Annotated in this window: 39 protein-coding genes; 10 read left to right on the top strand and 29 right to left on the bottom strand. The window is 60.1% G+C overall.

Going from position 1 to position 51,052, the window contains the following annotated elements:
• Positions 1 to 133: 133 nt before the first annotated feature.
• The 3 genes from I2H19_RS07375 to I2H19_RS07365 all read right to left on the bottom strand — a co-directional run bounded on the left by I2H19_RS07375 (position 134) and on the right by I2H19_RS07365 (position 3,450).
• The gene (locus tag I2H19_RS07375) at positions 134 to 670 is read right to left on the bottom strand and encodes a PTS sugar transporter subunit IIA (protein WP_055310775.1); all 537 of its coding nucleotides are present in this window, start codon (positions 668 to 670) and stop codon (positions 134 to 136) included.
• 151 nt (positions 671 to 821) lie between these two features.
• Complete coding sequence (locus I2H19_RS07370) at positions 822 to 2,270, bottom strand: glycoside hydrolase family 1 protein (protein WP_195622221.1); 1,449 nt, start codon at positions 2,268 to 2,270, stop codon at positions 822 to 824.
• Between the two features lie 172 nt (positions 2,271 to 2,442).
• On the bottom strand, positions 2,443 to 3,450 hold the full coding sequence (locus I2H19_RS07365; RefSeq protein ID WP_195622220.1) for a helix-turn-helix domain-containing protein: 1,008 nt from the start codon (positions 3,448 to 3,450) through the stop codon (positions 2,443 to 2,445).
• A gap of 116 nt (positions 3,451 to 3,566) precedes the next feature.
• Between I2H19_RS07365 and I2H19_RS07360 the strand changes: the two genes are divergently transcribed.
• Positions 3,567 to 6,167 (top strand): glycosyl hydrolase, encoded by a 2,601-nt coding sequence (locus I2H19_RS07360; RefSeq protein WP_195622219.1) that lies wholly within the window; start codon positions 3,567 to 3,569, stop codon positions 6,165 to 6,167.
• Positions 6,168 to 6,209: 42 nt separating this feature from the next.
• Entirely contained in the window at positions 6,210 to 7,064 is an 855-nt protein-coding gene (locus I2H19_RS07355; RefSeq protein WP_195622218.1) for a MurR/RpiR family transcriptional regulator, read from the top strand.
• Between the two features lie 349 nt (positions 7,065 to 7,413).
• Here the strand turns inward: I2H19_RS07355 and pyrE are convergent, their stop codons facing one another.
• Positions 7,414 to 8,097 (bottom strand): orotate phosphoribosyltransferase, encoded by a 684-nt coding sequence (pyrE, locus tag I2H19_RS07350; RefSeq protein WP_195363268.1) that lies wholly within the window; start codon positions 8,095 to 8,097, stop codon positions 7,414 to 7,416.
• A gap of 438 nt (positions 8,098 to 8,535) precedes the next feature.
• Between pyrE and mgtA the strand changes: the two genes are divergently transcribed.
• The gene (gene mgtA / locus I2H19_RS07345) at positions 8,536 to 11,304 is read left to right on the top strand and encodes a magnesium-translocating P-type ATPase (protein ID WP_195622217.1); all 2,769 of its coding nucleotides are present in this window, start codon (positions 8,536 to 8,538) and stop codon (positions 11,302 to 11,304) included.
• Between the two features lie 63 nt (positions 11,305 to 11,367).
• Here the strand turns inward: mgtA and I2H19_RS07340 are convergent, their stop codons facing one another.
• The 8 genes from I2H19_RS07340 to I2H19_RS07305 all read right to left on the bottom strand — a co-directional run bounded on the left by I2H19_RS07340 (position 11,368) and on the right by I2H19_RS07305 (position 19,937).
• Positions 11,368 to 12,045 (bottom strand): hypothetical protein, encoded by a 678-nt coding sequence (locus I2H19_RS07340; protein WP_195622216.1) that lies wholly within the window; start codon positions 12,043 to 12,045, stop codon positions 11,368 to 11,370.
• Positions 12,046 to 12,080: 35 nt separating this feature from the next.
• The gene (locus tag I2H19_RS07335) at positions 12,081 to 12,836 is read right to left on the bottom strand and encodes a hypothetical protein (RefSeq protein WP_195622215.1); all 756 of its coding nucleotides are present in this window, start codon (positions 12,834 to 12,836) and stop codon (positions 12,081 to 12,083) included.
• 74 nt (positions 12,837 to 12,910) lie between these two features.
• The gene (locus tag I2H19_RS07330; RefSeq protein ID WP_195622214.1) at positions 12,911 to 14,473 is read right to left on the bottom strand and encodes a hypothetical protein; all 1,563 of its coding nucleotides are present in this window, start codon (positions 14,471 to 14,473) and stop codon (positions 12,911 to 12,913) included.
• Between the two features lie 17 nt (positions 14,474 to 14,490).
• Positions 14,491 to 14,943 (bottom strand): hypothetical protein, encoded by a 453-nt coding sequence (locus tag I2H19_RS07325; protein ID WP_195622213.1) that lies wholly within the window; start codon positions 14,941 to 14,943, stop codon positions 14,491 to 14,493.
• A 145-nt stretch (positions 14,944 to 15,088) separates the two neighbouring features.
• Positions 15,089 to 15,583 carry a helix-turn-helix transcriptional regulator gene (locus tag I2H19_RS07320; RefSeq protein WP_195622212.1) on the bottom strand — a complete coding sequence of 165 codons (495 nt, stop codon included), beginning with the start codon at positions 15,581 to 15,583 and terminating at the stop codon, positions 15,089 to 15,091.
• Positions 15,584 to 15,589: 6 nt separating this feature from the next.
• Positions 15,590 to 16,633: a hypothetical protein gene (locus I2H19_RS07315; RefSeq protein ID WP_195622211.1), complete on the bottom strand. Its 1,044-nt coding sequence runs from the start codon at positions 16,631 to 16,633 to the stop codon at positions 15,590 to 15,592.
• Between the two features lie 352 nt (positions 16,634 to 16,985).
• A complete protein-coding gene (locus I2H19_RS07310; RefSeq protein ID WP_195622210.1) occupies positions 16,986 to 18,299 on the bottom strand; it encodes an apiosidase-like domain-containing protein in 1,314 nt (437 codons plus the stop codon).
• Positions 18,300 to 18,509: 210 nt separating this feature from the next.
• The gene (locus I2H19_RS07305; protein ID WP_195622209.1) at positions 18,510 to 19,937 is read right to left on the bottom strand and encodes a PTS transporter subunit EIIC; all 1,428 of its coding nucleotides are present in this window, start codon (positions 19,935 to 19,937) and stop codon (positions 18,510 to 18,512) included.
• 490 nt (positions 19,938 to 20,427) lie between these two features.
• Here I2H19_RS07305 and I2H19_RS07300 point away from each other — a divergent pair, with 490 nt between their 5' ends.
• The 6 genes from I2H19_RS07300 (at position 20,428) to I2H19_RS07275 (ending at position 28,113) form a co-directional block, all read left to right on the top strand.
• On the top strand, positions 20,428 to 21,765 hold the full coding sequence (locus tag I2H19_RS07300; protein ID WP_195622208.1) for a prolyl oligopeptidase family serine peptidase: 1,338 nt from the start codon (positions 20,428 to 20,430) through the stop codon (positions 21,763 to 21,765).
• Positions 21,766 to 22,029: 264 nt separating this feature from the next.
• Positions 22,030 to 23,541: a nucleoside hydrolase-like domain-containing protein gene (locus I2H19_RS07295; RefSeq protein ID WP_267489806.1), complete on the top strand. Its 1,512-nt coding sequence runs from the start codon at positions 22,030 to 22,032 to the stop codon at positions 23,539 to 23,541.
• 274 nt (positions 23,542 to 23,815) lie between these two features.
• On the top strand, positions 23,816 to 24,553 hold the full coding sequence (locus tag I2H19_RS07290) for a DUF4428 domain-containing protein (RefSeq protein ID WP_117746877.1): 738 nt from the start codon (positions 23,816 to 23,818) through the stop codon (positions 24,551 to 24,553).
• Between the two features lie 24 nt (positions 24,554 to 24,577).
• Positions 24,578 to 25,900 carry a hypothetical protein gene (locus tag I2H19_RS07285; protein ID WP_195622206.1) on the top strand — a complete coding sequence of 441 codons (1,323 nt, stop codon included), beginning with the start codon at positions 24,578 to 24,580 and terminating at the stop codon, positions 25,898 to 25,900.
• Positions 25,901 to 25,948: 48 nt separating this feature from the next.
• Complete coding sequence (locus tag I2H19_RS07280) at positions 25,949 to 27,190, top strand: SPFH domain-containing protein (protein WP_195622205.1); 1,242 nt, start codon at positions 25,949 to 25,951, stop codon at positions 27,188 to 27,190.
• 80 nt (positions 27,191 to 27,270) lie between these two features.
• Positions 27,271 to 28,113 carry a hypothetical protein gene (locus I2H19_RS07275; protein WP_195622204.1) on the top strand — a complete coding sequence of 281 codons (843 nt, stop codon included), beginning with the start codon at positions 27,271 to 27,273 and terminating at the stop codon, positions 28,111 to 28,113.
• A gap of 110 nt (positions 28,114 to 28,223) precedes the next feature.
• Here I2H19_RS07275 and I2H19_RS07270 read toward each other — a convergent pair whose 3' ends face one another.
• The 4 genes from I2H19_RS07270 to I2H19_RS07255 all read right to left on the bottom strand — a co-directional run bounded on the left by I2H19_RS07270 (position 28,224) and on the right by I2H19_RS07255 (position 33,914).
• The gene (locus tag I2H19_RS07270) at positions 28,224 to 28,844 is read right to left on the bottom strand and encodes a response regulator transcription factor (protein ID WP_195622203.1); all 621 of its coding nucleotides are present in this window, start codon (positions 28,842 to 28,844) and stop codon (positions 28,224 to 28,226) included.
• Complete coding sequence (locus tag I2H19_RS07265) at positions 28,841 to 30,334, bottom strand: sensor histidine kinase (RefSeq protein WP_229089838.1); 1,494 nt, start codon at positions 30,332 to 30,334, stop codon at positions 28,841 to 28,843. Before I2H19_RS07265 ends, I2H19_RS07270 begins: the two co-directional genes overlap by 4 nt.
• Positions 30,335 to 30,336: 2 nt before the next feature.
• Positions 30,337 to 32,136: a histidine kinase N-terminal 7TM domain-containing protein gene (locus I2H19_RS07260; protein WP_195622201.1), complete on the bottom strand. Its 1,800-nt coding sequence runs from the start codon at positions 32,134 to 32,136 to the stop codon at positions 30,337 to 30,339.
• 347 nt (positions 32,137 to 32,483) lie between these two features.
• Complete coding sequence (locus tag I2H19_RS07255; protein ID WP_195232940.1) at positions 32,484 to 33,914, bottom strand: 6-phospho-beta-glucosidase; 1,431 nt, start codon at positions 33,912 to 33,914, stop codon at positions 32,484 to 32,486.
• Positions 33,915 to 34,394: 480 nt separating this feature from the next.
• Between I2H19_RS07255 and I2H19_RS07250 the strand changes: the two genes are divergently transcribed.
• A complete protein-coding gene (locus tag I2H19_RS07250; protein WP_195622200.1) occupies positions 34,395 to 35,501 on the top strand; it encodes an ATP-binding protein in 1,107 nt (368 codons plus the stop codon).
• Between the two features lie 195 nt (positions 35,502 to 35,696).
• Here I2H19_RS07250 and I2H19_RS07245 read toward each other — a convergent pair whose 3' ends face one another.
• The 13 genes from I2H19_RS07245 to I2H19_RS07185 all read right to left on the bottom strand — a co-directional run bounded on the left by I2H19_RS07245 (position 35,697) and on the right by I2H19_RS07185 (position 50,765).
• Positions 35,697 to 36,341: a DUF4867 family protein gene (locus I2H19_RS07245; protein ID WP_195622199.1), complete on the bottom strand. Its 645-nt coding sequence runs from the start codon at positions 36,339 to 36,341 to the stop codon at positions 35,697 to 35,699.
• Between the two features lie 125 nt (positions 36,342 to 36,466).
• Complete coding sequence (locus I2H19_RS07240; RefSeq protein ID WP_195232948.1) at positions 36,467 to 37,447, bottom strand: alpha/beta hydrolase; 981 nt, start codon at positions 37,445 to 37,447, stop codon at positions 36,467 to 36,469.
• Positions 37,448 to 37,551: 104 nt separating this feature from the next.
• Complete coding sequence (locus I2H19_RS07235; protein ID WP_158554644.1) at positions 37,552 to 38,922, bottom strand: PTS transporter subunit EIIC; 1,371 nt, start codon at positions 38,920 to 38,922, stop codon at positions 37,552 to 37,554.
• A 68-nt stretch (positions 38,923 to 38,990) separates the two neighbouring features.
• Entirely contained in the window at positions 38,991 to 39,830 is an 840-nt protein-coding gene (locus I2H19_RS07230; RefSeq protein WP_195622198.1) for a PRD domain-containing protein, read from the bottom strand.
• Between the two features lie 200 nt (positions 39,831 to 40,030).
• Positions 40,031 to 40,519, bottom strand: a complete 489-nt coding sequence (locus I2H19_RS07225; protein ID WP_117798872.1) for an S-ribosylhomocysteine lyase — start codon at positions 40,517 to 40,519, stop codon at positions 40,031 to 40,033.
• A gap of 151 nt (positions 40,520 to 40,670) precedes the next feature.
• Positions 40,671 to 42,161: an FGGY family carbohydrate kinase gene (locus I2H19_RS07220; protein WP_195622197.1), complete on the bottom strand. Its 1,491-nt coding sequence runs from the start codon at positions 42,159 to 42,161 to the stop codon at positions 40,671 to 40,673.
• Between the two features lie 56 nt (positions 42,162 to 42,217).
• Positions 42,218 to 43,159: a transketolase family protein gene (locus I2H19_RS07215; protein ID WP_195622196.1), complete on the bottom strand. Its 942-nt coding sequence runs from the start codon at positions 43,157 to 43,159 to the stop codon at positions 42,218 to 42,220.
• Entirely contained in the window at positions 43,152 to 43,988 is an 837-nt protein-coding gene (locus I2H19_RS07210) for a transketolase (RefSeq protein ID WP_199408789.1), read from the bottom strand. Before I2H19_RS07210 ends, I2H19_RS07215 begins: the two co-directional genes overlap by 8 nt.
• A 2-nt stretch (positions 43,989 to 43,990) precedes the next feature.
• The gene (locus I2H19_RS07205; protein ID WP_117793903.1) at positions 43,991 to 45,391 is read right to left on the bottom strand and encodes an L-fucose/L-arabinose isomerase family protein; all 1,401 of its coding nucleotides are present in this window, start codon (positions 45,389 to 45,391) and stop codon (positions 43,991 to 43,993) included.
• A gap of 257 nt (positions 45,392 to 45,648) precedes the next feature.
• Positions 45,649 to 46,659 carry a LacI family DNA-binding transcriptional regulator gene (locus I2H19_RS07200; protein WP_192923971.1) on the bottom strand — a complete coding sequence of 337 codons (1,011 nt, stop codon included), beginning with the start codon at positions 46,657 to 46,659 and terminating at the stop codon, positions 45,649 to 45,651.
• 182 nt (positions 46,660 to 46,841) lie between these two features.
• Complete coding sequence (locus tag I2H19_RS07195; RefSeq protein WP_195622195.1) at positions 46,842 to 48,260, bottom strand: 6-phospho-beta-glucosidase; 1,419 nt, start codon at positions 48,258 to 48,260, stop codon at positions 46,842 to 46,844.
• A 146-nt stretch (positions 48,261 to 48,406) separates the two neighbouring features.
• Positions 48,407 to 49,855: a PTS transporter subunit EIIC gene (locus I2H19_RS07190; protein ID WP_229089837.1), complete on the bottom strand. Its 1,449-nt coding sequence runs from the start codon at positions 49,853 to 49,855 to the stop codon at positions 48,407 to 48,409.
• Positions 49,856 to 49,925: 70 nt separating this feature from the next.
• Positions 49,926 to 50,765, bottom strand: coding sequence for a PRD domain-containing protein (locus I2H19_RS07185; protein ID WP_229089836.1), 840 nt, complete (start codon positions 50,763 to 50,765; stop codon positions 49,926 to 49,928).
• Positions 50,766 to 51,052 lie beyond the last annotated feature (287 nt).

Here is a 51,052-nt window from a genome sequence, read left to right as displayed (position 1 = left end):
GCCGTTTGGCCCCACCCGCATAGCGGGTGGTTTCTGATGCGGCGCGCTGCGCGCCCCGCACAGGCTAAAGCCCGTAATCAAAAAGGGTGGCCGGATAATCCGACCACCCTTAGACATTATGCGATGCCGCGATTTACTTGCGGACAACCTTGACGATGGCGTCGCCGGCGGCGACAGCGGAATCAGCCTCGACGGCGAGCTCAACATCGGCAAACTCGGCGGTGTTGGACACGGCCACGACGACGCAGTCCTTGTAACCGGCAGCGGCGATCTTGGCGCGGTCGATCTTGAGCATGGGCTGGCCGGCCTTCACGACATCGTCAGCCTTGACGAAGCCCTCGAAGCCGTCGCCGTTCATGTTGACGGTATCGACGCCAACGTGCACCAGAACCTCGATGCCGCTATCGGACTGCAGGCCCACAGCGTGACCCATGGTGACGGTCACCTTGCCGTCGCAGGGGGCATAGACCAAATCGTCCTCGGGCCACACGGCGCAGCCCTTGCCCAGAACCTCGCCACCAAAGACGGGATCGGGCACGTCGGCCATCTTGATGACCTTGCCCTTGACGGGCGAGCACAGCACGTCGGCGCCGGCAGAAGCAGAGATGGAGGCCGGAGCAGCGGCAGCCGCGGGCTCAGCCTTCTTCTTGAACATGTCAAACAGACCCATACGTTTTCTCCTCTTGATTAAGCGCAACGTTATGCGCATGCCTATGGTGATTATAGTGCCAAATGGCCAAATTGCTAAGGTAAGAGCTCGAGTCGAGAGCCCTTCCAGGCCCTTCCCAAAACCTTTTCCCCAGTGGCACTCATATTGTCGATTAATCCAAGCCCTCGGTACCGTTGGACTTGATGATCTTCTGGTAGGCGTAGAAGCTGTCCTTGCGGCGGCGCTCGTAGGTGCCGGTGCCGTCGTCGTACTTATCGACGTGGATGAAGCCGTAGCGCTTGCGCATCTCGCCGGTGCCGGCGGACACCAGGTCGATGGGGCCCCACCAGGTGTAGGCGATCAGGTCAACACCATCGGCGACGGCCTCGCCCATGGCCTTGATGTGGCTCTGCAGATAGGCGATGCGGTACGGATCGTGAATGGAGCCGTCCTCCTCGACCTCGTCGTAAGCGCCCATGCCGTTCTCGACCACCATCAGCGGAATCTCGTAGCGGGCGTAGATCTCGTTGAGGGCGATACGCAGGCCCAGCGGGTCGATCTGCCAACCCCAGTCGGTGGACTCCAGGTAGGGGTTCTTGCCGCCAAAGGTCATGTTGCCCTCGGTCATCTCGTGGTCCTTGTGGGTGCCCACGGTACCGGACATGTAGTAGCTAAAGGTGTAGAAGTCGACCTTGCCGTCGGCGATATCCTGCAGGTCGCCGTCCTCCATCGCGAGCTCGACGTCGTTCCCGGCCCAGAAGCGCTTGGCGTAGAACGGGTACTTGCCGCGCACCTGCACGTCGGAACAGTACCAGTTCATGGAGTTCATCTGCTGCTGGGTGGCGAACACATCGACCGGATCGCACGTGGCGGCGTAGGAGAGGATGAAGCAATCCATGTTGCCCATCTTGAACTGCGGATAGTGCTCGTGGGCGTAGCGCACGACGCGGCCGCTGGCCACGAACTGGTGATGCAGGGCCTGGAAGCGCTGCTGGGCGGTGGTCTTGATGGCGCTCGCCGGGCCCTCGAATCCCTGGATCAGGCCGGTCTCCATCATGGCGCCCATGTCCATGGTGCCGCAGTTGATCTCGTTGAAGGTCAGCCAGAACTTCACCTTGTCCTGATAGCGGTCAAAGACGGTCTGGCAATACTTCTCAAAGAAGCCGATGAGCTCGCGGCTTGCCCAGCCGTTGTACTTCTCGACCAGGTGATAGGGCATCTCGTAGTGCGAGAGGGTCACGAGCGGCTCGATGTTGTGAGCGCGCAGGCAGTCGAAAACGCGGTCGTAGAAGGCGAGGCCGGCCTCGTTGGGCTCGGCATCGTCGCCGTTGGGGAAGATTCGGCTCCAAGAGATGGACATGCGGAACATGTTGAAGCCCATCTCGGCGAACAGCGCGATATCCTCCTCGTAGTGATGGTAGAAGTCGATGCCGTCATGGTTGGGGTAGAAGCGGTTGGGGTCGATGTCGATCGTGATCTGACGCGGCTCCTTATAGCTGCCGCCCAGGAAGTGGTCGTCGACGGAAGCGCCGCGGCCGTCCACGTTCCAAGCGCCCTCAAACTGGTTGGCGGCAGTGGCGCCGCCCCAATAGAAACCCTCGGGGAACTTGATGTTTGCCATGAGCATCTCCTTTGCATCGTGGGTCGATAAGCCGAGTATCGCCCACGCGGGAGACATGCGGAGGCGGGGGCGCCAAACCCGATACTTCTTTTCGCAGCGGCACCCCGCCGCCTGCCCGCCCCTGACACTTCCTGACACCTGCCAAAAAGGGACAGGTTTATTTTGGTCGGTTTTATCTGGGAAAACGCTGACGATAGGCAGCCGGCGTGCAGCTATAGCGCTCGGCAAACTTTTTGTAGAAGAAGCTCATGTTGGCATAGCCCGCCTCGCGCGCAGCCGCCTCTGCCGTGGCACCGGCGTCGAGCAGTGCCGCTGCGCGCGCCAGGCGGCCCTCCTGCACGAGCTGCATGAATGTGCGGCCTGTCTGACGCTTGAGTAGGTCGCTTGCGTAGTTGGGGCTCAGGTGCAGATGGCGGGCGAGGTCGTCGAGCGCGCAATCGCAGGCGTGACGCTCGATATAGCCCATAGCAGCCGCGACCTGCGCCGATGGCAGCGCGGGCGCGTCCGACCGCAGAAGACCGGCCTCGTAGCTTTGCATGAGCTCGACCAACAGCAGCTCAAACAGCCTCGAGACAATCTGGGGGCTCGCCGGCGTGGGGTCCAGACGCTCGCACAGCATCTCCTGCATGTAGCGGCGCACGCGACGGCTGCCGCCCGTATGGAAATGCACGTGTCCGCGGTGGTCGGTTTCGTCCGTGAGGGCGTTGAGCAGGAACCGCGAGACCGCGCTTGTGGGCGAAAGGCTTTGCTCCAGGCTACGGCGCAGCATTGGCCGCGAGATGATGACGCTCAGCATTATGTCGTGCTCACCGAGCTCGCCAACAGCATGTGGGCAGGCGGCATCGAGCAGGAGGACTTCGTTTTGAGCGAGCATGAGCGGCGCGCCGTTGACGATCTGCGGCGCTCGTCCTCGATAGACATAGCTGATTTCGACATAATCGTGCACGTGTTCCGGCACAGGATTGAAGCGCGAGTTGCGAACAATCGATAGCCCCTCGGGCATGCCTTCTTGGTGCAGAGCGAGCGTTGGGTTGCCAATTTTACGAATGAATCGGCCATCAATATCTGCCTGATTACCTTGACCGAGTGCATCGCTCCAGTCGTAATGGGCGCCCGCGCGATAGGCGCGTTCACTGTCGGTCAGCTCGAGTAGCAGGTTATCCAAGCGCGCGAGCTCCATAGTGCTCCCATCGTTGATTCGGTCATATTCTGCCGTGGTTTTGATATTAGCAGGGCGGCGCGCTCGGCGTACTCTGACTTCAATGGATTTGAAAGGCCGGTTTTGGAGGAGCGTATATGGCGGCGTATTTTGAGCAGGTGCTTGGCGGCACCTACGACAACCACGTGCTTCCGTTCTTGTGGCTCAAGGGCGAGGCGCGCGAGACGATTACCGAGTATCTGGAGCAGATCGCCGGGGCGGACATCCACGAGGTTTGCCTGGAATCGCGCACGCATCCCGATTTCTGTCGCGACGGCTGGTGGTCTGACCTGCGCTTTATCATCGGCGAGTGCAAGCGCCTGGGGTTAAAGATCTGGCTGCTCGACGACGCCCACTTCCCCACAGGCTATGCCAACGGCGCGCTTGCGGGCGATGGCGTCGACCCCGCGCTCAAGAAAACCGTGCTCAAGCATCGCACGATTACGGTTGTTGGTCCCCAACCGTCCACGACTATCAAGCTCGGTAATCTCATGGACCCCACCGAGCGCTTTGTGGGCGTGGCAGCTTTTGATGCCGCTGGTGCGCCGCTCGACCTTGCGCTCGCTGTTGAGCAAGGAGACGATGGAACGCCCGCCCGCTTGCGTTTTGACGCCCCCACCGGCGTCACTACGATCGTGCTGTACGCCACCAGCCAAAAGACCGGCTTTCGCGATGAGTACATCAACATGGTCGACGCCGCCTCGTGCCACGCGCTCATCGACGCCGTCTACGAGCCCACGTTTGAGCATCTGAGCGACGAGTTTGGCAAAACGATCTTGGGCTTTTTCACCGATGAGCCCGGCTTTATGAACGAGAAGGGCACCACGCTCGACGATGCTTCTACCAGCAGTTTTATCGGGCGAGGCGACCTAGCGCTGCCGTGGTCGAACGAGCTTGCCCACCGCCTGCGCGATGCGCTTGGCGAGAATTGGCTTGCTAAGTTGCACGGCCTTTGGACGCGCGAGGCAAACGGCGCCCAGGTTCGCCACGCCTATATGGACCTTGCTACGCAGCTCTACCGCAGCTGCTTTGACGAGCAGATTGGCGGTTGGTGCCGCGCGCACGGCGTCATGCACATTGGCCACGTGATCGAGGACAAGAGTTGTCACACGCGCCTGGGTCAGGGCGCTGGGCACTACTTCCGCGCGGTCGCAGGACAGGACATGGCCGGTGTCGACGTGGTCATCAACCAGCTTGCCCCCGGAATTGACCGCGGGCGCTACAGCTACTTCCACGGCGCATGGAACATGGAGTTCTTTACGTACGCGCTTGCCAAGCTGGGCTCTTCGGCCGCGCGCCTCGACCCCAAAAAGCAGGGGCGCTGCATGGCCGAGGTCTTTGGCGCCTTTGGCTGGCACGAGGGCCTGAGCGAGATGAAATGGATTGCCGACCATATGCTCGTCCGCGGTATTAACTGGTTTACGCCGCACGCGTTTAGCATGGCGCCCTTCCCCGATTGGGACTGCCCGCCGCACTTTTACGCGCACGGCAACAACCCGCAATGGCCGCACTTTGGCCAGCTCATGCGCTATATGAATCGCACGGCGACGCTCCTTTCGGAAGGCGCTGCCGCTCGCCCCGTCGCCATTCTGTACCATGCCGACGCCGAATGGGCCGGCAACGCCATGCCCGTCGAGCGCGTGGCGGCCGAGCTCACGCGCGCGCAGATCGATTTTGACTTTGTGCCTGCCGAGGCTTTTGAGGATGAGGGGCGTTACGAGGTTTCGATTGCCGATGGAATGCTGGCTGTTAACGGCTGTCGCTACCAGGCGTTTGTCATGCCGGGCGCCTCGTTTATTGGCGCGGCTACAGCGGAAGAGGTGAGGCGCATGATGGCCGCGGGTGTCACGGTGCTCGCTGCTGACGAAGTGCCCGGCGCTCTTTATGACGCGGATGGCGCAGCCGATCTGGACGGGCTTACGGCAACGCCACTTGCCGATGTGGCGGACGCGCTGGCAGACGCGGGGCTGCAGACCGTTGTGACCGATAGGCCACAGCCCTGGCTGCGCGCACTTCGCTACGAGCGTGCCGGCGAGACCTACGTCATGTTGGTCAACGAGCACCCACGTGAAAGCATTTGCTGCACGGTTTCGCTTCCGCAAGACAAGTGTCTTTGCGGAACGCGCCTCGACCTGCTGAACAGCACCAAGCCCGTTGCGTTTGACGGCGTGCTGGAGCTGGCGCCTTACGAGAGCTGCGTTGTTGTTCTGGAGGCAAGCGGCGCAATCGAGCCCGCGGACTGCACCGACACGAGCACACGTGCAACGCTCGCCCTCGACATCAGCCACCCCTGGACCGTCGCCCTCTCCCCTGCCGGCAGCGATGGAACCTTTGGCGAGCCGCAAAAGCTCGAGCGCCTGTGCGACCTCACGGCCGAGCAGTTCCCCGGCGTATGTGGTACGTTCCGCTATCGCACGTCGTTCGAGCTGGCCGACGACCTCGCCCACACCGTCATTGACCTAGGGGATGTCTACGAAGTCGCAACGCTCACACTCGACGGACAAACGCTCGGCACGCGCATCTGCCCGCCCTACCGCTTTGCGACAGGCGCGCTTACCGCCGGCGCACACGAGCTCGCCATCGATGTCATCAACACGCTCGACCATGCGACCTCCGACATCTTCGCCCTCACCGAGCCCGTCGCGCCCAGCGGTGTCCTCGGCCCCGTTACCCTTCTCGGGCAAAACCTGCCAAAATAAACCCGTCTCTTTTTGGCAGGTTTGGCGAGTGCGGGAGTTCGAATGGATATCAAACGCAAGATTACCGAGGCGCAGGGCCTAACCCCTACCGAGCAGCAGCTCGGCATCTCGGCCCTTGCCATGGGCGAGGACATCCGCGGACTCTCCATTAAGGAGTTTGCCGCCCGCGCCAATGTTTCGGTCGCAAGCGTGCACCGTTTTTGCAAAAAGCTCGGCCTCGAGGGCTTTAAGGACCTCAAGGTCGAGCTTATCCGCCTGGCGACCGAAGCAGGCAACCGCCGCGACGTGGACATCAACTTTCCCTTCGATGCCACGTCCACGCCCGCGCAGGTTATGGAGCGCATGGAAGGGCTCTACCAGACCACGCTGGCCGAGACGCAGGAGCTGCTCGACCCCGCGCAGCTCGACCACGCCGCCAAACTGATCGCGAAGGCACGGCAGGTCGATATCTACACCGGCTCGCACAACCTCTATCCAGCGGGGATGTTCCGCGACCGCCTACTTTCGTCCGGCAAGAGCGCCACATGCTACAGCAGCACCGAGGCCCAGGTGCGCACGGCGCTCGCCTCGGATTCCGGCAATGTGGCGATCGTCATCTCCTACAGCGGCCTTGCACCCAACCTCAAGGAAATCTTGCCGATCCTCAGCAGCCGACATGTTCCCGTCATTGTCATCGGCACACCTTATTGTGCGCGCCTGCACCCCGGCTTTGCCGCCTACCTCACGGTGAGCGACCACGAGAGCATGACGCACCGCATCACGCAGTTCGCCAGCCACATCGCCGTGCAATACGTGCTCGATTCGCTCTACAGCAGCTACTTCGCCAAAGACTACGCCCGCCGCGCCGAGTTCCTAGAGCGCTCATTCCCCTACACCCGCCTCCCCGGCCTCAAGTAAACGAGCGTGGATTTTCGGACAGTTATCAAATGAGCGTGGATAATCTCCCACTTTGAGCCCCCACACAGGCCAAAAACGGGAGATTATCCACGCTCATCTCTGACTAGTCATTGGGGACGTTCTTAAACGACTAGTCAAACAAGAACGTCCCCAATGACTACTGCCGCATCCGGGGCAAGACAACGCCGCAGGTAGAGGACGGACAGCGAGCGACGTCCAGAGCGAACAAGTTGGCATGAAAAAGGCAAGGCATAGACCTTCTGGTCATGCCTTGCCTTTTTGAATGACAAATTGTCGCTCTGGGCGGCGCGCAGCGTCGAGCCGTTACGCGGTTTGGAAAACCGCGTAACTACTCCCGGACTCCGTACTGCTCGTAGTAGGCATCGATGGCGGTCTTGAGCTCGTCATCGATGACGACCTTGCCGTCAATCTCGTGGTTGTAGAGGGTCTCGACGACCTCGGCCATGGAGACGATGCTCGCGACGGGGAAGCCGTACTTGGCCTCGATCTCCTTCTGCGCGGTGGTCACGCCGCCCTTGCCGACCTCCATGCGGTTGAGGGACACGATGAGGCCCTTGATCTCGACATCGGCAGCAGCCTTGACCTTGGGATAGGTCTCGTCGATGGACTTACCGCTGGTGGTGACGTCCTCGACCATGATCACGCGGTCGCCGTCCTGGGGCTCGTAGCCCAGCAGGTTACCCTTGTCGGCACCGTGGTCCTTGGCCTCCTTGCGGTCGCAGCAGTACTTGACCTCCTTGCCGTACAGCTCGTGGTAGGCAATCGCGGTCACGACGGCCAGGGGAATACCCTTATAGGCCGGCCCGAACAGCACGTCAAAGTCATCGCCAAAGTTATCGTGGATGGCCTGGGCGTAGTACTCGCCCAGCTTCTTGAGCTGATAGCCCGTCACGTAGGCGCCGGCGTTCATAAAGAACGGGGACTGACGGCCGCTCTTAAGCGTAAAACTGCCGAACTTAAGAACGTCGGACTCGACCATAAACTTGATGAACTCTTGCTTGTAAGCCTCCATGCGGGCTCCTCTCGTAATCGCGTACGTGCCCTCCAGTTTAGCGCAGGCAGGGCGTCGATGCGGGCGCGCTTTGGAGCCGCGACACTCTGTAAGGGCTTTGTCAGTGACGATGATTTTCCGAACAAGGGGGTTGACACGGCAAACCCCCTCGTCAAGAATACGGGCGGATTGAAACGGGTACGAGATACCCAAAGCGCGCTGCGCCCGGCCTTAAGGAGGTGTGCCATGGAAGGCAGCCATAGTCGAAAAACCTGCATGTCGCCCTCGGCACGCCGCGAGGATTCCGCGCACGCATAAGCGCCAACAGCCGATCACCAAAATCACCACAAAGGTGCCTGCCCCCCTTGTGGTGATTCGCGAGCATGACGTGAGCGACATCTAGGTTTTTTGCAATTCAATACGACACGTACGCTAACTCCCTTTAACAAGGAGGACCCTATGCTGATGCTCAAAACCGCCACGGTACTCGAAGTCATCTCCAAGCGCCGCCGCACGGCGCGCCCTGCCGCTCACGCCGGCCTTGCCAAGAACACCATCTTTGCCGCAACCCATAGCGCCGAGGACTCCCTCGTGCTGCTCGACGCCACGGCTGACGGCCTCACCGCCGGGCAGGCCGCCGAGCGCCTGGACGGCGCCGGTCCCAACACCATCGAGGCGCCGACCAAGACACTTGCCCGCCGCATCGCCGACGCCTTCATCGACCCCTTCGCCGGCATCCTCGCCGCGCTCGCGCTGGTCTCGCTCTACATCGACGTGCTCGCCGTGCCCGAGCCGCAGCGCGACCCCTCCACGGTCATCGTCATCGGCATCATGCTGCTGGTATCGGGCGGCATGAAGTTTATCCAGGAAGCACGCAGCGGCAATGCGGCAGAGGCCCTCAAGGACCTGGTCTCCAACACCTGCACCGCCCTGCGCGACGGCGAGCGCATCGAGATACCCTTCGATGAGCTCGTCCCCGGCGACGTGATCCGCCTCTCCGCCGGCGACATGGTGCCGGCCGATGCCCGCATCATCACCGCACGCGACCTGTTTGTGATCGAGTCCGCCCTCACCGGCGAAAGCGAGGCCGTCGAGAAGACCGCCGTCGCCACCGTCGTCGAAGGCGCCGACAGCTCCACGCTGCCGCTCTCCGCCTGCAAGAACATCGTCTTTACCGGCACCTCCGTGCAAAACGGCACCGCCATGGCGCTTGTCGTGGCCACCGGTTCGGACACCTACCTGGGCGGCATCGCCAAGATGCTCAACGGGCGCGGCGAGAAGAGCGCGTTCGACCGCGGCGTCTCGAGCGTCTCGATGCTGCTGGTGCGCCTGATGCTCGTCATGGCGCCGGCAGTCTTTGCCATCAACGCCGCCACCAAGGGCAACGTCATCGATGCGCTGCTGTTCGCCACGAGCGTGGCCGTGGGCATCACGCCGCAAATGCTTCCCGTCATCGTGACCACGAGCCTGTCGCAGGGCGCCAAGGACCTCGCCCGCCGTCAGGTCATCGTCAAGGAGCTGCCTGCGATCCAAAACCTCGGCGCCATGGACGTGCTGTGCTGCGACAAGACCGGCACCCTCACCGAGGACCGCATCGTGCTCGAGCGCTACCTCAACACCGACGGCAACGAGGACGCGCGTGTGCTGCGCCATGCGTTTTTGAACAGCTTCTTCCAGACGGGCCTCAAGAACCTCATCGACCTGGCCGTGATCGACCGCGCCGACATGACCCCTTCGGCCGTCGCGCCCGATTCCATGCTGGGCCAGAGCCTGCGCGACCGCTACACCAAGGTCGACGAGGTGCCCTTCGATTTCTCGCGCCGTCGCCTGAGCGTGGTCGTCGCCGACGCCCAAGGAAAGACCCAGATGGTCACCAAGGGCGCTGCCGAGGAAATGCTCGAGATTTGCTCCTACGTCGAGGTGGACGGCACCGCTCAGCCGCTTACCGACGAGAAGCTTGCCCAGATTCGCAAGCAGGTGGCAGGACTCAATGCCGAAGGCCTGCGCGTGATCGCCGTGGCGCAGAAGACCAACCCGCGCACCGTGGGCGAGTTTGGCATCGCCGACGAGTGCGACATGGTGCTGATGGGCTTTTTGGCCTTCCTCGATCCGCCCAAAGCGAGCGCCGCGGGCGCCGTCGCCACCCTCGAGGCCAAGGGCGTGGCGGTGAAGGTCCTGACCGGCGACAACGACCGCGTCGCCGCCACCGTCTGCGAGCAGATCGGTATCGATGCGAGCAACGTTTTGCTGGGCTCCGAGATCGACGCGCTCGACGACGCCGAGCTGGCGGAGCGCGCCGAGCAGACGCATCTCTTCGCCAAGCTCTCGCCGCTGCAGAAGGCACGCCTGGTGCGCGTCATGCGCGAGGTGCTCGGCCATACCGTGGTCTTTATGGGCGACGGCATCAACGACGCCGCCGCCATGCGTGCGAGCGACTGCGGCATCTCGGTCGACTCCGCCGTCGATATCGCCAAGGAATCCGCCGACATTATCTTGCTCCAGAAGGACCTGGGCGTGCTCGAGCGCGGCATCATCGAAGGCCGTCGCACCTACGGCAACCTGCTCAAGTACCTCAAGACCACGGTGAGCTCCAACTTTGGCAACGTGCTGTCCGTGACCGTCGCGAGCCTGTTCCTGCCGTTTTTGCCCATGAGCGCCCTGCAGCTAGTGCTGCTGTCGCTGGTCTACGAGATCGTGTGCATCGCGCTGCCGTGGGACACCGTCGACGACGCCTGGACTGCCCGCCCGCGCGCCTGGGACGCCGCGTCCATCAAGGGTTTTATGCTCGAACTGGGCCCTGTGAGCTCGCTGTTTGACATCGTGACCTTCGCCGCGCTCTTCTTTGCGGTGTGCCCCGCCGCCGTGGGCGCGAGCTGGTCCGAGCTTGCCGCCGCGGGCAATGTTGCCGGCATGGCGACCTTTGCGGCGATTTTCCAGAGTGGCTGGTTCGTCGAGTCCATGTGGTCGCAGACGCTCGTGATCCACATGCTGCGCTCCCCGCGCCTGCCAAGCCCGCGCGACCACGCCGCACCTGCGCTGTGCGTGCTCACCGTGCTGGGCCTGGCACTTGTCACCTGGCTGCCGGCAAGCCCCATCGCCGACGCACTGGGCCTCATGCCGCTGCCGCCGAGCTTCTTTGCGCTGCTCATCGGCATCGTCGCCGCCTATATTGCGCTGACCCAGCTGACAAAGCGCCGCTTCATAGCCCGCCACGCCGAACTGCTGTAACAGACAGCCCTAAGGCAAAACCACCACAAAGGTGCCTGTCCCCTTTGTGGTGGTTTTGGAGCGTTACGAGGCGTTGGTCAGGCGGCTCCAGAGCTCATCGATATCGATCTGGTCGCCGCCGCTCAAGTAGCCGGTTCGAATAAAAGCCTCATTGTAGATATAGATGTCATGAGCGCTATCGCCATCGTCTTCGGTGTCGTCGGCCATAATCACGTAGCGGTGGCCGTCAAGCGCCTTGACCAGCCAATACTGGGTATCATCGATCGTGCATTTCTCCTGCACCATCGCCGCATCGCCAATCGCGCCGATGAGCGCCCGCTCGCCCTTCGTATAGCCGCCCACCGAGAGTAGAATCGCGACGTTTTCGTCTCCGCCGCCCGGTTCAAGCTCCTCGTACTCGGACTCCGAAAGCGGTATCGCGCTGTTCGCAAGTTCGTCCACATCGTCCGAAACCTTGGAAAAGGTAAAAGCGAAAAATCCCGCGTCATCGACGGCGCCGTAGCCCACGTTCTCGCCTTGCCACTCATAATTTTGATGTTTGAGCAGGCGCACCATATCGGCACCAGCCAAGTTGATCGCGGCATAGACCGTCACGTTAGCATTGTCGTCCACGCAGGCGGCGTCCGCCGTGCTCGCTGCTTTGGCGCCGCCCGTTGTGCCCGAGCAGCCAGCCAGCGCGCAAGCCGCCGCGCCCGCGCCCGCCACAAAGACCGCACGGCTCATCGTCATCTCGTTCATCATGTTCGTCCCTCGCTATGCTATTGGCCGCATCGCACTTAGCCGAGCGCGCGCCCGGTCTTCTCCTGCCAAAATTCGTTAATCGTGGGGGCACCGCCGCCTTGGGTAAACGTACCGGTTTTGATGGCCTCCTCGGTAATGAGGTCCAGGCGGTAGTCGCCGTTTTCCATTTGGCTCACCATGGCAACGTGACGCGCCATGTTGGAACCGTAGACGCACGCAATCCACGAGCCCGAGGTAATCTGCGCGCGGTCCTCAACCGGAACGGAAAAGCCCGCGATAACATCCTCGCAGCTCGAATAGCCCGCAAGCTGCAGCGTAAACATCACGGTACTCCCGGTGCCGCCCTTGTCGAGCTTTCCGATTTCATCCTCGCCGAGCCATTCGGTTGCGCCATCCTTGCTGATATTGCAGACGCTGAGCACGCGGCCTGCCTCGTTCTCGTACATCTCGAGCGAATCTTGCCAGGTATAGCCCTGTTGCGACGCAAATTCCTGCAACTGCCAGCCCTTAAGCTCGAGCAATGCCGCGATGCTGATGTTGCGGTGTGCATCCCAGCAGTCGTCCGACCACGTATCAAACGCATCCGTCGAGCCGCCGTCCGCATCCGAGCTGCCGCCCACATCGCCGGAATCGCCCGATGACGAGCCCGCGTCCATCTTGCCCTTCACCGGACGATCGTCGTTAAAACCCGTCGTGTCCTGCGCCTGCTGTCCACCGCACCCCGCAAGTGTCAGCAACGCCGTTCCCGCCGCCGCGACAAACGCCGTGCGCGAAATAACCGTCTCCCTCATCGTTGTTCCTTTCCCGTTTCTTATCACAGTGCCGAGCAACGCCTCGACACCGATCCACCCATAGCCCACTCACGCTATTGACGAGGCAGCTCCGTCCAGCCAAAACCGGGCTCAAAGCCATCGCGCGTGCCGATCACGTCGCCCGAGCCGTTCACCCAAGCTTGGTCCGCCATCACCGAAACCTCGACATCGGTACCGTCGGGCCTGGTGTAATGGTTGACCCCGCGAATAGCATCGGAATACGAGGCCGCGCCCGTTCCCACACCTGCGCTGGAGAAATTGGCCGCGCTGGCGGCCATATTCGCGGCGTGTTGACGATCGCTGCGCTCAAACCAAGCCTGCTGGTAGCTGTCGAACGCCGCCTGCTGCGAGGCATGCATCTGCTGCCAGGCCGCGAACTGCTGTTGCTGCTGGGCGATGTTCATCTGCGTGCGCTGACGCTGCTCGAGCACCATCTGCTGCTTTTGAGCGCACGCTTCGCGCGCAATCGACGGGTTGAGCCGCAGGGTCGATGCCATTGAGGCAAGCGCCGTGGAGGCCGCCTCGTCCAGACGGCCTTCTGGCGCAACCAGGCAGAAGCTGTCCCTGATACGCCACTGCAACAGGTCGGCCGCGCCCAGCTTAAACGGCGCCCCGTCTGGGCAATCGCTCTGATCCGTGGCCTGATCTTTCGCGGCGCGCTGACCCGCCGCCGCAGCCGTCTGGCGCTCGCGCAGGCGCTTGCCCAGAACGCCGCCGATCAGCCCGCTCGAAAGGCCCACGCCCAGCAGCGCCTCGGCCCCGGCGGCAACGCCTTTACCCACGGAGCCCGCGACTCCGCCGATCGAGGCCACATAGCCCTCGACCTTTGCCGCCACCGCAAGCTCGGTAGGCGCCGGGGCGCCCGCGAGCCGATATCGGCGCATACGGCACTCATAGACCACATCGCTCGGTTCCATCGAAAAGCCCTGAATCGCAAAGTCGTTTGCAGCCTCGCGCTTTACGCGAGCACGCTCATGTTCAATATCGCCTGCCGCGCTCGACGGATAGGGTTGCTCGGCCACAACCTCCGCCCGTGCGCCCAATTGCGCCGCGCAGGCTTGAGCCAACTCGTCGCACGCCGCCTCCACGTGCACAAACGCCTTGCGCTCGGTTTGCGTGGGGATACGCTTGGCAACGGCGCCCGCGTCCACGTAGCAGAGCTCGGAGCGATACATGATGCGTTCGCCCGCCGGGCCTGCCGCCGTCACGCCAACTGAAATCGGGCAGTCGAAACTACTGCTGCGCTCAAGATGCGCCTCTTCGATACGCCAACCCCGCGGCAGCGCCACTTGCGCGAGCGCTTGGCCGCCAGAGGCATCGCATGCGGTGTGGAGCTCAAGGTCGCCGACGCGGGGAGCATCCGCTGCGGCCACGTCGCGGACCGGCGACGCGGCGTCGGCATCCTGCATCGGCACATCGACCGGCGCGTTCGCGCTCGGCTCACAACCTTCGCCCGCGCCATCATCGGCAGCCGCCCCATTTGCGTGTTCCGCGACACCCGGGTCATCCTCAACGCTTTCAAGCCGAACACCGCAGCCCGGGCAAAATCGCACCGGCACGCCGGCGACCCGCGGCAGTTGCACCCCGCACGCCGGGCAGAATCTCAAATCACTCATCCCGTACACCCCTCATTTCATTGGCTGTTCTTGATGGCGGCAAGCTGTCGCCACAGTTCATCGGCACCGTCAAGGCGATATGCCGTCTTGTCGAGCACGATATTCCCGCCCTCGAACTCCACCGATTGCTCCGAGCCGTCTGCATAGACAAAGACGAGCGTGTGACCGGCGTCGCTCATCCGCTCACCCACCGCACCTCCCACGGTGCAATCGTCGAGCGCGGTAAAAGTCGATGCGACCAGCTCGGCATCGTCGGTCTCATAGACCGTCCGCGCCTCGCCGTTCTCGATAAGCTTGACTGCCACCGGATCGGCAGCACAATCGTTCAGCAACGCTTGCGCGGCGTTCTTTCCCTGGTCGGCACGGGCACCAAAGCCGTATGCCCGCACAAGCGTCACCGCCGCAGCAAGGACCACCACGGCGATAAGCGCGCCCGCAATTTTATTAGACGAGCAACCACGAGACGCCATAGGCCCACCCCTTCCGTTCTGCTCCGCTCAACATCACATTCATATGCCTTTGAGCGCCAAAACGGCAGGTGACAAATGTCTCATATTCATATTTTTGCAGGTAAAAAACCACCACAAAGGTGCCTGTCCCCTTTGTGGTGGTTGGCTAGTCTTGGGGTGTCCAGGACCAGAAGAAGTTGATGAGGGCCACGCGCGAGGCGACACCGGTCTTTTTGTTGATCGAGGCGATATGGCGATAGAGCGTGGAGCGCGAAAGGAAAAGCGCCGCCGCCACGTCCTGCACGCTGTCGTCCGAAACGACCAGGGCCTCCAGAACATCGCGCTCGCGTTTGGTAAGCCCAAAGGCGGCAACGAAGCCGTCGAGTCGATCGTCAAACGAAAGCTCCGGCGCCTCCAGGGGCACCGTGTCGGCCTGATCGGGCGCACGGCTCACGCCAAGATCGTCGGTGGCAAACGCCAGCCCGCCGTGCGTCGCCTCGTGTTCGTCGTCTTGCCCAAACTGCCCCAACAGCGAAATCGCGATGCCGACAAACAGCACGAGCACGACGGCCACCGCCATCAGCACGTTTTGGCTCGAGATAATCGCCACCGCCGGAGCCGTCACGAGCATTGAGCAAACGTTGTTGATGACGCGGCCCATGCACGGTCACAGATACGCCCAGCGGGCATACATCGAAATCGCGGCGAACTTCGCGGTGAAGAACACCACGAAAAAGCCCGTGCCCAGGTAAAAGATAATCGTGGCGGCAAGCGTGTTGCCGCCGTTACCATCGGTGATAAGTACAAAGAACGAGAGCGTGGACAGCATGGCGGCACACGTCATGATGATATTCATATACGAACGTCCGCGCAGGTCATACAGGGCGCCGGCGGCAAGGGCGCTCACAACTAGCAGCAAGCGCGGCCAGTCGCCCAGGTCGATAGCACCGGCGGCATGCGAAGTCGTAAGGCCGGCATTGAGGGCTGCGAACACGCCGGTGAGACAGGCGGTCGCCACCGTCAGGCGCACCACGGCACCCTGGAAGGCCGCCTTTGCCTCGGGGTCATCGCGCCACTTGGCGCCATGCTCCAGCGCATCGACCGACAGCTCGGCCATCTCGACCTCGAACTCGGGCGCAGACTCATCGCGCAATTTAGCTCGACGGATACCGTGAAGCAGCCCAACCAGCGCAATCGCACAGGCGATGAGAACAAACTGCTGGGGAATACCTGCAGGCATCACCATATGGTTGAGCACCTGCACCAAAATGCCCGCAGCATAAGAAACCGCCACGGCGCGTGCCAAGCAAGGCGTCTGCGCAAAACGCCGCGCCAGATTGGCATGGGCGGTCGATCCACAGTAGCCCAAGGCGCAGCACGCCACCAAACCGCCGGCAATCACGACCTGAAACTGCGCCGCCATGATCAGCAACAGCAATGCCGACACCAGCAGCACGCCCGTCATATCGCTCGTTGCATCGATTGTCTGGGGACGGCGATAGTACAGGAGAGGACGCACAAAATAGCCGATCACGCTCGCGCCGACGACGATGCTCTCGTAGATAACGACCTCGTTCGCCGGCACAAACTCGGCCACGCGCACGTCAAAGAGGTACTCGTCGGCCAAAAACGTGAAAAAGAAAAGCGCCAGGCACAGAATCTCCCGTATGCCCCGGCGCAAATATACGGTTGTGTCTCCCAGGTCCCTCATGGTAACCCCCACCCGCTTAGATGTCCGGAAAATCATTTTAATAGAGAACGGGTCTTAGTACGCGCGCGATGTCGGAAGTGTTACGCATTTGCCCTCATCCGCCCTCAACACAAATTGCGGTGGAATACGGACTGTTTACAGCCAAAAGGCTGGATTTAGACCGTATTTCACCGCAACCAAAGGAGCCCTTCTCCGATCGCGCGCTCAGTTGCGGTGGAATAGTTCCTGTTTGGCCGGCTTGGGGCACTTTTTAGGAACTATTCCACTGCAACTTATTGAGGGACTGGGTCGCATGCGATGGAGGAGGTGGAGAGATCGGAGGTGTTGGAGCTCGGGCGTTGGAGCGTAAGCGTTAGTGCTCGGGAGTCAGGACCACCAGGGCGTCGTGCTCAAAGGGATGCTGAGCTACGCGCACGGTACCGTCGCCGTTATCGCGAACGGGCAGCTTGGCGATACGCTTGGCCTCCATGTCGAGGGCCGTCGCCGACCAGCCGCGCGCAGCGTCGAGCTTAAATGTAAGCGCCGTGGTACGCGGCAGATAGGTAACGACACGCTCGCCAATACGCGCCACGCGGATGGCCTCGCGCACGTCGTCGAGCAGCTCCTGTGCGGGGACCACGGCAAGGGCGTCATCGCACGCCGTGGCACCCAGGCCGGCAAGCACGTGCTCGATGGCGGCAAAGTCCCACACGCCCGCAAACTGCAGGCACTCCTGCCAGCGGAACGGCATATCAAAGCCCTCGCCCAGCACCGAGCCCTGGCTCTTGCTGGTCTGCCAGTTCCACACGCCGTGCGCGCCGTAGGTCACGCCGGCGCTGGCGCCGGCAAGGATCGACGACCACACGCTCGCGCGGCAATCCTGCGCGGTAAAACGCCAGTACACATTGCGCGAAGCACCCATCTGCTCGTAGCAGGGCTCGGAGTTGACCATCGGCTTTTTGGGGTAGTTGGTGATAAAGTCCTGCGGCAGGCGCCAGGCCTCGGGTTGGCCCTCGTAATTGTGGCCGGGCTGGAACATGTAGAAGTCAAGGCGGTCCAGATACTGCGCGGGAATCGTGCGGTTGCCGCGGTTGATGTGCATGGTGCGCAGAGCCTCGGGCGCGCGCTTTGCAACCTCGTCGAGCGCATCCTCGTAATAAGCAATCGCCTCGGCGCCGGCAAAGTCGGTGTCGCCCGTCACCACATAGACGGGATCGAACTCGCCCAGGTTCTCGACGACACGGGTAACATGGGCACAGACCTCCTCGCGAGGCATAACCTCGGCACCGCAACGCTCGGCAATCTTGGCACCCCAGGTACCGGGCACGTAGTTGCACCACATGAGCACGAGCGCCGGGCGAATGCCGTGCTCGACGGCAGCGCGGCACATGGCAGCGGCGCGGTCCCAGTATGCCTGGTTGGGACGGGACCAATCAAAGTGCACGCCATCCTCGCTGGCGTAGGGCCAAATACCCAGATCGGGGCAGCAGCGATCCCACTGCGGCAGCGTGTTGATCTGCAACACGTTCATGCCCTGCTCGGCACGGCGGATCAGATAGTAGTCCCAATCGGCCTCGGCAATGCTGGTAAATGCACTCCAGCACGTGTCGGCAAACCAAAAGAACGGCTTGCCCTCGCACAAAAAGCCATCCCTACGACCGTTAACGGTCAGCTTTCCCAAACTCATCTGCATGCCCTTTCGTTTGATAAAGGAATTGCGAACCGGCAGATTCTTTCGCGCCCACACTTGGCGCAAAACCCCCGTCGCTTAGCAAGCCCCGGCAGGCGGGCACCACTCGCCCACTCCAGTCTACCTTGCAAGAAGGGCCCCGCCGGGCTTGCGCCTGACGGGGCCCTGTCGTGTAGGTAAGGTCGTGTGCGACCGAATGGCTTGGCCTTAGGCCTCCATCTCGGCGAGCTCCTCCTTGGAGAAGCCGGCGACGAAGACGACGGCAGCGGCGATGACAAAGGAGATTGCCATACCGACGATAGCCCAGACGGTGTTCATCTGGCCACCCTGCAGGTAGTTGGTGAAGACCAGGAAGTTGGAGGCACCACCGGCGAGGTAGTAGGTAACACCCATGAGGCCGGAGAACACGGCGCCGATGGCACCGCCGATGAACATACCGAACATGGTGCGACGGAAGCGCATGAGGATACCGAAGAGCGCGGGCTCGGTGACGCCGCCGGCGATGGCGGAGATGACGTAGCCCAGGGCGAGACCCTTCTCGTCGGGGTTCTTCATCTTGAGGAAGGCACCGAAGGCGCAGCCCCAGACAGCGGCCATAGCGCAGTTGGTGGAAACGAAGACGAAGGGATCGTAGCCGGCAGCGATGATCTGAACCTGAGCGAGCAGGATGACGGGCATGTGCATGCCGCAGACCACGAAGAGCTGCCAGAAGGCGCCGAGGACGGCCATGACGATCAGGATACCGACGCCACCCATGTCAGCGAGACCGAAGAGGGCGTTAGCGATGAGGCTACCGATCTCGTTGCCGAGCGGGGCGAGGACGATGAAGGCGATGGGGATGGTAACGATCATGGTGCAGAACGGCGTGAAGACCGTGGAGAGCACGTCGGGCATGACCTTCTTAAAGAACTTCTCGACGAAGTAGAGGACAGGCACCGAAAGGATAATCGGCAGGACGGACTGCTGATAGTTGGCAGCGGCGATCTGAATGCCGTAGACGGAGATGATTCCGCCGCCATCCTGGGTCGCGACACTCACGACGGACGGGGCCATGAGGGCGCCGCCGAGGAGCATGCCCAGAACCGGGGAGGTGCCGAGCTTCTTAGCGGCGGCATAGCCCAGGTAGATGGGGATAAAGGTGAACGTGGCCTCGTACAGGGTGGTGTAGAGGAACGTGTAGGTCGGATCGGTGTCAGAGAGAACGCCGAGCATGGTGGGACCGAGGACCGCAGCGATGGTGCGGAACAGACCGCCGGCCATAAGCAGCGGGATCAGCTGGGTCATGGAGCCCGACAGATAGTCGAGGATGATGTTCGGCAGGTTCTTGAGCTCGAACTTCTCCTTGGGAGCATCGAGGTTCTCGTCGACCGCGGCACCCTGCTTGACGCCGGACATGGCGACGAACTCGGCGAGCACCTTGGGCACGTTCTGGCCGATGATGACCTGGAGCTGGCTGCCGGCGAACTGGCAACCCAGAACACCCTTGACCTTCTTGATCTTCTCCACGTCGGCCTTGTTGTTGTCCTTGAGCGTCAGACGCAGACGCGTCATGCAGTTGGTGGCGACGGAAACATTCTCCGCACCGCCCACGAGCTCGAGGACATCGGTGGCAATCTGCTTGTTATCTACTGCCATGGGACCCCTCCCCATATCATCGTGTGCCTACTCGTTTGGGCGTAGGCACGCCTTTGGCTCGGCGACTATAACCCCTTACGGTCACCGAACCCTTGGATACGCTGTCGTAAACAATGTGTTTACTGAACGTTTACGGGCTTTAGTTTACACGGAACGTCTAATTTGTGACAATTTTGCCGTCTGTAGTCCGGTGAACGGTAGGAAATCGGGGGTGAACGTACTTGAACGGTAAGGGATTGTCTATTTGACGCTCTGCTGCTAAATGCCTATTTACGTGGTCTTTTAATTTGGTAAACACCTCTATTCTTTGTTGACCCATCAACAAAAGCCCTGCTAAATGGTGATAAACGAATGTTTAGTAATTTGTTGAGTGTTCATTTTGACCGTTTACCGAGTTCATCTGCCTGTTCTGTAGCTCTGCATTAAACTAAACATGTTTAAGTTGTATTGCCGCTGATGTTTACCACTCGCGGCGCAGAGGAGGCAGCTCATGGAACTCAAATCGTGCACCTACGCAACCGTCACCACGCTGGGAGACTTTGGCCCCTGGATCAGCAAGGTCGTACTCGACCTGCCCCGCACCGTGCGCGCCAACGACATCGACGCGAACACCTTCCATATATATGTAGAGCGTCACGAGCGCTCGGGCGAGGTTCTGATGCGCAAGGAGCGCGGCGCCGACCATGCCGCGCCCTCCGTGGGTTACATCGACATTCTCGCCGCATATCCGTGCGACGAGAACGGACGTAAGCTCGCCGTGGGCACCCATGTGGCGCTCGAGGTCGCCGAGCAGCGCCTGACCAAGACCATCGAAGGCGGCGTCATGGGCTCGCGCATGCTCGATGACCAGCTGCGCATCACGCAGCTCACAGCTCTTCCCGGCAACGACGGCGACGATCCCACCTGCGGCCTGGTCTTCGACACCTGCCGTGGCGATATCTGCCCCGCGCTCAAAGGCTGGAGCAACGCCACGCAAAAGACCGCCGTCGACGGCATCGCGCTCGAATACGGCTTCTTTGAGCCCAGCTTTAAGGCCGAAGACTCGGCATGCTTCAACCCCTTTGCGCCCGAGGCGACGGTCGTGCCCCAAAAGGCACCGCTCGTGGTGTATCTGCACGGCGCCGGCGAGGGAAAGGGCACCACGCGGGGCGAAGGCGCCACGCGTGCCTATATCGGCAACCGCGTGACGGCCATTAGCCAGGCGCAGATCCAGCGCTACTTTGGCGGCTTTGCCTGGGTGCTCGTGCCGCAGTCGCCCACGTTTTGGATGGACAACGGCGTCGAGCAACTCGGTCGCTCCAACCAGAGCATCTACTCCTCCGTGCTCAAGGCGCTTATCGACGAGTTTGTCGCCGAGCATGCCGACCGCATCGACACCGACCGCATCGTGGTCGCCGGTCTTTCCAACGGCGGCTTTATGACCCTGCGCCTGTGCGCCGACTACCCCGATTTCTTCGCCGCGGGCCTTCCCTGCTGCGCCCCGTGGTACAACGCCACGGACGAGGACGTGGCCGCGCTCGCCAAGACGCCGCTGTGGTTTACGCATTCCAAGGGCGACGAGCTTGTGTCACCGCAACAGACCGTGCTGCCGCTCACGGCGCGCCTGCGCGATGCCGGCGCCAACGTGCACCTTACGTACTTTAGCCATGTCGAGGACCTGACCGGCGTGTATCGCGAGGCCGACGGCTCGGCCAAAAAGACGTTCAACCACGGCGTGTGGATCCACCAATTCAACGACCTGTGTTATCAAGACTTCGACGGGGGCAACGTACTCATCGACGGCGAGCCGGTGGGCTGCTGGGAGTGGTCGGCCAGGGTCGACAGGTAATCTATCCCATCACGGGGCCGAGGGCTTACCTCTGAAAATGTCCTCGGGCATGCGGCCCGGTTGCACCACGCGCTTCGCGCTGTGCAACCGGGCCGCCCCCTGCGGAATATTTTCAGAGGTAAGCCCTCGGCCCCGCTGCGTTTCCGTTGCTGTTGACCCTGGGTGAGCGCTTCCGGCGGGCCGCCGGGTTGACGGCGATGGGGACGTGGGTCCCGTCTTGCCTTGCGCGTAACTGGCTGAAATGATTTTGGTTGGAGCTTTCTTATGACTCGCGATTTAACTCGGGTGATTGTTACTACTGATATGGAAGTCGATGATATGAACTCTCTGGTTCATTTGGCTCTGTATCTTAATGTGCTTGATGTGCAGGCTGTGGTGTACACGGCTTCGCAGTATCACTTTCTTGGGGATGGCGTCCATACGCTCGGTGAGGTGAATCCGCATTGGCGGACTAAGGGGCGGCGCTCCTATGAATGGGATGTTGTGCCTCATGAGCCTGATCCCACGGCTGGGGAGCTTCGTGAGTATCGTCCGTTTCCTGAGCATTGGATTGAAAGTCTCTGGAGTAATGAATATGCCCAGGCTTGGCCGCAGTTGCAGGCTAATGCGGCTGCCGCCGGCGAGCCGCCGTTTCCCTCGCCTGCTCAGATGATTGAGCGTACGTTTGTGGGCAATGTTGCTTTTGAGGGCGATGTGCGCGAGGAGACTGAGGGTTCGCGCGTGATTGCTCAGGCAATCTTGGATGATGACCCGCGTACGCTTTGGCTGCTCAGCTGGGGCGGCATGAATACCATTGTTCGTGCGCTCATGAGCATTGCTGAGCGCTATCGTGATACGCCCGAATGGCCTTCTGTGCAGCAGCGTGTCTATCAGAAGGTGCGCGTGATGGGCGTTGCCGATGGCGTGGGGCAGGACAATTCTTGGCTCGACCATGGGCATGAGCTCTTCCCCGATCTCATCTTTTGGTGTGTGCCCTATATGTATGGCGGCTATGTCGATGCCAAGATGGCTCAGCCCGATACACTGCCGCTGTTCCAGGCTCCCTGGCCCGAACAGAATCTCACGCAGGGCAACGGTCCCCTTATGGCGCGCTATATGCTCTATGGCGATGGCAAGGTGTACGAAAACGAGCCCGAGCGCTTTCAGTTTGGCAAGCATGCGCGCTTGGACTGGGGCCTGGAGGGCATGCCTGCGATGCAGTTTGAGCGCGGCGACTTTATGGCCGAAGGCGACTCAATGACCTATATCCCGCTGCTGCCGTTTGGCCTGCGCGGCATCGATAACCGCGACTTTGACACGTTGCTCGGCCGCATGTTCCTCGACGGGCATCCCGACTCAGATGCGCCTGCCGGCTTTGCAGCCATAGGCACGCCCGTCGATGGCAATCCTAATCCCCATCTGCGCGCCTATCAGGAAGACTTCGCCGCTCGTGCGCAGTGGTGCGCCCATGGGCCCGCGGACTGCTCGCATCCGGCGTATGTTGCCGAGGTCACGGGCGACATGAGCGCCGCGGCCGGCGAGCGCGTTGCTCTTGCAGCGACCATCGTCGACCCCGATGGTAGGGGCTTCGACGCGCACTGGGATGTCGCCGTGGAGCCGTCGCGCTATGCAGGCGCTCAAGATCTGTCGCTGTGGCAGGAATGCGCGACGAACGCCACGTTCACCGTACCCACCGATGCACAACCCGGTGACCGCATCGTGCTCACCCTCGGCGTGCAGACGCGCGCCGAGCGTCCCTGCACCCGCTACGCCCAGGTCGCCGTGACCGTGGCATAACAAGGACGGCGCCCACATTCGGCATGGAGTGTCCCCAACTGCTACTCATTTAAGTACGTCCCCAATGACTACCCAGAAGTTGCGGTGGAATAGTTCCTGTTTGGCCTTCTAAGGCCGCCATTTAGGAACTATTTCACCGCAAGTTATTTGGGGATGAAAAATGGGCCATGTGTCCCAGTTGTGGAGACCTCTTGAGCCGTCTGGGTATCGTGAAAGATCGCACACTCCCCCATCATCAAAAGTGACACACGCTACCTGTTGATGGGAGGCAATCATGGGCTTCTTTGACAAGATGTTCGAGAAGAAAGAGTGCGCGATTTGCGGTACCGAGCTGGGACTTCTAGGTAAGACCAAGATCAACGAAGGCTACCTGTGCAAAGAATGCGTCGGCAAGCTCTCTCCCTTCTTTGGAGGCTATCGCTCTAGCACCGCGGACGACATTCGCGAGCAGCTCGCCTATCGCGAGGCCAATGCCGAGCGCCTGGCATCGTTCAATCCCACGCGCACGCTCTCGGCCGGGCGCACCAATATCATGCTCGACGAGGACGCGGGCCTGCTGATCATTACCTCGCAGACGCGCTGGCGCGACGCCAATCCCGACATCATCGAGTTTTCGCAGGTGCTCGGTTGCGATATGGATATCGACGAGCACCGCACCGAGATCTATCGCGAGACCAAGGACGGCGAGCGTGAGAGTTATGACCCGCCGCGCTACGACCTGGATTACGACTTCAATCTGACCATCCACGTCAACACGCCGTACTTTACCGAGATCGACCTGCGCGTGAACGACTCCACCATCGAGCAGCGCGGATCCATCGAGTACCGCGAGGCCAAGCGTCAGGCAACCGAAGTCCGCGACGCGCTGGTGCAGCTGCGTCAGGAGACGCGCGATAGCGTCGTTGCCGCCAAGGCCCCCAAGACCGCGGTGACCTGCCCCTTCTGCGGCGCCACCACCATTCCCGATGCCAGTGGGCGCTGCGAATACTGCGGCGGCGCCATCGGCGCATAGCCCTCGGCACGGAAAGGACCGATCATGGCCTTCGAAAGCGTTAACTATCAGTGCCCCGCGTGTGGCGGCCCGCTGCATTTTGCCAGCGCCGAGCAAAAGCTCGTCTGTGACTACTGCGACTCGCGCTTTGAAGTCGAAGAGGTCGAGGCTCTCTATCGCGAGCGCCAGGACAAGGCAGATGCCAAAGCCGATGCGGCGGCCGCAACATCCAAGCCCGCATCCGACGATGCGGTGCAGGAACTGGCCCAAAACGCCGGCTATATCTGCTCGTCGTGTGGCGCCGAGTTGATCTCGGACGGCACCGTCGCCGTCTCCACCTGCCCATACTGCGGCAATCCCGCCGTGGCGCCCGGCCAGCTCTCGGGCGACTTCTCCCCCGACCTGGTGATTCCGTTTAAGCTCGGGCGCGACGATGTCTTGGCCGCGCTCAAGGAGCACTACAAGGGCAAGATCCTGCTGCCCAAGAGCTTTGTCACCGGCAACCACATCGACGAAGTCCAAGGCGTCTACGTGCCGTTTTGGCTCTACGGCGCCCGCGTGGACGGCGAAGTGCACTTTGACGCAACCAACGAGACCGTGACCGAGGAATCCGACCGCACCGTCACGACCACCGACCACTACGATGCCTACCGTAAGGGCAATATCTCGTTTGAGCGCGTGCCCGTCGACGGATCGTCCAAGATGCCCGACGGCCACATGGACGCCATCGAACCGTTTGACTACGACGCGCTGCGCCCGTTCTCGGTCGCCTACATGCCCGGCTACATCGCCAACCGTTACGATGAGGACTGCGAGACTTGCAAGGCCCGTGCCGAGCGCCGTATGGAAGAAAGCACGATCTCGGCCCTGCGCGAGACCGTTATCGATGAGTACGACGATGCCTCGGTCGAGAGCAAGCAGCTCGACTACACCTGGGAAGACAGCGACTACGCCTTGTTCCCCGTCTGGATGCTCTCGACCTCGTGGAACGGCAAGAGCTACCTGTTTGCCATGAACGGCCAAACCGGCCGTATGGTCGGCGAGCTCCCCTGCTCCAAGCCCAAGCTCATTATCGCCTCGCTGCTGTTCTTTGTGATCGGATTTGTCCTCTCCCAGATTCTCTTTATGGGCGAATACGCCTTCGATCCGGATTACCTCACCTTTGATATCGAGGGCATCCTCATCAACATCGTCGCGCCGCTGATCATCGTGATTATCGGAGACGTGCTGCTGGTAGGCCAGCTCAAGACGGCCAACGAGGCGACCCACGCCGACGAGTACTGCGGCGAGCTCGACCTGGTCGAGAAGCACGACACCTTCAGCCACACCGAGACCACCGTTGTCATGAAGGACGACAAGGACGACTAAGCAATCCGACCAATACCACCCGGACTTTGACGAGAAAGGAAGATCACCATGGGACTCTTGAAAGCTGGATTGGGAGCTGCCGGCGGCGTCATGGCCGACCAGTGGAAGGAATTTATCTACTGCGAATCGATGCCCGCTGACGTCTTGGCCTGCAAGGGCGTCAAACGAACCGGCGGCCGCAGCTCCAACACACACGGCGAGGACAACGTCATCTCCAACGGCTCCGTCATCGCCGTCAACGACGGCCAGGGCATGCTCGTGGTGCAAAACGGCAAGATCATCGAAGTCGCACTGGAGCCCGGCGAGTTCGTCTTCGATACCGGCAGCGAGCCGAGCGTCTTTAGCGGCAACCTGGGCGACTCCATCAAGGAGACCTTCGCCAATATCGGCAGCCGCTTTACCTTCGGCGGCGACGCGGGCAAGGACCAGCGCGTCTACTTCATTAACACCAAGGAGATTATCGGCAATAAGTACGGCACCGCCTCGCCCGTGCCCTTCCGCGTGGTCGACAACAACATTGGCCTGGACGTCGACATCTCCGTGCGCTGCAACGGCGAGTATTCGTACCGCATCACCAACCCGCTGCTGTTCTACACCAATGTATGCGGCAACGTGACCGATAGCTACACGCGCGACAAGATCGACAGCCAGCTTAAGTCCGAGCTGCTCACCGCCCTGCAGCCCGCCTTTGCCAAGATCTCGGAGATGGGCATCCGCTACAGCGCCATCCCCGGCCACACCACCGAGCTCGCCCGCGCGCTCAACGAGGTCCTCTCCGCCGACTGGCGCGACCTGCGTGGCGTCGAGATCGTGAGCTTTGGCGTAAACTCCATCGCCGCCTCGCAAGAAGACGAGCAGATGATCAAGGACCTGCAGAAGGCCGCCGTCATGCGCGATCCCACCATGGCAGCCGCCAACATCGCCAGTGCCCAGAGCGACGCGATGCGTGCCGCGGCGGCCAACCCCAACGGCGCGATGGCCGGCTTTATGGGCATGGGTATGGCAGGCGGCATGGGCGGCATGAACGCCAGCCAGCTGTTCGCTGCCGGCCAGGCGCAGCAGCAGGCCGCCCCGCAACCGGCACCTGCTCCCGCCCCGGCACCGGCTCCCGCCGCCGCGCCTGCGGCCGGCACGTGGACCTGCAGCTGCGGCGCCACCAACACCGGCAAGTTCTGCCCGGAGTGCGGCAGCCCCGCGCCCGCCCCGGCACCGGCCAAGTGGTTCTGCCCCAACTGCGGTAGCGAAAACGGCGGCAAGTTCTGCAGCAACTGCGGAACGCCCAGGCCCTAGCCCCTCTATCTGGTAATTGGCGGGGGATCCGCCACCCCCGCATTTGCTTCTATGGGTTTTCACACAAGAAGGAGGACACCATGAAGACAACGTTCAAAAAGTCCGTACTCGCATTCCTGACATGCGTCCTGGCGCTCGCCTTTGCCCTGACGGGCTGCAGCGGCGGCGCCAAAGACCCCAAGGCCGACTTCGTCGGCAGCTGGGAACTCTCGGGTGGAACCGTGGATGGCGAAGAGCTGACCGATGAGTACATGAAGATGCTCGAGGATTGGGGTGTCCACTGCGTCCTGATTCTCGACGAGGACGGTACAGGCGCCCTCGATCTGTTCCTTGAGGTTGTCGACCTTAAATGGGAGGCAAAGGACGCCACCACCGTAACGATCACCGCCGAAGACGAGTCGCACGACATGAAGCTCAAGGACGGCAAACTCATCCTCGAAGAGGATGACGGTAACCTCGTCTTTACCAAGTCCGACAAGGATCTGTCCGGCACGGTGAAGAAGGATCGCGAGGCGGCCGAAAAGGAAGAGGAGATCGATGAGGCCGTCGAAGACGACGACGTCCAGCGCGTCGAAATCTCCCCCGCCGTCACCGTCGCCGATGACGATCTGTGCACCATCACCGTCACCGAGAAGTTCAAGGACGACTGGGGCGACATCGGCTTTGTCGTCAACATCACCAACAAGAGCGACAAGGACCTGACCTTCTACGCCCCCAGCGGTAAGACCAACGTCAACGGCACCATGAAGGAACCCTGGTTCTCGGCTCACCTGATGCCCGGCACCAACGCCACCGAGGAATTCACGTTCTCGAGCGGCGAGCTCGATAGCCTCGACGACCTGGTCAACACGACCATCGGCATCGACGCCTACCTGACCGATTCCTACGAGGATGTCGCCTCCTACAGCGCAACCATCGCGTAACGGCAGACCACGACAGCCGCGGATTGGCGGACACATCCGCGCACATGCCAGACGGGGCCGCAGGAGATAATCCTGCGGCCCCGTCGCTTTGTGCCGATAGGTAACGAGCGTTAGCGCTCCATATTGGGGACGATGCTGCCTTCGGTCACCGCGTGCACGGCCAGGCGCATGATGTTGTCGTAGCCGGTCTTGTTGAGAATCTCCGAGATACGGCGCTTGATCGTGCCCTCGCTCATAAACAACTCGGCCGCAATCTCGCGACGGCTCTTGCCTTCGCAGGCAAGGCGCAAAATCGACAGCTCAACGTCGTCGAGCGCCGCCGTGCCCGAAAAGATGCTTTCGGGCGGCTTGGGAAACGTGCAGTAACCCGCCAGCGTGGAGCGCATCACGGCAAAGAGCTCATCGATGCCGACGTTCTTGTACACAAAGCTGTCGACGCCTGCCTCGCGCGCCTGATCCACAAACGTAATCTCGGGCATGCCCGTCATGATAATGACGCGGCACTCGGGCAGCTGCTCCTTGATGCGCGCCGCCGCCACGATGCCGTTGGAATCGTGCTCAGTGCACACATCCATCAGTATCATGTCCGGGCGCTCCTTGAGCGCAACGTCCAAGGCATCTGAGGCATCGGCGATGGCGGCAACAACGGTCATGTCGGGCTGGTCGCCAACGGAGCGCGCGAGGCTCTCGCGCAAGATGGCTTGGTCTTCGACGATAAGGGTACGAATCATGAGCTTCTCCTTTGGACCGTTGCGTTGGAGTTCAGCGGAATGGATACCGTAAGCGTAAAGGGCGGGGCGGCATGGACCTCCAGGCTGCCGCCCAGATTTTGCGCGACATGCCTCATACCTGGAAAACCCGTTCCCTCGCGATACGATACGGGGGCAGGCGCGCCGTCGTTTGAGACCGTCATGTGTGCAATGGCGCCGCCATCCGACCCCTCCCGCCACAGGCGCACCTGGACTTGGTGGGCCTGCGCATGCTTGGTGGCATTGGTCGATGCCTCGCGGATAATCTGCAAAAAGGCGGCAGCGACGTGAGCATCGTCCGGAAGCGATCCATCTACATCGATCTGAACGCTCACCAGGCCAAAGGCATGAACGATATCGCCCAGTTGCTCCGCAGGCTCGCTAGCGCCACCGCTACGCAGGTCGGCGGCAATCGAGCGCAGCAGCGGGTCAATCTGCTCGAGCGACTCGTCATCCAGACGCCCCTCTTCCAGATATCGATGAAGGATGGACAGGCGCTGCCCGATCACGTCGTGTACGCGGGCGCGCATACGCAGGTAGGCCGCATTGTCGGCAACCTTTTTGACTTCTTCGATCTGGGCCTGGAGCTCTTGACCCGCAAGCTCAAGCAGGTGATTGGCCTGCGCCAGACGGTCGTGGGCATGTGCGTACTCCGTCACGTCCAAGCCAATAATGCGCTCAAAGGGACGGCCCGAAACCATAACCTCATCACATGCGAACAGACGAATCTCGGAGGAGGAAACCTCGACCACCGCACGCGACTCCCCAAAGCGGTCCAGGTCGATTCGAACGCGATTTTTGCTGCTCTCGGGCATCTGCGCACTGAGTTTTCGAAGGCCGTTCCACGTATCGCTCATGTCGTGCAGGTCGGTGGGCATGTGAAGCTCCACGAGGTTCCTGCGCATGCAGCGGTTCATGAGCAACGGGCGGCCTTTCGAATCCAGATACAGAATGCCGACGGGGATCACGTTAATGGTCTCGATTGTCGAAAACGCCGTGATGTCCTCCTGGCGGTTGCGCACGTCCATCAAAAGCGCCGCGATGGAGCGGAACAGGAAGAACGCGCCCTCCGCGATAAGGACTGCAGGCCATGTCGAGCCCATGACGCAAACAACCGGCGGCGTCACGGCGGCAACAAGCAGCAGCTCAGCCATCATAACGGGACGGCGATAATGCACCATAAGGACTACGCCATAGGCGGCAATCGCGGCGTTGAGCCATAGCAGCGCGCCCGCCGCCTCGGCGACGACATAGAGCGGCGCCACCAGATGCGACCCGCTCGACGCGAACAAGATGACGGCCGAGATAATCAAGTGCAGCACAAGGCTCGACTCATAGACGCAAATCACTTTGCGGTTGTAAGACGAACGACGCGATGCGATGAGCGGAACATGGATGGTCTGCAGGCATGCCACCAAGGCAAAGAGCACATCGAGCGCAACGATCTGGGGAAGGATAAGCGGCATCTGCATCATCACTCACCCGCCCGCGGCATCAGCACGATCATACGCAGCTGACCGGCCTCGCCCTCAAGACGATACGCCACGTTACGCCCCTGCAGTGCAACCTCGAGCTCGTGCGCGGCGGGCGTCTGCGACAAGTCTTCCGTGTCGTTGGAAAAGAGTGTGGCACGCAGCTCCACGCTGCACGAATCGTGTTCGCTCAGATGGTACATGAGTGCCGGATGATCGGTGGTGTAGGCGAAAAACGCAAAGTCATACACGCAGTCGTACAGCGCGCTTACCGTACTGGCATGCATCGGACGCTGTATGGCGATGATCGAAGCGCAGTCGACATCGATGGTGCGCAAGTCACTTGCCAGCTCGTTGGCAATGAGTTGGATGCGATCGCGGTCAAATCCGCTTTCCCCATGCTGCGCCAACGTGAGCGAGCCCTTGCGTTTGCAATAGGCGACGAGCATCTTGGCACATTGCAGCATGCGATAGCGCTCATGCGAGGATGCCTCATCGGTTAACGGCGGCAGCGAGCCCAGCAGCCCATGCATCTCATCGAGCGCGCGGGCAAGCGCCTGGTCGACATCTTTGACCAGCAAGGCCTCGGCCTCCTGGTCGGCAAGATGCGTCTTAAGATCGTAGTCGGCCGTAAGTAGCTCGTTTTGGCGCTGCAATTCCATGCGCCGGTACGCCAGCTCGCGATTGAGCTCGTTGAGCTCCGATACGTCTTGGGCGAGCAATGCCGATCCGCCTAGCAGTGGGAAGGCGCGGTACATCACATCGGGATCGGACGCCACGGTAAAGGCGTGGGCATGCCCGTGCTCCTGAGCGCGCAGCTCTTCGCGCACACCCGCCGGAATCGGCTTTGATACCGGCGTGGCATAGACTTCCTGCAGGTCGCGCGTTATAACTTTAAGATCGAGCGGCAGGGTGTCGAAAATGTTGGCAATGCCGTGGTACGACGGAATGACGCCGCAATCGAGGCAAATCTCGAGCGTCACCACGCACAGCACGCAATAGACGAGCGAAAAGTTGAGCTTCCATGCCCAAGGCACGCGCAGGGCGTACGAAATGGCAAAGAACGCGCCGCCCAGCAGCACGAGTGCCGCCGTGCCCGAAAAACGTTGGATACGGAAGGACGATGACCGACCCACCAAAATGAAAAAGGCGACAAAGTTAAAGGCCGTCCATATCAGAACGGCAAAATAGCCCCAGCCGTACGTGTAATCGTTACTCCAGGTTTCACTCGAGCGATCGAAATGAAAGACCTGTTGGTGAAAATCGTTGGTAAGCACAAACCCAATGAGCAGGATGGCCGCGATCCACAGGGCTGTGCGGTAGCGGCGACCCGCACGATGTTGCTCCAACCCTGCAAGGCGCAGGCCGCACAGCTGGTAGAGGAGCGGAATGAGCGTCATGGGCACGTAGTACAGGTACCACAGCACGGTGGCATAGAACGGCGTGAACGACTTGTACTTGAGGATGACCTCGATCATCCACAAGGCGCTGATGGTGGCAACGGCAACGAGGCGCCGGCGCAAGACGTAATCCAGACAGCGCAGATAGACCAGCACACCCCAGATTGAGAACGCGACGGCAGCGAGGAGCAGCGGAATCGAGCTCGAATGGATAAGCCCGTCCACGACTTCTTTGGACACCTCGTTATAGATGGGCACGGTGTTGGAGAGCTTGGGATCGGAAGCGAATGACGCCGGCAAGACCGCCAAAAGCAGAAGAAACAGTGCGGTTATGACGCCGGCAATGACGAAGGCGCGGCGACGGTACACCAGGTGCGTTATGCCAACGAGGAATCGCGGCATGGCGAAGAGCCTGCCGCCCCTGGGATCCGCCACCGGCGCGGATCGGGCGGCCGCATGGCCGATATGTCGCTCGCGGGTACCCATAGTGCTTTTAGTGTACCGACAGGCAGGCTCAAAAAACGGGCCGCATGTCCCAAAATCCGTAGACGGCAAAGCGCCCGACGAGCACAAACTGCTCGCCGGGCGCTTTGGTTAGGAGACTATGATTGCCGGGAAAGCCTAGGACAGGTCTGTAAGATTTGAGTCTAGGGTTTTCCAGGTGCCGTAGATTGGGTCGAATGGGGAGCGCCGCGTACTTAAGGTACGCAAGCGACGAATGAGGCCCAAGGTACGGTGGCTGGGAAAGCCTAGGCCAGATCTTCGCCGTTGGAAGCGATTACCTTCTTATACCAGTCGAAGCTCTTCTTCTTGGAGCGCTTGAGGGTGCCGTTACCGGCATCGTCGCGGTCCACGTAGATGAAGCCGTAGCGCTTGGACATCTCGCCCGTGCCGGCCGAGACCAGGTCGATCGGACCCCAGGTGGTGTAACCCAGCAGGTCGACGCCGTCCTCGGTCACCGCGTCGCGCATCGCGGCGATGTGCTGGCGCAGGTAATCGATACGGTAGTCGTCGTTGATGGAGCCGTCCTCCTCGACAACATCCTTGGCGCCCAGACCGTTCTCAACCACAAACAGAGGCTTCTGATAGCGGTCGTACAGGTCGTTGAGGGTAATGCGGAAGCCTAGCGGATCGATGGCCCAGCCCCACTGGCTCTGCTGCAGGTAGGGGTTCTTGGCACCGGCGAAGGCGTTGCCCTGGGTCTTCTCGACATCGGGATTGTCGGCGCCCGCGGAGCAGCGGGTGGAGTAGTAGCTAAAGCTGATGAAGTCGACGGTGTTGTCGGCCAGGATCTCGCGGTCCTCGTCGGTCATGCCCACATCGATACCCAGACGCTCGAGCTTCTTGACGGCATAGGCCGGGTAATAGCCACGGCTCTGGACGTCGACGAAGAAGTAGTTGTCCTGGTTGTCGAGCTGGGCCTGGCGCACATCGCCCGGGCGACAGCTGTAGGGGTAGTAGGTGCCGGCAGCGAGCATGCAGCCAATCTTGACCTCGGGGTCGATCTCGTGGGCGATCTTGGTGGCCCAAGCGCTGGCGACGAGCTCGTTGTGGGCGGCCAGATACTCGACGGCCTCCCTGTTCTCGCCCTCCTCAAAAACCAGGCCGGCACCCATAAACGGCAGGTGCAGGATCATGTTGATCTCGTTAAAGGTGAGCCAATACTTCACCAGGCCCTTGTAGCGGGTGAAGATCGTAGTCGCAAGGTTCTTGTAGAAGTCGATGAGCTTGCGGTTGCGCCAGCCGCCGTATTCCTTGATGAGGTGAATCGGGCAGTCGAAGTGCGTGATGGTCACGAGCGGCTCGATGCCGTACTTTTGGCACTCGCGGAACACATCTTCATAGAAAGCCAGGCCGGCCTCGTTGGGCTCAGCCTCGTCACCGTTGGGGAAGATGCGGGTCCATGCCAGGCTCATGCGGAAGGTCTTAAAGCCCATCTCGGCGAAGAGGGCGATGTCCTCCTTGTAGTGATGGTAGAAATCGATGCCGGTCTGCGCGGGATAGTAGTAGCCATCCTCGAAGTCGAGCATCTTACGCTGGCCGGAGACCACCGCGTAGCGCTCAGCGCCGTGCGGCGCCACGTCCACGTTAGCCAAGCCGCGACCGTCCACGTCGTAGGCACCCTCGCACTGGTTGGCAGCCGTCGCGCCGCCCCACAGGAAGTCTTTACGGAAAGCCATGCATCGATCCTTTCATACGCTGCTTGTCGTGGTTTCAGTATCCCCCACAAACAGCGCGCCGCTCAACGACAACGACGCAGGCCGATACTTCTTTTCGTACGCAGGCGCCCAACAGCCGCCCACGCCTGACACTTTCTGATACCCAACCGCCACAAAGAGGACAGGCACCTTTGTGGTGGTTTGGACCCGAGAGATAGTCCGCTCCGCCGGTTTGTCTCAATCTGTAACAGTTAGACCGTTAAAACCGAGCCTGGTGTTACAGATCGAGATTTTCGGGCAGCCCCCTGCAGTTTGTCTCGTTCTGTAACAGGAAAAGACGATTTAGCCTGCTAGATGTTACAGAACGAGACAGAAGGTCCCGGTCTTCGTTGATGTCGAGGTTCTTTTCGATGAGCCCCCCCTGAAGCCGCCCTCGACCAGTAGTCAATTTGACTGAATAGGAAAAAAAGGAAAAAATAGGAAAAAAAGGAAAGGAGACTTATGACTGAAACCATCTTCTCCCCTTCATTTGGAAATCGCCCATCCTATCTCGTTGGGCGAGGAAATGTAATTTCAACATTCATCTCCGGCCTTGAACAGGAGCCGGGCAATCGAGACCGCGCCATGCTCATGCTCGGCCAGCGAGGAAGCGGCAAGACGGTTCTCCTGTGGGAGCTCGCCGATCGTGCTCGCAAGCTTGGCTTCGTCGTCGCCACGCCCACCGTTGCCTCCGAGGACATGCTCGAGCGCATTGTTGAAAAAATCCAAGAGGCGGGCGAGCCCTATGCCAACAAACGCCATCTCCCTAAACTCACGGGCGGCAGCCTGAGCGTCTTCGGTTTCTCAGCCGGCCTTGAGTTCACGCGCGATGTGCAGGAAACCAAGAGTTTCCAGTTCAAGCTCACGCAACTGGCGCGCAAACTAACCGAGCAAGGACATGGCATCCTCATCCTCATCGATGAGCTTCAGGCTAATTCGCCCGAGATCAGACAACTCGTCACCGCTTATCAAGAACTCGTCGGCGAGAGACTCAACGTCGCACTCGTTATGGCGGGCCTTCCGGGAGCGGTCTCGGCGACGCTCAATGACCGCGTGCTGACGTTTCTCAACCGCGCTCGCAAAGTCACACTCGAACCGCTTTCAGTCGGAGACGTCGACACCTATTACCAGCGGGCTTTCGAAGAACTCGACCTTGATATCCCAAGCGATCTTCGACTAGATGCCGCTCGCGCAACCCAGGGCTCGCCCTACATGTTGCAGCTCATCGGTTACAACATCGCCAATCGTTGCCAGGCAGGAGAACGCGCAACACGAGAGCTAGTCGACGGAGCCATCGAGGCGTCAAAGGTCGATTTCGAAAACGATGTGTGCGAGACGACGCTCGCCGCGCTCTCGGACCAAGACGTTGCGTTTCTTGCCGCAATGGCGGATGACGAAGACACCGTGTCGCGCATTTCTGATGTAGCCGAGCGCATGTCGGTCACACCCGACTACGCACAAAAGTATCGCCGGCGCCTTATCGACGCCGGCGTAATCGAACAGGCCCGCCGCGGGTACGTGCGCTTCGCTGTTCCTTATATGGCTGACTACCTGCGCAGTCAGCTGTAGGAAAACCACCACGAAGGGGACAGGCACCTTTGTGATGGTTTTGACCGGTTTGTCTCGGTCTGTAACAGTTAGACCGTCAAAACCGAGCCTGGTGTTACAGATTGAGATTTTCGGGCAGCCCCCTGCAGTTTGTCTCGTTCTGTAACAGGTAGAGACGATTTTGGCTGCTAGATGTTACAGGATTGAGACGAAGCGCTAGTCGCAGGTGATGTCGAGGTTTTTGCCGATTAGGCCTACGTAGCCGCCCTCGGCTGCTTTGGGACTATCGGCGTGGCAGAGGACCCACTTGTCGGCCTTCCAGTAGCAGTAGCTGTCGCCGGCGGCGGACATGTTGGCAGCGGCCTCGGGACGCGGACCATTGGTGCCGGCGGGCAGCGCTACCATTACCTGGAAGCCACCGTCGTCGACCATGCACGGCGTGTAGTGCAGCGTCGTGGCGTAGACCTCGACGAGCGTGCCGGCCGGCGCGCGGAAGGCCTTGACCTGCGCGGTATCGAGCTTGCCGTCGACGATCTGCTCGCGCTTGGCCAGCAGCAGGATAAAATCGCGGGCGCCCAGGTTGAACTCGCTGGCGCGGTGATACTCCAGGCAGTTGAGCTTCGTGTTACGGCCGTTGCACCAGCCCAGCTGGAAGGGGCGGCCGCCGTACATGAGCAGACCGAGCGTGTCGGCACCTTCGACCTGTTCCAGCTCGGGCGCGGAGGCCACATACTTGCTACCCTCGGGAATGGGCGTGGCGGAAAGTGCCTCGACAAGCGGAGCTGTCAGGCTGGAGGGTACGTCGTCCCACACGCGGCCGTAGGACTTGAACTCGGGATCGGTAACAGAGTAGATATGCATGTTCGCTCCTGTTCGTAAATGTGACTATATAAACATTCTAGAACATTAGCCGTCTTTTGATGGAGTCAATACCGCAAACAACACGCACCAGAGTCACATGGGCAAAAGGGCGGCGTGTATTTTACTTAGCCGAGATAGCCCTTAAGGAACTCAATGACACCCGAGCACCAGTGATCAGTTTCCGGCGCATGAGGTTTCATTAACGCATGTCCTCCTTCTGGATACACAATCTCCTCGTGGTGCACCCCAGCCGCATCCAGTGCGTCAACCATCTTTCCGAGATTGCCGGGCGATACGACATCATCGTCGGCGCATTGCCAAAGATATGTCGGCGGATACCGTTCCCACACATGTTGATCAATGCAGAAATCATCAATCGCATCGTGCCCAGCTCCACCGCACACCGAATCAAGAAATCTATGGTCTGACGCACATTCGGACTCATGAAGGTCAATCGGGGCGTAACACAGAACCAAAGCTTTTGGCGGCTCGCATCCGTAAGATGCAAACCCCTTGTTATCCGTCCCCCACTCGGCGGTCAAATGCGCGCCAGCGGAAAAACCGATAACCGCATATTTTTTGTCCACATTAAATCGCGTTGAATTCTCGAGGACAAAACGGACTGCGCGATTAAGGTCATCGATCGGGCGCGGCATCAGCGGCTCGACCCTCACCCTGTATGACAACACAAACACGTTATAGCCCGCATCGTTGAGCTCGGGAGCAACGGGAAAACCTTCCATTTGGTGACAAACGCTCTGATAGCCCCCACCCGAAATCGCGATAACGAATGGCGCCCCCGGTCGCCCCGGAAAGAAAAACAGCTTTGCGTTGCGCCGGGTCGGATCGCGAATACAATCGGCTTCATCCCAAATATCGTATGCAACCTGCCTCCCGTCATCCGCAAGCTCAACAATCCGATTCAACCCGCGCAGAACACGAGTAACTTCATACGGATTAGTGTCGGAATTCAAATGGGCCGCGATGGGCTTATTCCACATGCGCTCCCAAGTTGAAGGTCGGCAAAGCATGAGATGCTCACCGAACCCAGCGAACTCAGGAAGAAGTGCGATTTCTCCAAATGTCATATCGGCAGTAATTGTCATAACCAGTCACTCCAAAAACGAGGTGGGCTCGCGCAGATCAATCGCAAGCCCACCATATGCAATCTGCCGCGGGGTTTTCAGCAGCTTACATTCCGAATAATTGTCTATTCCGCCGACGTGTCTGCATCAGGGCGATACATGATGTAGACGAGGACGAAGGTAAGAATAAAACCAACGACATTGCAAAGGATCGCACCAATAAGGCTGCTCATATCACCGGAAGGATTCATGTAGCCGGGGAAGCTGAAAATACCACTCGACGTCATAACGAACGTGCGGGTATTGAAGATAGCCGGGATAACAGCGCTAATTGCACCAGAAATCATGGAAGCGACGATGATCTTCTTGTGCTCCAAAACTATGCCGTACAGGGCAGGTTCTGTAATTCCGCACAGGCTCGTAATGGCACAGCTGAATCCAAGGCTCTTTTCGCTCGGATCCTTCGAGCGGAAAGCAAACGCCAAGCAAGCGCCGACGACACCCATGCTACCGCAAAGAAGTCCAAGGATAGGGTCGGAACCGACGGTCATAATATTGTTGATGGAGATCACAATGAGGGCCCAATGGAGTCCAAGAGGAATCATGACGAGGCCAAATATCGGTCCAAGAATAACGCCGCAAAGAATGGGGCTGAACTGATAGACCGCCAGTACGGCAGTCGCAAGCAAGGAGCTCGCCTGTTGGATAACCGGGCCAACCACAAGAAGCGAGATGGGGGCAGCAATAGCAACTGTCAGGAACGGAACGAGTGCAAATGCCAAAGCATCGGGAAGAACCGCACGCAGCCACTTATAAAGAACGGATGCGAACCAAGCCGCCACGATAGCGGGAAACACCGTCGAGGCATAGCTCACCATCGTGAACTTCATGCCGAACAAATCCAGCGCATCACCAGCTCCAGCTGCGGCAACAAAAGTCGGGTAAAGCAGGATTGCACCGAGCACCGCACCGATATATTGATCGATTCCAAAGAATTTGGCCGCAGACGATCCGACGAGAACGGGCAAGAAATACATGCTGGCGTTTCCCATGCCGTACAGCAGGGTATAAATTCCGCTCTCAGCGGAAACGACACCTGCCGTCGTCAGGATACTAAGGACGGCGTTTATCATTCCGCATGCAATCAAGGCGGGAAGAACGGGCATCATGATGCCGCTGATCAGCTTCATCAGCTTTCCCAGAAAACCTTTGGTCTCGCCTTCATCTGCCGCGGACTTCCCGGTGTCAACCCCGGTTTCCTTTGCAACGATTTCGTAGACCTTATCGACCTTGGGCCCCACAATCACTTGGTATTGCCCTGCTGAATGGCGAATATCGATCACACCATCGATTGCCTTGACTTTTGCATCATCTACGATGCTTTCGTCCTTAAGATTGAACCTTAAACGAGTCATGCAGTGGGCTACAAATGTAACGTTTTCTGCACCGCCCACCATCTCGAGAATCTCGGCAGCGAGCTTGGTTGTATCTGCCATAAATACCATTTCTCCCATGTTGTGTTTTATATGTAACCATCGGCAAAGCGCGCGCCTTCGCCGACCAATTACCTAGCTTTCGATGCGATTCGATTGATATGCATCATCAGATAGAGTCTTTCTTCGTCTATAAGTTCTTGGCCCGTCAGCCGGCTGAGAACAGAAGCGATGTCATCGGCGCACGCCGATGCCACCGGATATTCATCTTTGAGCGAGAGATACATCTTGCGGTTGTCGCTTACGATACTTTCGCCAGAGTTCAACCTATTGAATAGGTACTGAAGGTGGGTTGCGAACCTTGCATAATCGAAGCCCTCCCGATCAACTTGAATACCAAGCCGTCTTTCAACAGCAATAGTTGATTCTTCGAGAACGCGATCGTAAACGTCCGTGCCAAACTCTTCAGCCAGCTCACATGAATCCGAATCGGCCATGTTATTGATAAACGCCATGGCAATTCCAACTGTCTCATGAGCGGGAAGCCTAACATTGAGACGTTTCCTGATTATTCGAAGCGCGTACTCGCCGATTTTGAATTCGACGGGATATTGTTGGCGAACATCAAAAGACAAGGGCATATGGACAACAATGTTTTGCTCCTTGCGCTTAATTGCATACGCGATATGGTCCGCAAGAATAAACGGCAAATTAAGGCTTACTTCATAGGGAAGCAGTCCTGTCGACATATCAATAACATCCGAGGTCAGCTCGAGAAGTTCATCCGAGACTTCATCAATGAGAGCGATGTAGCGGGAACTAACGTTATAGAACGTTCGTTGAATCTCCGAGAGCGGTAATTCATCGCCAACGTCCTTAAACCCCAGGCCACGCCCGAATGCCACCAGCTGCCTGCCATTTCCGTCGATGCAGAGGACAGCGCTGGTGTTAATTCGTTTAACGATTTCCATGTGTCCCCCTTAAACAAAACAAGGCTCCCGAAGCAGAATCCGACAATCAATGTCGACAGATGCTGCTTCAGGAGCCTTGCCTGAATATCACTCTGTTTGCCAGCTTAAGCGAAACACCGTAAATGACCTCGTGTAAACATTACTAAACAGTTAAACGGTCGATATCTCCATGTGAACGGTTTAGAAGCAGAAGGCAATCCTTACGCCTGCTGGTAGTGCAGGTGCTTCTCGTCGATATCGGCCAGGTCGCGGTCGAGGTAGCGGCGCGCGAGCCAGTTTGCCATGGGAAGGTTCTGGTCCAGGTAGTTGCCGCACTCCTCGGGAGCGGCACCGGGGACATCGCCCTCAAAGTCGGCGACGAACTCAAAGAGCTCGCGCACGAGCGGCAGGATCTCCTCGCTCGTCACCTCGCCAAACACGACCAGGTAAAAGCCCGTGCGGCAGCCCATGGGGCCAAAGTAAACGATACGGCTCGACCACTCGGCATGATTGCGAAGGAAGGTCGCACCCAGGTGCTCGATGGTGTGGCACTCAGCCGTGTTCATGACCGGCTCTTTATTGGGCGTGGTCAGACGCAGGTCAAAGGTGGTGACGGCAGCGCCGGTCGCCGGATCGCGGTCGATGCGACTCACGTATACGCCGGGCTCAAGCAGCAGATGATCGACAGAAAAGCTCGCAATGCGCTCCATGGCAGATCCTCTCGATAGTCAATTTGGGACGGGGCTCTTTTAGCTGGTTCGAATGGTCACACCAATCATACCAGTCAAAAAAGCCCGTCCCAAATTAGCCACCTGGGACGAGGACCGATGATTATTTGATCCCCGTCCCAGAAAAATCATGCTAGGCGGTGTACGAGATAGTCGCGGCCACTGCATGGCGCCAGCCGGCGATCTTTTTGGCTCGCTCGTCAGCGGGCATGGCAGGCTCCACGATGCCGCGGGCGCCGTAGACGTCGACGACATCGCGTGTGTACATGCCCAGTGCGATACCACAGGCCCAAGCCGCGCCCAGACCGCTCATCTCGTCATTGCTCGCAATGCGGATGGGCGAGCCAACCAAATCGCTCTCAAACTGCATCAGGTACGCATCGCGCGTGGGGCCGCCGTCAACACGAAGCTCGGCAAGCGCCGCGCCCGAATCCTCGACCATCGCATCAATGACGTCAAAAATCTGATAGGCGATCGACTCGTCGGCAGCCTTTACGAACTCCGCGCGGCCCGTGGTACGTGTCATGCCAAAAACGCATCCCTCGGCATCACTTGCCCAGTGCGGCGCACCCAGGCCGGTAAACGCCGGCACAAAGTAGACATGGCTCGCCGGGTTGGCGGCGTAGCACAGGTCGGTGACCTCCTCGGGGTTGTTGATGAGCTCCAGGTCGTCGCGCAGCCAGGTCTTGACGGCGCCGGCGTAGCTCACGTTGCCCTCGAGTACATACTCGGTCACGCCGTTCATACGCCACGCAAGCGAGCTCGAAAGCCCGTGCGAGCTGGCGACAAACTCGTTGCCGACGTTCATCATGACCGAGCTGCCGGTGCCATAGGTCGCTTTGGCCATACCGCGGCTGTGGCAACCCTGCGCAAACAGGGCCGCATGGCTGTCGCCCAGCACGCCGTGTACCGGCACGGGTGCGGGCAAAAAGCCATCCAGGTCCGTTGTGCCAAACAGACCGTCGGAATCGGTCACCTGCGGCAGGCAGGCCGGATCGATGCCAAAGGCCTCGCACACCGGCTCGCTCCAGCAGCCACGGCGCAGGTCGAAGAGCTGCGTGCGGCTGGCATTGGACCAGTCACAGCGAAACTCCGCGCCGCCCGTGAGCGTCCAGACCACCCAGGCATCGATGGTGCCCAGACACAGCTCACCCGACGCCGCGGCCTCGGCAGCCGCCGGAACGTTCGCGAGGATCCAAGCCATCTTGCCCGCCGGATAGTAGGGCGAGAGCACCAGGCCCGTTGTGTCACGCACCAGCTCTGCCACGCCTTCGCGCGCCGCAAGCTCGTCACACAGCTCGCGGGCGCGGGCACACTGCCACACCACGGCGTCGCACAGCGGCTCGCCCGTCGTGCGGTTCCAGGCAACGGTGGTCTCGCGCTGGTTGGAGATGCCAATACCGGCAATGTCGGCCGGATTGACCCCGGTCTCCTCCACCACGGCACGCGCCACGGCCAACACGTTGGCGGCGATCTCGACCGGATCATGGCTCACCCAGCCGGCATCATTGACAATCTGGCGATGCGAGCGGTCGGCACGATGAATCAGATGGCCGCCCTCGTCCACCAGCAGCGCCTTCGTGCCCTGCGTGGATTGATCGATTCCGATGATGTAGCGGCCCATGGCCACCCCTTTCAAAATGAATGTGACAAAGGGACTGTCCCTTTGTCACATTCCAATTACTCTGCGGGAAGGAACTCGGCAACGGTCTTGGCAATGCCTTCGCCGGTGAGGCCGTAGTGCGCAAAGACCTCGGGGCTCGTGCCGGTGATGACCGGCGCGTCGGGCAGGCTCAGGCACTTGACCGGACGCGGGCAATGCTCGCCCACGACCTGCGCGACCATGGAACCCAGGCCACCGAAGGGGCTGTGCTCCTCGACGGTCACGACGGCGCGCGTGGCCCCGGCGGCCTCAATCACGGCCTCGGCGTCGAGCGGCTTGACGCAGTACATGTCGAGCACGGTGGCGGAGATGCCCTGCTCGGCGAGCAGATTGGCGGCGTCCACGGCATGGCGGACCATCTCGCCGGTGGCGACGATCGTCACATCGGTACCGCGACGCACCCAGGTGGCGCGGTCCATCTGGAACGGGCACTCATCCTCGGTGTACACGTCCTCGACCGGGTTGCGGCCAACGCGGATGTAGGCCGGCTTGTTGTCGGCGACCAGGGCGCGCACGAGCTCGGCGGTCTGGAAGCGGTCGCTCGGCAGATACACGCGCATGTTGGGGATCGCGCTCATGGCGGCGATATCCTGCGCGGAATGGTGGCTCATACCCAGGGCGCCGTAGGACACGCCGCCCGAGATGCCGATGAGCTTGACGTTGGTGTTGGAGTACGAGACATCGACCTTGCACTGCTCATACGAACGCGTGGTCACAAAGGACGCCGGCGAAGCAGCCCAGGCCTTCTTGCCGCACGAAGCCATGCCGGCGGCGATGCTCACCAGGTCCTGCTCGGCAATGCCGACCTCAATGGACTGCTGGGGATACTGATCGAAGAACGGCGTGAGCGACGCGGAGCCGCGGGAGTCGGAGCACAGGACGACGATGTCCTTATCGGTCTCGGCGGCCTCGAGCAGCGTGTCGCAGATAACCTTGCGGTTGGCGATCTTGTTAGCCATTGATGGCCTCCTTATGGGCAGCGAAATCGGCGATGATCTGGGCATATTCCTCGTCGTTGGGCAGGTGGTGATGCCAGCCGGCCTTGTCCTCCATGACGGGCGAGCCGTAGCCCTTCACCGTGTTGAGGATGATGACCGTGGGCTTACCCTTGGTCTCGGCCGCAAGCGTCAGCGCGGCGTCGATGGCCTGGACGTCGTTGCCCGGAATGGACAGCACGTTCCAACCGAAGGCGGCCCAGCGCTCCTCCTGCGAGTCCTGCTTCATGACGTCCTCGGTGCTGCCACTGATCTGCAGGCGGTTGCGGTCCACGAGCGCGCACAGGTTATCGAGCTGGTAGTTGCCACCGCTCATGGCGCCCTCCCAGACCGAGCCCTCGGCAAGCTCGCCGTCGCCCATGATGGTGTAGACGCGGTAGTCGCGACCGTCCATCTTGCCGGCGAGCGCCATACCCACCGCCACGGGCAGGCCGTGACCGAGCGAGCCGGAGTTCATCTCGATGCCCTTGAGTTTATTGTTGGGATGGCCGATGTAAGGACTGCCGAACTTGGAGAAGCGGGCCTTGACGTCGTCGAGGTCCAGGTAGCCCTCGTGGCACAGCACCGCGTAATAGGCCTCCATGGCGTGGCCCTTGGAGAGCACGAAGCGATCGCGGTTGGGATCGTCGACGGTCTCGGGCGAAATGTTAAGGTGGTTGGCGTAGAGGGTCATGAGGGCGTCGATCACCGACATGTCGCCGCCGATGTGGCCGCCGGCGCCGGCCATGATGATGTCGACGCAATCGCGGCGGAGGTCCCAGCGCAGGGACTCAAGCTCTTCGATAGTTGCCATTTCTACTCTCCTCGCAGGTAGGCTTTGACGTCTTCTTCGATGGGGTCGTACAGGTCGGGCTGGATGCCGATGTACTTGCATGCCTCGTAGAGCACCGGCACCACGTTGGCGTGGATGGCCACGCAGTGGTGGATGTAGGGGCCCTCGACGATCTTTGCCTCGAGGCGCTTGAGGTTCTCGACCTCGACCCACAGGTAGGTGCCCATACCGGCCGGGCCGTCGATGCCGCGGGCATTGCCCAGCAGCAGCGAGTACTCGCCGTTGTCGCCGTCAAAGCGGGCAAGGGTGAGGTCGCCGTGCTTGGCCTCGGCCGTCAGCGCGCCGGGGTGATCGAAGGCCAGCGGATAGGTGAGCTTGGGCTTGACGGCCGCGCAGCTGCAGGGCCAGGGGCCGCAGTGCTGCAGCAGCTCGCCGTTCTCGTTGTCGGGATGGCGGACGGTCCAGTCGGCGAACATGCCGCGGTGACGGCCCAGGTCGGCAGCCTCGACCATGAGCGCGGTGATGGCGCCGTGGATGTCGGTCTCGCAGACGACCGGGATACCCATCTCGTTGAGGATGGCGTTGGCGGCGCAGGGCATAATGCCCAGCTCGTCCTGCAGGGCATTCCAGCACTGGATGGCGCCGGCGTTGCAGCCGTACTTCTCGACCAGACGCTTCATGGCGATGGCGAGTCCTGCGACCGCGGGAACCTTGTCCTCGGGGATGCAGATCTCAAAGCTGTCGGCGATGTGGGCGAGCATGGCGGCCATGGCCTGCTCGTCGGCCTGGGCGTCGCGCACGGCCTGGACCAGCTCGGTCATGGGGATGGGCGAAAGCTGGATGTTGAACTTCTCGAGCAGCTCGCCCTCGTTGCACATGGTCGACCAGAAGTCGAACGGGCGGGTGGCCATCTGCAGGATGCGGGTGTGCTTGAAGGTCTTAACGACGTTGCACACGGCCAGGAAGTCCCAGACGCCGCGCTCGAACTCGGGGTCGGTCAGGCGGCAGTTGGTCATGTAGGTGAAGGGGACCTGGAAGCGGCGCAGGACCTTGCCGGTGGCGAACAGGCCGCACTGGCTGTCGCGCAGGCGGGTGCCGTCGGGCTCGGGGCGCTCGTCGCGCGGACCCCACAGCAGCACGGGCAGACCGAGCTCGCGGGCAAGGCGGGCGCAGACGTACTCGGTACCAAAGTTGGCGTGGCACAGCATGATGCCGTCAACGCCCTCGGCGCGGAACTTCTTGACGATAGGCTCGATATGGCTGTCGTCGAACAGCAGGCCCTCGTCGTTGATGTCGTCGATATCAACGATGTCGACGCCGATCTCGCGCAGGCGGTCAGCCGTCAGACCGCGGTACTTGATCGCGTCCGGCGCGCTAAAGATACTGCGGCGCGTGGGCACAAAACCGAGCTTGATCTTATCCATGTACGTCCTCCCCTAGTCACATGTTCAGTAAACAGACGCATGTTTCGTTTTGTTCTGTTTACTAAATGTTTTACTCTTTTGTTTAAAAGTTTAGCGCGAAAGTCTCGTAAACGGTAGAGAAATCAGCCTAAACGGTATGTAAACAATCTGAACATACAAGGGCAACAAAAAGAGGGCCCCGAAGGACCCTCTTTTGAATAGCGCTATGTTAACTGCCCTAGCGAGCTTTGGCACGCTGCAGGCGATGCCGTCTCCGCCTAGATTTCGCGCACGCTCTGGCGCTCGACAAAATAGGTCGAGACGGCCGTTTTGCAGGTATAGCTCTTGGGATTGCGGATGTTGCCCACCAGACGGCGCACCGCGATCTCGCCCACCTCATGCTTGGGAACATGCACCGTGGTGAGCGGCGGATTGGAGAAGGCGCCCAAAGACAGGTCGTCAAAGCCGATGATCGAGACATCCTCGGGCACGCGAATACCGTGCTCGTTGAACGCGCGCATGGCGCCCACGGCGAGCACGTCGTTCTCGGCAAAGAAAGCCGTCGGCAGATCGTCGCGCGAGACGTTGTCGAGCCACACGCCCATGTCGTGATAAGCGCCCTCGAGCGTGGTACCCAGCGTGACGTGCCATGCCGGGTTGGCCTCAAGATCCGCGTCCTCAAGCGCTTGGCGATAGCCGCGCTCGCGGTCCTTAAAGTTGCGGATCCGAAGGTCGCCCGCCAGATAGCCGATTTGCCTGTGGCCTTTCTCGATAAGGTAATCCACGGCACGCAGCACCGAATCGGTGTTGGCGATGACTACGGCATCGAAGTACTGGCGATCGCTCCAGCCGTCGAGCACAATCAGGTGGGCGGCAGCGTCGGCGAACAGGGCGTAGTCCTCCTCGCCCAGCTCGGTACCCATCAGCACGATGGCGGCCGACGGGTCGGCGATCAGGCCCTCGACCTGCGGGCGCACGGCGTCCAGGTCGCTAAAGTCGAGCGAGACAAAGCTCGTGCTCATGCCGTGGCGACGCGCCTGGCGCTCCACGCCCTCGATGACCGCGGGATGGAAGGTGCTCTCGTCCAGGATGGCGCCCGTCTTGCGCGCAAGCACAAACTGGATGCTCTCGAGCTGCGTCGACTGCTGATAGCCAAGCGACTGCGCGCACTCCAGGATGACCTTGGCGGTCTCCTCGCTCACGCTGCGCTTGCGGTTGAGCGCGTTGGACACGGTTGCGGGCGAAAAGCCGGTAATGCGGCTGATCTCGCGGACGCTTGCTTTAGCCATCGTTCCCCCTAGCATCGGTCGCGGCCGAGCATCGTGGCTTGACCGCCCCGTGGCTCGGCAACTAAACGACCGCAAATTCAATCTAAACAGAATAGTAAATGTTTAATAGCTAGTTTAGCCTGTTGTCAAGCGAAGTGGCACGACTATTCCCCCAACGGGCGCATTTGTCCATCTTAACGTTATTACGCAAGGTCTTCGCCATTGCTTGCTATTACGCGTCGGTACCATTCGAAGCTTTTCTTTTTACGTCTCTCAAACGAGCCCGCACCGCTATCGTCTCGATCGACATAGATAAACCCGTAGCGCTTACGCATCTGTCCTGTGGCGACCGAAACCAAATCGATCGGGCCCCAACAGGTATATCCCATGAGTTCCACCCCGTCGAGCTCGACGGTCTCCCTCATCGCCTCGATGTGGGCCCGCAGGTATTCAACTCGATAGTCGTCTTCTATTTCACCCGAATCTTCCGGCACATCAGGAGCACCCAAACCGTTTTCGACGATGAACAGCGGCTTTTGATAGCGATCCCAGATTTCATTCATGGTGACGCGCAGCCCTTTGGGGTCGATAAACCTCCCCCAAGGCTCCTGTTTTAGATACGGATTAGGCGCCGAGCGAAGAAGGTTCGAATCGAACTGACCTTCCGCATGCGCTTTTGCGACGCGCGTCGAGTAATACGAAAACGAGACGAAATCGACCAGGTTTGCAGCCAGTACTTCGCGGTCATCATCCCGATAGGGCACCTCAAAACCATGGCGGGCGTATTCCTTGAGAACATAGCTCGGGTACGCACCGCGCACCTGGACGTCGGCAAACATGTAATGGCTGCGATTCTCAGCCTGCGCAGCCAGCACATCGTCCGGATCACATGTAGCCGGATAGAAGACACCTGCGTTGAGCATGCAACCGATCTTCGCCCCAGGGCACAGTTCATGACACGCCCCGACCGCACGGGCGCTCGCAACCAATACATGGTGCACGGCCGTGTGAACCGTTGCATAGCGATTCTCCCCTTGCTCGAAGATGATCCCCGCCGCCATAAAGCACGCCTGCGTCATGATGTTGATCTCGTTAAAGGTCAGCCAATAATTGACCAATCCCCGATAGCGCTCGAACACGGTACGCGAATATCGCTCGAACAGGTCGACCGACCTGCGATCGCGCCATCCGCCATACGCATCGACGAGATGCATGGGGACATCATAGTGGTTGAGCGTCACCAAAGGCTCAATGTCATGCGCGCGACACGTCCTAAAAACATCCTCGTAAAAGGCAAGGCCTTCTTCATTGGGCTCGGCTTCGTCTCCTTTGGGAAAAATGCGGCTCCAGGCGATTGATAAGCGCAGGCATTTAAAACCCATCTGGGCAAACAGTTCAATATCCTGCTTGTACCTATGGTAAAAATCAATGCCCTTGCGAGCGGGATAGAAGCTGTCGGGTGCCAACGCACGCGGATCAAGGTCTCCCCGCATGACGTCCATGCGTTGATCGCCAAACGGCAGCATGTCGGAATTGGCTAAACCGCGACCGCCTTCGTTCCATCCTCCCTCGCACTGGTTTGCAGCCAGAGCCCCGCCCCATAAAAAATCTTCTCTAAACATTATGGTGTCGTCCTTTCTATCAAATTCCCGGCCCACACTGTCGAACGCAACGGACTCGGCAAGTGCCGCGCAACAGCACAGTACCGTTGCGCGGCCAAGGGGTCGGACCGCGCAACGGCTGGGGAGCATATTTGTGCAGTAGCCTCTTATGCCTCGACGGATTCAACGGCCTCAGAGTCGCCGCTCTTGGACTTCAACGGCATCTTCTCCTGTCCTTCAAATCCAAAAACCATCGCCAACGCAAACGTCACGGCACCGCCAGCAAGACACCCGATGGTGCCAGGGATGATATCCTGAGCAAACATGAGCACGTTCATCCATGGGAAACCAACGCCAGTGAAGATATAGACGTTGGCATGAAGAAGGCTTACCAGCAGACCACCGACAGCACCACCAATCATGTTCCAGGCAAGAGCCTTCTTGTCGCGAAACAGGATGCCGTAGATGATGGGCTCACTCACGCGACCGAAGGCATAGGCGATGAACAAGTTCCAGCCCGTGGCTCGACTCTCCTTGCCCTTAGCGCGCAGGCCATAGGCGAGCGCGATGGCAAGCGTGGTGTAGGCTACAACCGCGGTGCCGGGGTATAAGATGGCGTCGTAACCGTTCTGGAGCGCGGCGGGCAATATGGCGGTATAGATCGGCACGTGCATGCCGGTGGCGATGATCAGATTCCAGAATGCGCCGGTAACCGCGGTCGCAGCGGGACCGGCAACAGAGGCGAGCCAAATGATGAAATCGGCCACAAGGCCCATGACAAATTGGACGGCAGGGCCGCAGAGGCACAGCGCGACCGGCAACATCACGAGCACCGTACCCACGGGTACGATCAGAATGCGCAACATATCAGGCGAGATCTTCTTAAAGAAGCGCTCAACATAGGACTGAGCCCAGGTGATCAAGATGACCGGAAGAACAGCCTGGGTGTAGTTGACGAGCTGCATGGGGATGCCGAAGACGCTGAAAGGCTTTCCGTCCTCAACAATAGCGAGCATGTCGGGATAAATCATCACAACAGCGATGAGCAGTGCCAGCACAGGACTCGTTTTGAACTTCTTAGCCGAGCTATAGGCGGCAAACACCGGGAAGTAGTAATACGCCGCATCGCCCACCAGGGAAAGGATCCGATACAGGTCGCTCGTTTCGGACATAAAACCGGCGCCTTCGGGCCCAAACAGAATAACGAGCATCTTGAAGATACCGGCGACACAAAAGATCGGAAGGATCGGGGTGATAGCGCCGCTCACGGCATCGAGCAGCTGATTGAAGAGGTGCTTGGGCGCCAAGCGCTCCTTCCAGCTAAGCTGAGGGCCATCGAGTTCCTCGTCAATCGATACCGTGACCTCGAATCCGCCCTGCTTACAAACCTCGTCGTAGACCTTGTCGACCGTGGGCCCGACCACCAGCTGCACCTGCCCTCCGGCGTGCACGACGCTGATGATAGACGAGATGTCCTCAAGCTTCTCATCATTCGAGAGGCTTTCATCCTTGAGGTTGAAGCGCAGGCGCGTCATGCAATGCGTAACCGAAGCCACGTTTTCCGCCCCGCCCACAGTGGAGAGAATCTGCTCTGCCACCTTTTTGTAATTTGCCATCATTGGCTCCTTTGCACAATCTTGGCTTACTGTTCGAATCGGCAAAGGTCATGCCCCGAATGGCTACGGGTTACAATCCTTTTTTGGAGATGATCCGGTTGAGATGGATCATCAGATAGAGTTCCTCCTCCTCGGAGAGCGTGGCGTCCCACGTTTCACGACAATAGGAACCGATATGCTTCACGCACTCTGCCAACTGCGGAAACCCCTCACGAAAGTTCTTGTACATCTGCATGTTGGCGCTGTTCAGCGACTCGCCGGCTTGAATGCGCTTGAACAGGTACCGCAGATGCGTGGCGAAGCGGGTGAAATCAAAGGAATCGCGGTCGACAATAATGCGGAAATCGCTTTCGAGAATCTCGATAACGTCCTCGAGCATATCGTCGAACTGCTTTGCGGGCTCGGCCGTGGCTTTGACGGCTTCAACAACCCGTGCGTTCACGAGATTCATCGCAATACTGGCAATCTCATCCTTGGGAAGCCGCTCTCCGAGCTCCTTCTCGAGTCGCATGACGATAAACTGGGCAGCCTTGTATTCCTTCGGATACGTCTCCCGCACTTCATAGGCAAGAGGCATCGCGATGCGGACCCCCTTTTGGGCTCGCGCAACGGCAAACGACAGGTGATCAGCCATGAACAGCGTCGCATTGGTCGAGAGGTCGTAGGGCAGTTCGTTGGCGACGATGTCCATCACCTTGGCCGTGAACATCACGATCTCAGAAGGAAGGTCGCGCATGACGTCCTGCCCTTTGGGGTCGATGTCATAAAACGTATGCTCAATCTTAGAGAGCGGCAGCTCGCGGGGAAATTCTCCCCCAAACCCGACGCCCCTGCCCATGGCGATCACGTCGCGCCCCTGCCCGTCGCGGCAAAGAACGGCATTGTTGTTGAGCTTTTTAATCGCAAGCATGGTGAACCTCCTTTCAAGAACACTCACAGAAAAAGGCATGATAGCCAATAGCAGTGCTATTGCGGTCATGCCTTACGTAACAATCCGTGTTGTATTGCTCTTGGGCATGCCTCCACACAGGAGTAACAATCCAAGATGCAGAATGCATTATAGCACTCTCCCCGCCCCGGGGACCATCGGGCTGGCGAACGGTAGATGTCGGCCCGCCAGCCTTGATTCTCATTTTCATTGCAACAGCCTCAGGACTCAGCGCAACGCGTTGCGCTGAGTCCTGAGGCGCGAATCCG

Source organism: Collinsella aerofaciens, assembly GCF_015560135.1.
In the GTDB taxonomy this organism is placed as follows: domain Bacteria; phylum Actinomycetota; class Coriobacteriia; order Coriobacteriales; family Coriobacteriaceae; genus Collinsella; species Collinsella aerofaciens_AN.
Note: the sequence above shows the minus strand (reverse complement) of the source record. Positions and strands in the feature narration are given on the sequence as shown.

Coding starts and splice junctions, on each gene's coding strand:
- I2H19_RS07375 (WP_055310775.1), bottom strand. CDS start 670: ATGGGTCTGTTTGACATGTTCAAGAAGAAGGCTGAGCCCGCGGCTGCC.
- I2H19_RS07370 (WP_195622221.1), bottom strand. CDS start 2,270: ATGGCAAACATCAAGTTCCCCGAGGGTTTCTATTGGGGCGGCGCCACT.
- I2H19_RS07365 (WP_195622220.1), bottom strand. CDS start 3,450: ATGGAGCTCGCGCGCTTGGATAACCTGCTACTCGAGCTGACCGACAGT.
- I2H19_RS07360 (WP_195622219.1), top strand. CDS start 3,567: ATGGCGGCGTATTTTGAGCAGGTGCTTGGCGGCACCTACGACAACCAC.
- I2H19_RS07355 (WP_195622218.1), top strand. CDS start 6,210: ATGGATATCAAACGCAAGATTACCGAGGCGCAGGGCCTAACCCCTACC.
- pyrE (WP_195363268.1), bottom strand. CDS start 8,097: ATGGAGGCTTACAAGCAAGAGTTCATCAAGTTTATGGTCGAGTCCGAC.
- mgtA (WP_195622217.1), top strand. CDS start 8,536: ATGCTGATGCTCAAAACCGCCACGGTACTCGAAGTCATCTCCAAGCGC.
- I2H19_RS07340 (WP_195622216.1), bottom strand. CDS start 12,045: ATGATGAACGAGATGACGATGAGCCGTGCGGTCTTTGTGGCGGGCGCG.
- I2H19_RS07335 (WP_195622215.1), bottom strand. CDS start 12,836: ATGAGGGAGACGGTTATTTCGCGCACGGCGTTTGTCGCGGCGGCGGGA.
- I2H19_RS07330 (WP_195622214.1), bottom strand. CDS start 14,473: ATGAGTGATTTGAGATTCTGCCCGGCGTGCGGGGTGCAACTGCCGCGG.
- I2H19_RS07325 (WP_195622213.1), bottom strand. CDS start 14,943: ATGGCGTCTCGTGGTTGCTCGTCTAATAAAATTGCGGGCGCGCTTATC.
- I2H19_RS07320 (WP_195622212.1), bottom strand. CDS start 15,583: ATGGGCCGCGTCATCAACAACGTTTGCTCAATGCTCGTGACGGCTCCG.
- I2H19_RS07315 (WP_195622211.1), bottom strand. CDS start 16,633: ATGAGGGACCTGGGAGACACAACCGTATATTTGCGCCGGGGCATACGG.
- I2H19_RS07310 (WP_195622210.1), bottom strand. CDS start 18,299: ATGAGTTTGGGAAAGCTGACCGTTAACGGTCGTAGGGATGGCTTTTTG.
- I2H19_RS07305 (WP_195622209.1), bottom strand. CDS start 19,937: ATGGCAGTAGATAACAAGCAGATTGCCACCGATGTCCTCGAGCTCGTG.
- I2H19_RS07300 (WP_195622208.1), top strand. CDS start 20,428: ATGGAACTCAAATCGTGCACCTACGCAACCGTCACCACGCTGGGAGAC.
- I2H19_RS07295 (WP_267489806.1), top strand. CDS start 22,030: ATGACTCGCGATTTAACTCGGGTGATTGTTACTACTGATATGGAAGTC.
- I2H19_RS07290 (WP_117746877.1), top strand. CDS start 23,816: ATGGGCTTCTTTGACAAGATGTTCGAGAAGAAAGAGTGCGCGATTTGC.
- I2H19_RS07285 (WP_195622206.1), top strand. CDS start 24,578: ATGGCCTTCGAAAGCGTTAACTATCAGTGCCCCGCGTGTGGCGGCCCG.
- I2H19_RS07280 (WP_195622205.1), top strand. CDS start 25,949: ATGGGACTCTTGAAAGCTGGATTGGGAGCTGCCGGCGGCGTCATGGCC.
- I2H19_RS07275 (WP_195622204.1), top strand. CDS start 27,271: ATGAAGACAACGTTCAAAAAGTCCGTACTCGCATTCCTGACATGCGTC.
- I2H19_RS07270 (WP_195622203.1), bottom strand. CDS start 28,844: ATGATTCGTACCCTTATCGTCGAAGACCAAGCCATCTTGCGCGAGAGC.
- I2H19_RS07265 (WP_229089838.1), bottom strand. CDS start 30,334: ATGCAGATGCCGCTTATCCTTCCCCAGATCGTTGCGCTCGATGTGCTC.
- I2H19_RS07260 (WP_195622201.1), bottom strand. CDS start 32,136: ATGCCGCGATTCCTCGTTGGCATAACGCACCTGGTGTACCGTCGCCGC.
- I2H19_RS07255 (WP_195232940.1), bottom strand. CDS start 33,914: ATGGCTTTCCGTAAAGACTTCCTGTGGGGCGGCGCGACGGCTGCCAAC.
- I2H19_RS07250 (WP_195622200.1), top strand. CDS start 34,395: ATGACTGAAACCATCTTCTCCCCTTCATTTGGAAATCGCCCATCCTAT.
- I2H19_RS07245 (WP_195622199.1), bottom strand. CDS start 36,341: ATGCATATCTACTCTGTTACCGATCCCGAGTTCAAGTCCTACGGCCGC.
- I2H19_RS07240 (WP_195232948.1), bottom strand. CDS start 37,447: ATGACAATTACTGCCGATATGACATTTGGAGAAATCGCACTTCTTCCT.
- I2H19_RS07235 (WP_158554644.1), bottom strand. CDS start 38,922: ATGGCAGATACAACCAAGCTCGCTGCCGAGATTCTCGAGATGGTGGGC.
- I2H19_RS07230 (WP_195622198.1), bottom strand. CDS start 39,830: ATGGAAATCGTTAAACGAATTAACACCAGCGCTGTCCTCTGCATCGAC.
- I2H19_RS07225 (WP_117798872.1), bottom strand. CDS start 40,519: ATGGAGCGCATTGCGAGCTTTTCTGTCGATCATCTGCTGCTTGAGCCC.
- I2H19_RS07220 (WP_195622197.1), bottom strand. CDS start 42,161: ATGGGCCGCTACATCATCGGAATCGATCAATCCACGCAGGGCACGAAG.
- I2H19_RS07215 (WP_195622196.1), bottom strand. CDS start 43,159: ATGGCTAACAAGATCGCCAACCGCAAGGTTATCTGCGACACGCTGCTC.
- I2H19_RS07210 (WP_199408789.1), bottom strand. CDS start 43,988: ATGGCAACTATCGAAGAGCTTGAGTCCCTGCGCTGGGACCTCCGCCGC.
- I2H19_RS07205 (WP_117793903.1), bottom strand. CDS start 45,391: ATGGATAAGATCAAGCTCGGTTTTGTGCCCACGCGCCGCAGTATCTTT.
- I2H19_RS07200 (WP_192923971.1), bottom strand. CDS start 46,659: ATGGCTAAAGCAAGCGTCCGCGAGATCAGCCGCATTACCGGCTTTTCG.
- I2H19_RS07195 (WP_195622195.1), bottom strand. CDS start 48,260: ATGTTTAGAGAAGATTTTTTATGGGGCGGGGCTCTGGCTGCAAACCAG.
- I2H19_RS07190 (WP_229089837.1), bottom strand. CDS start 49,855: ATGGCAAATTACAAAAAGGTGGCAGAGCAGATTCTCTCCACTGTGGGC.
- I2H19_RS07185 (WP_229089836.1), bottom strand. CDS start 50,765: ATGCTTGCGATTAAAAAGCTCAACAACAATGCCGTTCTTTGCCGCGAC.